The sequence below is a fragment of the Streptomyces xanthophaeus genome (assembly GCF_000725805.1).
Lineage (GTDB): Bacteria > Actinomycetota > Actinomycetes > Streptomycetales > Streptomycetaceae > Streptomyces > Streptomyces xanthophaeus.
In genome coordinates this window covers 596022-653692 of record NZ_KL647132.1, presented here as the reverse complement: position 1 = coordinate 653692, position 57671 = coordinate 596022, and the positions used below count along the sequence as shown (strand labels likewise).

Sequence of the window (57671 nt, the reverse complement as noted above, 5' to 3'; positions counted from 1 at the left end):
GGGGATGGCGTAGTGCATGACGCGGCCACGGGTGAGCGAGGACAGTTCGAGGATGCTGGTCAGGTGACCGACGCGGTCCAGGGCCCAGGCGGCCAGGGGTGAGCGGTCCTCGATGCTCTCCAGTACTCCCAGCAGGGCGGGGGCGGCCTTGACCACGGTGTCCCAGCTGGTGCGGGGCACGCGCAGCCAGTCGGCGCAGGTGTCGCCGATCAGGTACCGGATCAGGGCGGAGACGACCGGGTCGAAGAGGGTGCCGGGCACGACCTCTTCGTAGAGGTCGATGAGCTGGCGGGTGAGCTGGGCGCCCTCCTCGCTGGGACCCATGTGGCGGGTCATGTACAGGTCGGAGAAGGTACGGGCTTCCTGGAGGTCCTTGGGTACGTGGTCCTGGTCGATGCCGAGGATGGCGCCGACCACCCGCCAGGCGTAGTAGTAGGCCTCGGCGCCTTCGGTGCTCATGTGGATGCCGAGGCGGTGCAGGGCGTCGAGGACCTGGATGGAGAACATCATCTGGCCGCCGATCATGTCCTCCTGACAGATCGGTGTGCCCAGGGCGGCGGTGTCCCAGCGGTCCTCGCGCGCCAGGTGGTGGCGGATGGAGGCGTGCAGCAGGCGCACCTTCTGTGCGGCGGGGATGAAGCGGCTGCCGGCTTCGAAGGCGTCGGGCTGCATGAGGTAGACGGTGAACTGACCGGTCTCGGCCATCCGCTTGGAGGGGTACTTCAGCGAATGGGTGGCCGACAGCAGCTTGGCGACGTGGGGCACCACGTAGCAGGCGGGCATCGAGGCGAACGACAGGGCGGTGGAGATGTGGACGTTGTTGTCGATGAAGAACAGCCGGGCCTTCTCCATCTCGGCCCAGTCCACCCAGTCGGGCGGCGAGCCGGTCTCGTGCAGGTACTCGCGGGCGACTTCGGGCAGTCCCTCGGGAAGGTCCTGGCCGACGGTGGAGACGTAGCGCATGAGGGAGTTGAACTTGCCGACCTCTCCGCGCTCGAACAGTGCCGCCACGGTCGCGTCGGCGAGTTCGTCCCCTCGGGTGCGCAGGGCGTCCATGGATGCCGGGGTGTGGGTCATCGTGCTGCTCCGGTGGGGTGGCGGTCAGTGGGTGCGGGTGGCTGCGTACGTCGCCAGGGTCGACAGCGCGCGGTGCGCTTCGCCGGTCAGGTCGGCCTCCGCGAGGGCGTCGTGCGCCGTGTGCAGCCGGGCGGTGATCATGTCTTCGACGCGGCTGACGGCCCCGGTGCGGTGGGCGATCTCCCGGACCCGTGCCACCTGCTGTCCGGTGAGGTCCGCCCGCCCGAGCAGCAGGTGGAGCTCGCCGCGTTCGGCCCGGGTGGCAGATGCGAACGCGTGGGCCATCAACGCGGTGGGGCGGTTCCCGGCCAGGTCATCGGCCGGGTCCTTGCCGGTCTGCTCGGGGTCGCCGAACAGGCCCAGCAGGTCGTCGCGCAGCTGGAAGGCCTCGCCGAGCGGCAGGCCGTAATCGCTGTACGCCCGGAGCAGCCGGGGCGGGGCGCCGGCGAGGAGGCCGCCGATCTGCAGCGGGTGTTCGACGGTGTACTTGGCGGTCTTGTAGCGGATCACCTTCACCGATGCGTCCGGATCCGGCTGCCGGCCGGTGCGTACGACCTCCAGGCACTCGCCGGCCACCAGTTCGCGGGCCAGGACGGTCCACAGGGGCCGGGCCCTGTTGAGGAAGGCGCCGGGCAGGCCCGAGGTGGTGAACAGCTGTCCGGCCATGGCCATCAGCAGGTCGCCCACCAGCATGGCCAGGGCCCGGGCGCCGGCCTTCGGCCGCGCGTGGTCCTTGAGGGTCTCCCGCAAGGCGATGTGGGCGGTGGGGCGGCCGTGCCGGGTGGGGCTGTGGTCGATCAGGTCGTCGTGCACGACGGCGGCCGCGTGGACCAGTTCGATCGCGCCGGCGGCTCGTACCACCGCCTCGCTGTCGGGTTGGCCGGTCCCGCGCCAGCCCCAGTAACAGAACGCCGCCCGGAGGCGTTTGCCGTGCCCGGTGGCGGCATGGAGCTGTTCCGACACCGGCACCAGACTGTCGTCGATGTCGGCCAGCGCCTGCGCTTCCGCGGTGACGAAGGCGCTCAGGACCTCGTCGACGCGCCTCTTCAGTAAGTCGTGCTCCTCCCGTTCACTCACTGCCGTTCTCCGCCCGGGAGCGCGCGGTGACGGTGCGGGCCAGGACCTCCAGGTGGGCCGGGGCCGTGGCCGTGTGCCGGTCGAGGAGCAGGCGGCCGCGGGCCTTGGTCTCCTCCTGGCCGTCGGCCAGGAGCTCGGCGAGGTCGGCGCGGCGCAGCAGACCGCTGACGCCGTCCACCGCGCTGCTCAGCCCGCTGAACGCCAGATCGGCGAGGCCGGCCACCAGGGCCACCGCGTCCTCGGCCAGGCCCGGCCGGCGGCCTTCATCGTGTGTCACGGCTTGTCCCCCCTGGATGACGGCAGGGTTCAAGTCTGTCCACAGAATGCGCCCGAGCCCGCGCTTATCTCCTATCGAGTGACTTTTACGGGAAGGGCTCGACATGGGCTCGGGGAAGCCTGCTAAGGGCACGGACCTCGCGCCCGGGGCAGTGGAGTGCTCGCCGGTGCGGGGCCGGAGGATTTGATTCCGGTTCATTGCATACAAAACGGGTAAAGGATGGGAAAAGTGCTGTCAGTCGCGCTCTCCTTCCCGTGTCAGGAGGCGTATGCGATGGATCCCTGGCTGATCTGGCTGATCGTCGCGCTGCTGCTGGGTGCGGCCGAGATCGTCACCCTCACCGCCGCGCTCGGGTTGCTCGGGGGCGCCGCGCTCGTCACCGCCGGGTTCGCGGCGGTCGGGCTCCCCCTCCCGTGGCAGTTCGTGGTGTTCGCGGTCGTGGCGACGGCCGGTGTGATCTTCGTGCGTCCGATCGCCCTGCGCCGCCTGTCCCCGCCCCCGGAAGCGCGCTTCGGCGTGGACGCCCTGGTCGGCGGGGCCGCGTACGTCACCTCCGAGGTGACGGGGCTGGGCGGCAGGGTCCGGATCGGCGGTGAGGAGTGGACGGCCCGCGCCTACGACGAGACGCTGGTGATCCCTCCCGGCACGACCGTCGACGTCATCGAGATCAAGGGCACCACGGCGCTCGTCTACCCCCGGGAGTGAGCCATGGAAGCATCGGCCTTCCTCATCGTCGGCCTGCTCGTCGCGGTCCTCGCGGTGTTCACCGTGGTCCGTGCGGTGCGCATCGTCCCCCAGGCCCGCGCCCGCAACGTCGAACGGCTCGGCCGCTACCACCGCACCCTCAAGCCCGGGCTCAACGTCGTCATCCCGTACATCGACCGCGTCTATCCGGTGATCGACCTGCGCGAGCAGGTCGTCTCCTTCAAGCCCCAGCCGGTCATCACCGAGGACAACCTGGTCGTCGAGATCGACACCGTCCTGTACTTCCAGGTCACCGACCCGCGCGCGGCGGCCTACGAGATCGCGAACTTCCTCCAGGCAGTGGAACAGCTGACCGTCACCACGCTGCGCAACGTGGTCGGCTCCATGGACCTGGAGAAGACCCTGACCTCGCGGGACACCATCAACAACCAGTTGCGCGGTGTCCTCGACGAGGCCACCGGCAAGTGGGGACTGCGGGTCAACCGGGTGGAGATCAAGGCCATCGACCCGCCGCAGTCCATCAAGGACGCGATGGAGAAGCAGATGCGGGCCGAGCGGGACAAGCGGGCCGCCATCCTCGGGGCCGAAGGGCAGCGCCAGTCCCAGATCCTCACCGCGGAGGGCGACAAGCAGTCCGCAGTCCTGCGCGCGGAGGGCAACCGGACCGCTGAGATCCTCAAGGCCGAGGGGCAGTCACGGGCCATCGACGAGGTGTTCCAGGCCGTCCACCGCAACGACCCCGACCCCAAGCTCCTCGCCTACCAGTACCTCCAGATGCTTCCCCAGCTCGCGCAGGGCCCGGGCAACAACTTCTGGGTGATACCCGGCGAGGTCACCTCCGCCCTCCAGAGCGTCACCCGCGCCTTCTCCGAGGTGCTCCCCCAGTCCGCGGCCACCCGCGAGGCCTCCTCGGACGACCTGGCCGTGCAGGCCGCGAACGATGCGGCGAAGGCGGCCGAGGCCGCCGCCGAGGCCCTCGCCGACGCGGCGGAGGCGGACGCCGCCGCCACCGGTGCCCGGGCCTTCCCTGCCGCGCCCCCGGCCGCCGCGGACCCCCGTGACGCGTCGGACGCGCCGGCCTCCGGCCCGCAGGGCTGAGGTCCCCCGTCCGGTCAGCCGGCCCGGACAGGGTCGAACCGGTCCGGCGAGAACGCCTCCGGTGCGGCGGGCTCGCCGGTGTCGAGGAGGTGGGCGAGGGCCCAGCCGCTGTGGTGGCCCGTGAGGATGCCCTGGCCGGCGTGGGCCGAGCACACGTACACGCGGTTCGTGGCCGGGTAGCGGCCCAGCACCAGCCGGCCGTCTCCGGAGGCCGAGCGCAGACCCGCCCAGGCGCGGACCGGCCGGGCGTCCGCGAGCAGCGGGAAGTCCCTGACCAGCCGGGACAGCAGGAAGACGGTACCGGCCGTGGTGACGTGGTCGGCGAAGCCCGCCATCTCCTCGGTGGCCCCGGTGCACAGCGAACCGGCCCGCCACGGGCACAGGTAGGTGCGTCCGGAGATGACGTGGTCGATGCGGACCTCCGCGTCCCGCACCTCGATCATCTGACCGCGCATCGGATGGACGGGCAGCGGCGGCAGTCCGGGGAGGCTGCCCGACCAGGCGCCCGCCGCCACGACCACCCGGTCGGCGCGCAGGCTGCCGCGGGAGGTGGTGACGCGGACCTCGCCCGGCGCCTCCTCGATGCCCAGCACCTGCTCGCCGAGGGAGACCGTGGCTCCCGCGGCACGGGCCGCGGAGCCGAGGGCGTCGACGTAGAGAGCGGTGTCGACCATGTGGCCCGCAGTGGTGCGGAAGGCGCCGAGGAAGGAGCTCCGGGCGAAGACCGGCTCCAGGTCGGCGAGGGCGGCGGCATCGGTCCACTCACCGAGCTCCTCCGGCCGGGCGGCCGTGGTGAGGACCAGCTGTTCGCGTTCCTCCTCGGTGCGGACCGGGCGCAGTACGCCCTTTCCGCGCCGGATCCCGGGGGTCGTCTTCTCGAACGTCCGCACGTCCTCGTCGAAGCGGGTCCGTGCCGCCGCCACGAATGCGTGCATGACCGGATCGGCGAGCAGACGCAGCGAGGGGATCGCCACCCCGGCGGCCGCCCGGGATCCGCTGCCGCCATCAGGGCTGCCGTCGACCACGTGGACGCGGGCCCCGCGCTGGGCCAGTTCACGGGCGACGGAGAGGCCGACCACTCCCGCCCCGATCACCAGCACGTCATGGACAGCGGTCACGGCAGCTCCTCGAAGTGCAGGCTCGGCGTCAGGGCTCCGTCGGCCAGGGGCAGGATCTGGGCGTCCGTGCCGGTGCCGCGCAGCTTGCGCAGGTACGTCAGCAGGTCGCAGTGGAACTCGAAGGGGGCGATCCTGCGGATCCGGCGTCCCCCGCGGACCTCCCACCCGGCGACGATCATCTCGATGCGTCCCGCGCGGGGCATCGTGACGAGGTTCTCCAGGCGGCAGCTGAGCTCGACGAAGTCCTCCGGCATGGCGCCCCGTCCGGGCGCGACCCGCAGGGCGACGGGCCGGGGCATCGGCTGGGCCCCCACGCCCATGCGGATGCCGCGGCCGTTGGGGGTGTGCCCGAGCCGGTGGGCGGTGTCCCAGGAGTGGAGGAAGGCCGTGAGGCGTCCCTCGTCGGCGAGGACGACGGGGCCGGCGGCCACGCCCTCGTCGTCGTGGACCATCGGCGGGCCGTCCGGGTGCGCGTGGGGCACGTCGTCCACGTGGAGGCAGGAGGGGAACAGCCGCTTGCCCACCGCTCGGGCCAGGCCGGGGGTGGCGAGGGCGGTGCTGCCGGAGAACAGCCAGCTGAGCCCGGCCACGACGGGGGCCGCGACCTGCGGGCGCAGGACGACGGGGAGTCCGCGCGGCACGGCGGCGGGGCCGGGGAGGCCCGGGGAGCCGAGGGTGTCCAGCGCGGTGGCGATGCGGTGGACGAGCGCGTCGGTTCCCGGGTCGTCGGTGACCCGCTGAGCTTCGGCCGCTTCCACGACGGCTCCGTGGGCGGTCTCGCAGCGCACGACGACCCGGGTCTGCTCGTGGTGGTGCTCCCGCCGCAGTCCGCCCAGGGTCGCCGTGGCGGTGGTCCACTGGTACTGCTGGGCCAGCAGCACCTGGACGTCCGCCCCGGCCAGGCGCAGCCGTTCGGCGGTCGTGCGGACGAGGTGCTCCGCCGCGGCGGTGTCCAGGGGGGCCGGGATCCGCCTGGACGCGGGGGCGGGGGCGGGGGCCGCGGCCGGGTCGGGAGCCGGGCGGACGGCGACGTTCCGGCGGCCCAGGGTGGTGCGGGCCTCCTGGACCAGCGACCGGACGTCGTCGGCGCCGTCCACGGTGCGGCTGGCGCTGCCGAAGGCGCCGTCCTCCCAGACCCGGCAGGCTGCGCCGAAGGCGCCGCCCGCGGCGGCGGTGATCCGCCCGGTGGACGGGACGATCTGGGCCACCGCCTCGCGGGCGTCGTGGACCCACAGTTCCACTTCCTCGGCGCGTGGCGCCGCGTCCACCGCGGCGGTGGCCTCGTCGACGGCCGTCCAGGAAAGGGGGTAGGACCTCACCGGGTCCCGGTCGTGAACCGGTGTCGTCGTCACCTGAGCTCCTGCCCGCCCTGGCGGGCGTACGTGTCCAGTCCGTCGATCCGGACGGTCGGTTGTTCGAAGCCGACGATGAGGGGGCCCTGGTCGAGCTTTCCGCAGCCTCCGCCGCCGACGAAGGAGCGGGAGTCGCCGGCGACGGCCGAGATGCCGCGGAGCGCCGAGAGCCCGTCCCCGTTGATGACGACGTCGGTGAGACGTCCCACCGGAACGCCGTCGTGCAGCAGCAGGCCCTCCAGGCCGAGGAAACTGAAGGCCCCGCTCCCCTGGTGGACGTGGCGTACCCGCATGCGCTCCACCCAGACGGCCTCCCCGGGCGGTCGGCGTACGTCGTCGGCGGCGAACGGGCCGTCGAGGATGCGGGTGTGGGCCTGCCGGGGAACCGCCGGGTACAGGTAGGACATCCGGCGGCCGTGGCCGTTGGGGGCCTCGCCCGCCTGGGCCGCGCTCGCGGAGCTGTGCAGGACCCCGCTCACGGTGCCCGCCTCGATCAGGGGAACGGCGGTGGCCGGGTGCCCCTCGTCGTCGAAGCGGTATCCGAAGACGGCGTTCGGGGCGCCCGGGTCGTCGACGACCGTCACCCACTCGGGGCAGACGGCCTTGCCGCGTGCGGCGCCGAGGTAGGAGGTGCCGCTCTCCACCACGTCGCCCTCGAGCGGGTGGCCGCACACCTCGTGGAAGAAGAGGGCGCAGCCGCCCGGGGAGAGGAGGACGGTGCGCCTGCCGCGGTCCAGGGTCATCAGGGGCAGGCCGCGCACCTCGTGCCAGGCCCGGTCCAGTTCGTCGAGGAGCCGTGCCGCGATGTCCTCCGGGCGGAGGTCGCCCGTCTCGGCGCCGCCCGTCGCGGAGTCCCTGCGCAGGGTGAGCGGGCCGTTCGGTCCGCGGTAGGTCGCGCTGAGGTTCACGGTCTGGAACACCCGGTGGTCGTCGGTCAGCCGGTCGGCGGGGCCGGCGACCACCCGCTGGTCGAAGTCGCGGAGGCTGACGACGAGTTCGGGGCTGCCGTCCCTGCCCGCCGCCACGCGCCGGATGCGCTGCGCCAGGTCGCGCAGCCGGTCCTCGGCCGCGTAGGTCACGGGCCAGGGCTCGGCGAGCGCGCCCGTCGCGGCGCGTACGGCGGCGGGCAGGTCGAGGTCCGCCCCGGCGGGGGCCGGCAGCGCCCGGTAGCGCCACGTCTCGCGGCCGGGGGCTCCCCCGCCGCGGGAGGAGCCGATGCCGCGGTAGCGGCCGCGGGTGAACTCGGGTCCCGGGCCGGAGTCCAGGAGGTGCAGGGTCTCGCGGCGCTCCGCGAAGTAGGCGCTCATGCGCCGGGGGCTTCCCGGCCCGTGAGGATGCGGGCGTGGCTGCCGAGCTCCTCCACCATCCGGGCCACGCGGGCGCCGACCGTCTCGTCGCTGAACGAGCCGTCCTGGGCCAGGAATCCCTGGCCCGCGATGACGGCCGTGGGCACGGTGGTCACCCGTAGGGCCCGGCAGAAGTGGTCCATGGCGCTGATGGCGTTGGCGCCGCCGATGGGGGTGCCGCCGACGGCCATCAGGCCGGCGACCTTGCCGGTGAGCCACGGCTGTTCGTCCTGCCCCAGGGCCTGGAGGTGGTCGACGGCGTTCTTGAGGGCTCCGGCGATGGTGCCGTGGTAGACCGGTGAGGAGAAGACGACGGCGTCGGCCTGCCGGACCTTGGCGAGGAGTTCCGCCACCTCGGGCGGCGGGTCGGTCAGGTGGGAGTCCCGGAAGACGGGGAGGTCCTTGCTGCCGAGGGAGTACATCTGGGGCTTCATGCCGGCGTCCCGTGCGGTCAGCAGGGCCTTGCGCAGGAGGAGTTCGGCCCAGGAGCCCTTGCGCGTGCTGCCGCCGAGGCCGAGCACCACTGGCTGACGATTCATCAGTTCTTTACTCCGGAGGTGAGGTTCGTGCGGGGGGAGGTCCGGCGCCGTACGGAGAATCGGATCTCGCAGACGTGCCGGCCGAGGTCGCTGCGCTGCCAGGTGCGGTCGGGAGCGGGCAGCATCTCGGTGAGGCGCACCGGCCGCTCCCTGGACTCGGCGACGAGCAGTTCGACCAGGTGCGGGCTGGCGAGGTCGACGTGGACGGGTTTGCGTTCGCCCTGGACGGCGGCGTAGACGCGGCGGGGTACCCCCAGGGCGCGCAGCGCGTCGACGGTGTGCCGGTAGCGTTCGGCGCCCACGGCCCCTTGGGGCGGCTGGAACACCTGCGCGTCCAGGCGCCAGGCCGCCCGCTGGACGACCACGTCGCCGATGCTGATGCGCGGGGTCAGCGGGCCGAGCACGATGCGCGGCAGTCCGCAGGAGGGCGGGCCGAGCGGGCTCTGCGTGGCCGCTTCCGCGTCGCCGAGGAGCGGCATGACCCGCCGGCCGGTGTGCCGGTCGGTCACCGTCGCGTCCGGGCGGACGACGAGGTCCTCGGCGCGCAGCCGGTCCTGGCCGGGGGCGGCGGGTCCGCTCAGCTCGACGGTGCGCGGCAGGAGTTCGAGGTAGCACAGTTTGCCGAAGCGGTTGTGGGTGGCCACGTGGACGAGTTCCGGGGCCTGCGGGGCGGGGTCGTGCAGCCAGTCGCGGGTGGCCCGTGCCAGTGCGTCGCGGTCCTCGATGAAGCAGCAGAGGTTGCCCAGGCCCTGGAGGCCCCAGTGGAACTCGCCCACCACGACGGGGGCCCGGCCCGATTCCACCGCGGACCGGTCGCAGGTGTCGAAGTGGAGGTCCGGGGCCAGGATCATCGGGCCCGGGGCGCCGTCCGGCTCGGGAAGGATCGCCCGTACGGCCGAGGGGTCCAGGACCACCTCGGTGGAGGTGCCGTCCCAGGTGGCGGCGACCAGGTCGTGCAGGCGCCGTGCGACGTCGGTCCCGTCCAGGGGGACGGGCGCGCTGACCGGGAGGCAGGCGAGGACCTCCGGGAGCCGGAGCTCGGTGACCGCGGGACCGTACCGCTCGTGCCAGGCCGCGGTGAACGCGTCGCGCGCCCGCAGCCAGGCCTCGGCGCCGGCCGCGGCCGCCAGGTCGAGGACGGGATCGAGGCGGGTGAGCAGGTTCCGGACGGCTTCTTCGTCGAAGCGTACGGAGAACTCCGGTGCGTGGTCCTCCTCGTAGAGCACGACCCGGTCGGCGTACAGCTGCCCCTTGCCCCGGCGCGCCACGTCCAGGCCCTGCTCGGTCAGGACGGCGTCGGCGCGGGAGACGGCGGCGCTCTTGCCTTCGGCGTCCGCCTCGGCGAAGAGGGCTGCGGTCCGGGTCAGCTCCTGCGCGAGGGTGCGCAGTGTGTCGTCGCCTAGGTGTTCGGCGGCCGTGCGCAGGAGGGCCAGCGCGTCCGGTTCGGAGGTGGGGGCGAGGAGTTCGGACGCCCACAGCAGGTTGCGCCGGTGGAGCGTGCGCAGGGTCGCCGCGGGCACCTCGCCCGCGCGGCCCGCGGCCGCCCGGGTGACGGCCCGGCGCACCGGGGACTGCTCGGGGAGCATTCCGGCGGCCGGGCCGGGCCGCCAGTCCAGGGTGTGCGGTGCGTGGCGTTCGAGTGCCTGGTCGAGGAGTTCCTTGACCGCCCAGAAGGCGAGGAAGCCCTGGCGGGCGGCGGGCGGGCCGGTCCAGTCGGCGGGGGCGCCGAGCGTGGCGTAGGCGATGGGGCCGGCGAAGGCGTTGGTCTCGCACTTGGCGGCCAGGCGCTGCAGGAAGGAGACCGCCTTGCGTTCGTTCTGGTTGGGGGCGGGGCCGCCGGGGGGCCGCTTGAGCAGGGCCGCGACCGTGGTGTCCAGGATCTCGGGGGTGAGCAGGACCAGGGCTTCGCGCACTCGCGGGTCGCGCAGTACGGAGCCGAGGTGCTCGCGCGCGGTGCCCAGCGCGGCGGTGTACCGGCCGGCCAGCTCGTCCAAGGCGGTGTCCCGGGCCGTGCAGGTGGAGGTCCACCAGTGGGCGAAGGCCTGTGCGTCGGTGTGGCCGCCGACGGGGTCCTCGAACCACAGCACGCCGGGGAGCGGCTTGCGGCGCTGGACGGCCCGGTAGGCAGCTCGGGCGGCCCGTACCCCGTCGGCGTCCTGCGGGCGGTGGGCCTTGCGGCTGACCGCTTCGAAGTCCTGTGCCGCCCGGTCCAGTTGGGCGCGTGACTCCCGTACGGCGTCGACGAGCTGCGGCAGGCGCGCATCGGCCAGCGGGTCGAGGAGGTCGAGGGGGAATCCTGCCGGGCGTACGACGGCTACGGGCATGGCCCGCCAGGCCCCGGTCACGAGGCGGCTCCTTCAGCGGTGGTGTGGTCGATCAGGCAGGCGATGCGCAGTTCGGCGACCTGGTGGCCGCCGTCCGGGTTCCACCACAGGTCGTCGGGGCCGGGAAGGCATTCGGACAGGCGCAGTTCCCCCGGGCCGAGGCGGGCGAGGTCGTCGACGGCGACGGGGTCGTCCAGGTCCACGAAGACGGGTTTGGTCTCGGCCTGGTGGCGGACGAAGACCCTGCGGGGCAGCCCGCGTTCGGCCCGCAGCCGTTGCCAGGCGCTCCAGTGCGGGTACCCGGGTCCGGAGGCGCCCGGCGCGGGCAGCTTCCAGCTGGCCCGTTCCACCACGACGCCGTCGATGAGCACGCGGGGGGACCCGTCCGGGCCGGTGAGGTCGATCGGTACGACGGCGGGCAGCGCGACGGCGCGGTGCAGGGTGCTGGCCAGGTCCCCGGGGTAGAGCCAGCGGCGTCCGGCCGCGGTGTCGACGGCCGAGCCGTCCGCGCTCACGGTGACGTCGGCGACGGGGACCACCGACGTGCGGGGTTTGGTGCTGAGGCCGCTGAGTTCGATCGCCAGACCGGGCAGTTCCGGGGTGATGTGCATGCTGCGGCGCCGGGAGACCACGCCGGCCATGGTGTGCGGGTCGGCGAGGCGGGCCACCGCGGCGCAGAAGTCCGCGTAGAGGCCCTCGGGGTCGCAGTGGACGCGGGTCGAGGAGCCTCCGACGATCGAGCTGGAGTCGTCGTGGACCTCGCCCAGCACCCAGACGGCCTCGGCCGGGGAGGGGCCCGCGGCCAGCAGGTCCAGTCCGGGCAGGGCTGCGGAGGGGATGGTGTCGGGGGCCGTCAGCGTGGCCCAGAAGGGCGCGCACACGGCGTCCACCTGCTGCGACGTCAGCCGGACCGCGCCGTCGGGGCCCGCGGGGGTTGCCCGTACGAGGGCGATGAGGGCCGCGCGCAGCGCCTCGTACCGGGGGCGGTCGCCGGGCAGGTCGGCGGTCGCGGCCCGGGCGAGGGGTACGGGGCGGCCGCCGAAGGCGCGGCGGACTTCGGCGCGGGCGTCGGCCCGGGACAGGAGGGCGGCCAGGTAGAGCGGTTCGAGAAGGGGACCGACGGCCCGGGTGAGTGCGTCGACGGTGGGTGCGCCGAAGCGGACGCCTTCGCTGTGGGGGCCGGATCGCTCCTCGTGCCAGAAGGACCGGTCGCCGTAGTGCTCTCCGGCGTTGCGGCGCGTGTCCAGCCCGGCGGCCGTCAGTTCGGCGTCGGCTCCGGCGAGGATCTTCTCCCGTTCGGGCCAGGGGGCGTCGGCGGTCTCCTCCAGCCGCTGCAGCAGGGTGTGGACCGCGGGGGCCTCGGGCAGGGCCGCGGCGAGGGCCCGCAAGGCGTGCCGTTCGGTGGAGGGCACCAGCGGGCCGCGCCGCAGGGCCGGGGTGAGGGAGGGCAGGGCGGCGCGGAGCCCGGCGGCCTGGAGTCCGGCGGTCCGGGCGAGTTCGCGCAGGGTGGTCCAGTCTCCGCCGAGCGCGTCCCACAGCCGTACGGCGTCCGGGGAGAGCGCCAGGGTCCTGCCGTCGGCGGTGCGGACGAGGGCGTCGGACTCGCGCCGCCACAGCGGGTCGCGGCTGACCTGCTGGTCGCCGCCGCGCGGGGCGTGGCGGGCGGCCAGGTCCCGCAGCAGCCAGGCGCTGGCGTCCACGGACGTCCGCTCGGGCCGCGGCGGCCCGTAGCTGACGGCGTCGGGTGCGGCGGGGTCCAGCGCGGCGAAGCAGGACGGACCGAAGTAGGAGACCGTCTCGCAGCGGGCCGCGAAGCGGCGGAGGTAGCGGTGGGCGGTCATCAGGTCCCCGCGGTCCTTGCCGCGGAGCCGGCGCGGGTCCAGGACGGGGCCGTCGGGGCGGAACAGGCGCTCGGCGAAGCCGCCGCTGGACTGGGCGATCGCCTGGTGCACCCGGGGTTCCGCGACGCGGGTGCGGACCTGGGAGTACACCTCCTCGGCCGTTTCCAGGTAGGAGTGCTGGGCCGCCCGCACGGTGTCGGCGAGCCGGCCCACGGATTCCTCCCAGCCCCGGGCCCAGGGGGCGTGGCCCAGCGTGGCGAACAGGGCCGCCGTTCCCTCGGGGAGCGGCCGGCCGTGGGCCACGATCCGGGAGGATCGGACGACCGCGGTGCGCTGGGCGCGTTCCAGACCGGGGAAGGCCTCTTTCAGCGCCGGGAACACCCGCTCGCGGAAGGCGTCCTGCCGGGCCGTCAGGTCCTGCTCGGCGGCGCGGACGGCGTGCGTCGCGGCGGCCGCCTGCGGTCCCGGCCGCGGGAGCAGCCGTGCGGCGGGGAAGCCGCTGCTGCGCAGTTGCAGGTCGGGGTGCAGGCGGGCGCTGAGGCGGCCCGCGGGGACCACCACCCCGGGCGGGGTGTCGGCGCTCGGGTTCACGGGTTCCTCCTGACCACGGCCGATATCCGCAGTTCGGCGCAGAACCGGTCGGTTCCGCGTTCCAGCCACAGCTGGTCGGGGCCGGGCAGCATCGGGCTGAGCAGCAGTTCGTCGCCGGGGGCGGTCCAGTGCGCCAGCAGGTCCACCAACAGCGGGTTGCGGAAGTCGACGTAGAACGGTTTGGGCTGGCCGGCGACCCGTACGAAGACGCGTTCGGGCAGGGCATGTGCCGCCCGCCAGCGGCGCATCGTGACGAAGCGTTCGTCGAGGTCCTTTCCGAGGGCGGGTCGGGGCAGTCTGCGCTGTTCGCGCTGCAGGACCACCCCGCCGGCCGACAGCTCGGGGACGCGGGGCCCGGAACGCAGTGACGGCATCAGCCCCGTGTGCGGGGAGAGCGCCAGGTAGAGGGGGTTGGACGGGTCGCCGGGCACCAGGGTGCGCTGCTCGCCGTCCGGCAGGACCAACAGGGGGACGCCTCCCCTCCACTGGACGGTGACGTCTGCGAAGTCCACGGCGGAGGGCCGGGCGGAGGCCGCCGAGACCTCGATGGAGCGGGTGGGGAGCTCCGCGAGGAAGGCCTTGCCCTGCGACCTGGGGGCGGTGAACTGCACCAGCCGGTCGGCGAGGTCGCCGGACCCGGTGAACCAATCGCGCATGCCGCTGTCGGGCCAGAAGTGCTCGAAGAGGCCGAAGGTCTGCAGGTTGCTGTGCAGTTCGCCGAGGACCAGCCGGGCGTCGTGGACGGACCCGTCGGCGCCGGAGGCGAGCATCAGGTCCGGGGAGAGCAGGGACAGCTCGGACGCCGGCCACTTGTCGAGGAGTTCGGCGAGGCGGCCGGGGTCGAGGTCCCCGCCCTCCTCGGGCCACAGCTTCCCGAGCTCCTCGCGCAGGCGCCCGGCGCTGCCCCCGTCGGCGGCCCCCGCGAGGTCTCCGAGTTCCCCGATGTGGCGCATGGCGTCGAGGAGTCGTAGCGGGCCCTCGCCCGTGCGTTCCCGCAGCACGGCGGACGCGTCGAGGAACCGCTGGTGGCCGTGGACGGCGGCGAGCCGGCACACCGGGTCCAGCCCGTCGCGCAGCCGGTCGAGCAGGTCGCCCCCGATGCCGTACTCGCCCGCGGCCCCGCGGCCCTCCTGGTAGAGGACGTCGCGGTCGCTGTAGAAGCGGCCCCGGGGACGCTCCGGCAGGGCTCCGGTGATGTTCTCGACCCGGCGGCGGATCTCGGCCGCCAGGTCGCGCTGAGCCGCGGCGGGTGCGTCGGCGGTCCGCTGGGCCAGCTCCCGCAGCTCGGTGAGGCGCTCCGCCCAGACGGCTCCCGCCCCGCCGGCCGCGGCGAGCGACCCGATCACGGCGGCCAGCGGATCGGTGTGCGCGGCCGGCACCGGCAGGTCGGGGCCGACGAGCCCGGCGCGGCGCAGCCGGGGCAATGCGTCGCCTCCCTCGGCGGCGGGCGGCGACGCCAGCCCGGCGCGCTCCTGGGCGCTGATCCGGATGCGCCGGTCGCCGACCAGCAGGTGGTCACCGTCACGGCCGACGCCGGAGGCGAGCCGGTGGGGCAGCAGCGGGGCCACGGCGGGATCGCTGCGGATCGCCGCGGCCAGCAGGTCCACCACCCACCAGCTGACCAGCCCGGCCCGTTCGGCACAGACCCCGCTGGTGGCCGGGGGCTGGGCCAGGTCGGCCACCCCGCCGAACCGGACCAGGTCCATGGGGCCGTATCCGCCCGCGGTGTCGTTCTTCGTCGCCAGCCGTTGCAGGAGGGCGACCACCGAGCGGGCGCGTTTGCGGCGGCGGCGCACGGCGCCCTCGGCGAAGGGGACCAGGGCGTTGTCGTGGATGTCGGCGTTGGCGACCGCCGCGGCGTCGCGGATCACCGGATCGTGGCAGAGGGCGGCGAGTTCACGGTCGGCGTGGGCGACGGCGCTCCGCGCGTGGTCCAGTGCGGCGCCGTCGGTCGCGGTGTCCAGCAGCGCGCAGAGCTCGGGTTCGATCAGCCGGTCCATGACGGAGGCGGGTACGCCCGCACTGCGCAGGATCGCCACCGGCGACAGGTCGACGTTCATGACGGGTTCCTCACCAGCACGGCCGTACGCAGTTCACTTGTGAAGGTTCCTTCCGCACAGTGCAGGACCTGTTCGTCCGGGCCGGGCAGCATCTCGCTGACGACGGCGCCGGCCGAGCCGGCCGCGAGCCGCGCGAGCATGTCGCAGTAGGCCACGGACTCCAGGTCGACGAAGACGGGTTTGGGTTCGCCGTCCGGCTTGACGTACACGAACCGGGGCATGCCGAGGTGGTCGCGCAGCCGGTGGGCCTCGGTCAGGGCGGCCTCCGGGGTGCGCGCGGCGGTCAGGCCGGCCAAGGCGTCCGGGCCCAGGCGCCAGGTCTCGCGGAACCACACCACCCCGCCCACGGTGACCCGCGGGCGGTGTTCGCGCAGCGGTGGCGTCCGCGGCCCCCACAGGGCGAGGCCGCCCAGCGCCCGGGAGAGCGGGCCGACGGGGCTGGTCGGCATCAGGGCGAGCGGCACGCCGTCCGTGGTGCGCAGCGCGAGCGGGTCACGGTCGACGATCACGTCGTGCAGGCCCAGGACCTGGTCCCCGGGCAGTGCGGAGCGGCCCATGCGTTCCAGGGCGAGTCCCGGGTACTCCAGGGTGAAGGTCTTCCCGGTGAACCGGGGTTCGACCAGGGTGACGGGGACGGCGTCCTCGCCGGCCTGGTGGCGGGCGAGTTCCGCGGCCCAGGTCCCGACGGTCCGCCGCAGTGCTTGGCGGCGCTCCTCGGGAAGGGCCCGGGCGAGCCAGGACCACGGCTGGATGCCGTGGTGGATCTCCCCGACGACGAGCTGGTCGGTACCGGCCGGGTTCCGGCGGACCATCAGGTCGGGCGAGCAGACGAACGGCTCGTCGGGCAGCACGTCGGCGAAGACGGCCGCCAGCTGCCGGGCCGTGACCTCCACCCGGCAACTGCCCGCCGGGGCGACGGCGTCCAGGCGCTCCCACAGGGCGTCGGCGGCGGGACTGCCGTCGCGGTAGTCCGGCTGCGGGTACTGCTGGAGGCCCTCCAGCAGGTCGTACAGGCCGGTCCGCGCGGGCAGCCCGGTCTTCTCCCAGTGCAGGCGCAGCCAGCTCGCGGCGTCCTCGCGGACCCGGGCGGCGTAAGCGGCGTGCACGCGCAGCACGGTGTGCAGGGCGTCCTGGGACGGGGCCAGGGCCCGCCGGTCCAGGCCGAGTCCGCGCAGTCCGCCGACGCATTCCTCGTAGACCGGCTGCCGGTCGGCGTAGAGGGATCCCGTCGGCCGGTCGGCGGCCCCCAGGCCGTACCCGTCGAGAAGGGCGGCGAGTCCGGCGGCCTCCGTGCGTCGTTCGGGCCAGCCGGAGCTCCGTACCCGCTCGACGGACTCCTCGATGGTGTCGAGCCGCTCCAGCCAGGCCGTCACCGGCTCGGGGGCGGCCGCGCGCAGCCCGGCGACGGCCGCGCGCAGGTCGGCCTGTTCCGTCAGCGAGGTCGACGCGGGAGCGAGCCGGGGCCGGAGCAGACCGGCCCGGGCCAGCTTGGAGACGGCGCTGCGCAGGGAGGGGGGCAGGTCGGCGGGGACCACCGGGCCGGTGCGCAGGACCCGGAGCAGCGGGGCGGGGAGGGCGATGTCCCGGTCCGCGACCCGCAGCCCCCGGTCGTGGACCCGCGCGAGGGGGTGGAGACTCAGCGGGGTGCGATCCGATCCGGCGCACTCCTGGCCGATGCGCTGGGCGAGGCCCTCCACCACGTAGCGGGCGAGGAAGGTGGTGTGCGCGCCGTGCCGCGGGGACGCGGGGTCGAAGACGAGCATCGGCGCACCCGGAGCGGGCCCGGGTGCGGTGTCCTGGGCGGGCACCTCGCCGTACTGGAAGGGCCCGAAGAAGGACGTGGTCTCGTTCTTGGTGGCGAGCCTCTGGAGGTAGCGCAGGGCGACCCTGCGCGTGGTCCCGGACAGTTGGGTGCCGCGGGCGTACGCCTCCAGGCCCGAGGCCGCGCTGTGGCTGGAGAACCAGACGGCCTCGGCGGCGCGCGGACGCGCGTGCCAGGCACGCAGGTACTCCTGTGCCGCGTCGAGCTCCGCCGTGCAGCTGCGGGCGGCGCGCGCCCGTGCCTCGTCGCGTTCGGCGACGAGTGCGTTCCAGCGGGCCACCACGGCAGCAGCGGGAGTGCCGGGCGGCAGGGCGGGGTCCACTGCGGCGCGCGATGCCAGCCTGCGGCGCAGCCGTCGGCGTTCGGGGCGCTCCAGCGGCTGGTCCGCCAGGAGGCTGAGCAGGGCGGGGTGGAGGGCGTCGAGCCGGGTCAGCAGCGACCGTGCCCGGGCGATGTCGGCGTGCGCGGTCCCGGCGGCGGGCAGCAGGGCGTCCGTGACGGGGAAGCCGGCGCCCCGCAGCACGAACAGGGGCAGTATCTCCAGGTCGTTCATGCGGCGTCGGCTCCTGTCCCGGCGGCGGGCGGCCGTGGCCCCCTGGTGGCCTGCATGCGCAGCTCGCAGGTGTAGCGGCGCCCTTCCTCGTCCCTCAGCCACAGTTCGCCGGGGCCGGGTGACATCTCCTCGTACTGGACCCGCTCTCCGGTGTCGGTCACGTGGGCCAGGAGCTCGGCGGCGAAGGGCGAGCGGGTGTCGAGCAGGTAGGGCTTGCGGCGGCTTTCCGAGCGGACGTACACGAATCGCGGCATGCCGCGCCCGGCGGCCAGCCGGCGCAGCTCCAGGTGGCGCGCGGGAGGGGTGAGGGCCCCGAGGTCCGGCATGGGGACGAACCACCTCTGGCGTTGGTACACGGCTCCGCCGAGCGGGACGGCGGGCATCCGGTCCGTGCCGTCCGGCTCGATGCGGGCGTGGACGGCCTGCGGTGCGGAGAGGACGGCCAGCGGCGGGTACACCGTGAGGTCGGCCAGCGGCAGGTACAGGCAGCGCTCGCGGCCCTCGGCGTCCTCGAGCAGGATGCGGTCGCCGTCGCGGCGGACCCGGTACGCGTCCGCGCGGGACGGCGGGGCGGGGTGGCCGCTCACGTCGTCCGCGCGCAGGGGGCGCAGGGCCATGCGGTCGCCGGGGAAGACGTAGTAGCCCTTGTTGCGGCGGCTCACGTCGAGGCCCACCAGCCCGGTGGCCCGGCCGTGCTCGGCCACCCAGGCGGCGGCGTCCGCCGCGAAGCGCGCGGGCTCGGGGTGGGCCGCCGACAGCCAGCTCTCCAGGAGCAGGTGGTGGTGCACCCGGGAGACCACCACGGTGAACCGGCCCGCGCCGATGTCCTGTACGTCGGGTGCCGCGAGGCAGATGTCGGGCAGCGCGTACGCGGGTCCGGCCGGAGCGGGAGGGACGGCCGCGGCCCGGGTCCGCGGATCGGACAGGGCGGCGGGGTCCGCCTTCAGCGGCGGGTGGGGATCGAAGGCGCTGCCCAGTCCGGTGCCCGGGTGCATGGCCTCGCCGTAGGCGGGGAAGGACAGAGTGTCCTCCTCCGGCCAGCGGCGCAGGAGTTGCTCCTGGTGGCCGCGGCGGACGAGGGCCCCGTAGTCGGCGGAGAAGTCGAGGGCCTCCTGCACCGCGGCGGTCAGGCGGGCGGCTGCGGTCGCCCCGAGTTCGACCGAGAACGGGGACGAGGACTCCTCGTACACGACGAAGCGGTCGGTGTAGATGCCGCCGTCGCGGCGTGCGGGCGTGCCGGTGATCCGGGTGAAGGCCTCCTCCAGCGCGCGGAACGACTCCATGCGCTCCGGGAAGGGGGCCTCGGCCAGGTCGTCGCGCAGCCGGGCCAGTCCGTCCAGCTCCTCCAGCCGACGCAGGGCGTGCGGATCCCCGTCACCGGCCAGGGCGGAGACGGCACGGTGCAGCCGGTCGAAGGCGTCGTGCCGGTCGCCCCGGTAACTCGGGCCGAGCTCCACGGTGTTGGCCCGCAGGGCTGCCCGCAGGGCGGAGACCACATCCGTCGCCGGCAGGCCGAGTTCACCGGCGATCCGGCCCACCGGCACCGGTTCCGCATGCCGCAGCAGCGCGGTGCGCACCTCGGCCCCGGCAGAGCCGTCGGACGCCGCCGCGAGGCCGCGCAGACCGTCGCGGTCGAGCACCGTGAGGGGCAGTACGGGCAGCAGGCGGCGGTCGCGGCGCAGGGCGGCCGCCAGGGCGGTGACGGCCCAATACGAGAAGAACACCAGGCGGCGCGTGCTGCCTCCGCGGTGCAGCACGCACCCCTCGGTACTCCCTTCGTCGAGCGTGCCGTAGCCGATCGGTCCGAAGAAGCTGGTCGTCTCGTTCTTGCCGCACAGCCGTTGCAGGTAGGTGTACACCTGCCGGTGCACGCGGCGCGCGGCCGAGTTGCGGGGCCCGGCGGGCCGGTCGGTGTAGCGCTGCCAGACGTTGCGGTACATGTCGGGGTTGGAGACGGACACCGCCTCCCGGATGCGGGGCTCGGCCGCCAGGGCGTGCAGACGGGCCGCCAGCCGTTCGTAGCCGTCCTCGTAGGCCTGCCGGTACGCTCCGGCGGCCTCGGACCAGGCTGCCAGGGCGGGGCCGAGGGCGTCGGGCCGACCGGCCGCGTCCCGGGGCGCGGCCGGGGGTTCGCCGAGGGTGCGCAGGGCGCTCTCCACGGCGCGGACCCGCGTGGCGCGGTGGCCCGCGAGCGTCGCCCGCACCTCGGCCTCGGCCACGAGGAGGCGGTCCGAGGCCCGTTCGAGTACGGCATCGTCGCCGAGCTGCTCGATCCAGTCGAAGGGCATCCCGGCGTGCCGCAGCACGAAGACGTGTCCCAGCTTCCAGGCGCCGGCGTTGTCGGTCATGCGTGGCTCACCTTTCCCGTGAGGACGCCGATGGAGGACAGCAGGGCGACGGTCCGTTCCAGGGCCCGGCCCGGGGGCAGGACGGCGGAGAGCGGTTCGCCGGGGCGCAGCCGGGCGAGCCTGCCGCCGAGCCGCGGGTCCAGGGCGTAGGTCCGGCGTGTGCGCAGGTCGGCCAGGACGGTGTGCGCGCCGAGCGTGACCACCGTGGCGCCGGGGAGCAGCCGGTCCTCCGCTCCGGGGACGGCCGGTTCGGCGAGATAGGCGCCCGCGACCCGTCCCGGGACGGGGGTGTGGCGCGCGGCGAGGACGGCGATCAGTTCGGGCAGCAGCTCCGCGCGGGTCGGCCCGTCCAGGAGCGCACCGCGCGGAAGGTCCAGCTCCGGGGGTGTCGGGCGCACCGGCACCGGGTGCCCCGCCCAGGTCGGCTCGCCTTGTCGGTCGGGAAGGTGGAAGGGACGGCATCCGGCCACCCGCCAGGGCAGGTCGGCCGCCGCCAGCCAGGCCGCCGTGGAGCGCAGCTGCGTCTCGTCCACGCCGGGGGCCCCCAGCCAGAGTTCGGCGAGGACGCGTACTCCGACTCCGGCCAGCTCCCTTACGGCCGCGGCCAGTTGCCGGGCGGACAGGGTGGTGCCGTCTGCGGTGAGGACGTGTTCGTCGGTCGCCGCGGCCAGTGTCACCACCGCGGCGGCGCATCGGGCGGGCGGGGCGGCGCTCTCCGCGAGCGCCGCCAGTTCGGCGCCCGTCAGCTGGTCGGCCCACGGCCCGTCGTCGCGGCGCGTGAGCCAGGCCTCCTGCCGTCCTTCTGCCCGGGCGAGGGCGTGCGTACGGCGCAGGTCGCTGCCGGGCGGCAGGTGCCCGCGCAGGACCGGCCAGTGGCGCCGGGCGAACGGCCCGTCCAGGAAGAGGGGTTGTGCGGGGTCCTGCGCCGCGAGGGCGAACAGGGAGGGCAGTTGCTGGTCGCGGTCCACGAACAGGACGGCCGGGGCGTCGTCCAGCAGCGCGCGGGCCTGCCGCAGTTCGGGCGCGAAGGGTTCACCGCCCGCGGCTGCGGCGCGTGCCACGTCGGCGGTGGACTGCGTCGTGCCGTGGACCAGCTCCAGGTCGTCGAGGCGCAGGGTGACCGGCCAGCCCGCCCGGGGGCCGGCCAGGGTGAGGACCACGTCGACGGCGAGGAGCCGCGAGGTGGCCGCACCGTCCGGGACGTCCGCGACACCACTGCCGCCGGTGCCGCCGGTGCCGCCGGTGCCGCCGGTGCCGCCGGTGCCGCCGGTGCCGCCGGTGCCGCCGGTGCCGCCGGTGCCGTCGGTGCCGTCGGTGCCGTCGGTGCCGTCCGCGTCCGGTGTCCGCGGGGGCTCGCTCAGGAACCGGTCCGCGGCTTCGAGGAGGGCCAGGTCGCCCGTCCCGGAACCGGCCGCGGCTTCGGCCTCGGTGTGCAGGACTTCGCGCAGCCACTGCCGCTGCGGGGCCGAGGTGAGCCGGTCCACGGCGGCGCGGTGCAGCTCGGCGGTGCGGTGGCCGGGGGCCTCGTACCGCAGCGTGGGGTCGCCGTGGGGCAGAACGATCAAGTGGGTCATCGGGTTCCCTCTCCCCCGGCGCCGGCCGCGGCGACTGCGCGGGTGAAGACGCACCTCAGCTCGGCGGTGTGCCGGCCGCCCTCGTCGGCCAGCCACAGCTCGTCGGCCCCGGGCAGCATTTCGCTGACCCGCACCAGGGCGTCCGGGGCCGCCCCGTCGGCCGCCCGGCGGCAGGCGCGGGCCAGGGACCTGGTCAGGGCCGGGCTCGCGGAGTCGACGAACAGCGGTTTGCGGACTCCCGGGAGGTGGACGAAGGCGTGGTCCGGCAGGTGGTGGCGGGCCCAGATGCGGCGCACCGCGAGGAGGGCCTCGGACGTGGAGCGCTGCGCGGCCCCTGCGAGGGCGGCCAGGTCCGACGACGGTACGGTCCAGCTCTCGCGCTGCACCACGGCCCGACCCCAGCGCAGCCGGGGCGTGTGCGGGCCGAGGTTCAGACCCGGGGCGCGCAGGCGCAGCGGGGCGAAGGCGGTCTGGACGACGGTGTCGAGCTCGCCGTTGTGCAGGGTCACCTCTCCGCCGAGCGGGGTGCTCCACAGCCGCGCGGTGTGCCCGTCGCCCCGTACGACCAGGTCGCGCAGCTCGGCGGTCCAGGGGTTGCTCCGGTCGGAGAGGCCGCCGAGTTCGACGACGGGGCCGGGCAGTTCGAGCGGGGGGATGCCGGTCTGGCGTCCGGCCAGGATGTTGACCGCGGGGCGCCGTCCGAAGGCTCCGGCCATGGCCGCGTCCCGGGCGGTACGGATCCGGGCGGCCTCGGGGTGGAACTGGAGGGCCCAGTCGGTGAGCAGACAGGTGTCGTGGACGTCGCCGAGGACCACCTCGTAGCGGCCCCGTTCCCACGCCGTGGCGGAGTCCGCGGCGATCATGAGGTCGACCGAGCACACCGCGCCGCTCTCGTCGAGCGGCGTGCCGCGCACCATGTCCGTCAGGGCGGCGGATGCGGCGAGGTCGACCTCGGGGGCGTCCGGGTCGGCCACGGCGTCGCGCACGGCGGCGAGCAGTTCCCGGTCCGGTGGCTGGGCGAGCCCGTCCGCGGCGGCGACGAGCTTCCACAGGGGCACCGTACGGTCACCGATGCGCTGTGCGAGGCCGCGCCGGGCGAGTTCGCGGCGGCGGTGGGCGAGGGTGGCCAGGAAGTCCAGGGCGGGCACGACCCGTTCCTGCAACTCCCGTACCGCTGCCCCGCCGAGCCGCAGGTCGGTGGTGCCGGCGCACTCCTCGCGCAGCGGCATGCGGTCGGTGTAGAAGGCTCCGGTGCGGGAACTGGCGGTGGCGCAGTCGGGGGCGATGCGGCGGGCGGCGTCGAGGAAGACCCGGTGCCGTTCGGCCTTGTTCTGGGCGTCGTCGGCGCAGAATCCGTCCCGGAGGGAGATCAGTTCCGTCAGCCGGGTCACGAGCGGGGCCGCGCCGGGGACCGCGGCAAGGCGCCGTACGAGGAACGCCAGCGGATCGGGGTCGGTGGCGGGTGGTTCGAGCTGGTGGACGGCGACTCCGGCGCGGCACAGGGCGCGGGCCTCGGCCACGGCCTCCTGCGGGGTGACGCCCAGCCGGTCGGCGAGGGCCGCGAGGGTGTGCCGGCCGTCGCTCAGCCCGAGCAGGCGGTGCCCCGGGGAATCGGGGGCGCCGGGCGGGCGCGCCACTCCCGGGTTGCGGGGCCGCAGGGCGAGCCACGGGCCGACGGCCGGGTCGAAGGCGACCGCCTCGACGACCGCGGAGACGACCCAGGAGGCGGCGTGCGCCCGGCGGGCCCGCAGGGTGCCGGGGCCTTCGGACGACACCTGGACGGCGGTGGGGTCCTTCTCGTCGAGGGTGGCGTAGTTGATGGGGCCGAAGAAGCTGACGGTCTCGTTCTTGGTGCAGACGCGCTGGACGAAGCTCGCCAGCTGGTGGGTCAGCTGGGCGCTCTCACCGCGGCGGTCGAGGTCGGCCAGGATGCGCGGATTGGACACGGCCAGGGCCTCGCGCAGGCGGGCGTCGCGGGCCAGCGCGGCGAGCGCCTCGCGGCCCCGGCCCTCCTCCTCGGCCGCGGCGGTCTCCAGAGCCCGGCGGGCGGCACGCATGCGGGTGACGGCGGCCACCCATGCGGGCCGGTCCCGTTCGTCGGGGCCCAGGCGCAGCAGCCCCGATTCGGCCCGCGCCCGCGTCTCGTCGAGCCGGTCGGCGTCCCAGCCCGCCTCCGCCGCGAGGGCGAGCAGTTCGTGCTCGGCCCGGACGGCGGTGGCGGCGGCTTCCGCCGAGGCCGGCAGCCGGAGGCTTTCGACCAGCTCGAAGGGGAAGCCCGTCGAGCGCAGGATCGCGTGGGGCATCAACGACCACATCAGGACTGCACCTGCCTGAACATCGCGAGCCGGAACTCGGAGGTGTAGGCACCGTCCCCGCGCCGCAGCCAGAGGCGTCCCGGCTCCGGCAGCATCTCCTCGACGACGACGGGGCGGTCCGCGAACTGCCGGAGGACGGACACGGCCAGCGGCGAGGACAGGTCCAGGCAGATGGGCTTGGGCTCCCCCTCCGGCTTGGCGAAGACGTACCGGGGGATGTCCAGGGCGGCGCGCAGCTCCGCGGCCGCCGTCAGGGCGAGGCCGGTGTCCTGCGCCCGGTGGAGTGCGGCCAGGTCATCGGCGGAGAGCCACCAGCGGGCCCGTTGTACGACGACGTTCCCGATCCGGATGCGTGGCCGGCGGTCGCCGATGCGGACCTGGGGGACCTCGACCTGCGGGGGTGCGAAGACCCGCAGGTGCGGATGGTCGTTCTCGCCGGTGTACAGGACCAGGCTGCCGTCCGGGCCGAGCAGTTCCGGTCCGTGGGGGCCCTGGACCACGCGCAGGTCGGCGACCGCGAGACAGCGGGAGCGGTCGCGGGTGGCGAGGCCGCCCACCTCGATGAAGCGGCCGGGGAAGGCGTCCGAGACCAGTCCCTTGTGCCGGCGGCGGCGCAGGACGGTGGCGATGCGGTCCGGGCCGCCCCACGCGGAGAGGTGTTCCTCCGTGTCCGCCCGCAGGGACGCGGGGTCCGGCGCGAACAGGCCCTGCGATCCCCAGGCGAAGACGTACGGGTGCAGTTCCCCGAGGACGAGGAGCTCACCGGAGTCGGGGGCGCCGGGGTATGCGGCACCGGGCTCTGCGGCACCGGGCTCTGCGGCACCTGAGTCCCGGGCGAGCATCAGGTCGGGCGAGACGAACCGGGTGGGGGTCGGCCGGGCCGCCTCGGCGGCCGCCGCCAGGTCGGTCAGCGGCCGGAGGTCCGCGGTGGTGAGCACGGCTTCGCGGCCGTCACCGGCCGCCTCCACGAGGGCGGCGAACCCGGCCGTGAACTTCTGCTCGGCGAGGGAGCGTTCGAAGGCGCCCTGCGTGGTGAGGGCGCCGAGCCGCTCGGCGAAGTCGAGGTAGGACAGCTCTCCCCCGGCCTCGGCGAGGACGCGCTCGGCCGCTGCCCGTGTCGCCTCGTGGCGCAGGACGCCGTAGGCGGCGCACAGGTCGAGGTAGGGGGCGAGCGCGGCGCTCCACCGGTCCGCGACGTCGAGGCCGATGCTGGGCGGCGCGTCCCCCTCGCACTCCTCGTAGGCGACCAGCCTGTCGGCGTACATCCGGCCGCCCTCCCTGCGGGCGGGGGCGCCCGTGAGCTGCTGGAACTCCGCTTCCAGCGCGCGCAATGCACCGGCCCGGCCCGCTGCAGTCGAGGCCTGCCCGAAGAGCGCCAGGGAGGTGGCGATGCCGTCGAGCCGGTCCGCCCACGGCGAGTGCGGGGCGAGGGACCGTACGAGTGTGCGCAGGTCGTCCAGGGGGCGGGGCCGGGTGGACGCGGGTTCCAGGTCGGCGAGGAGCAGTCCGGCCTTGGTCAGGCGGTCGATGCGGCTGCGGACGTCCGCGGCGGGCGTGCCCGTGGAGGAGGCCAGGGATACGGCGAGCGCGTCCGCCCCGGTCGTCGCGTCGGCGGCGGCGAGCAGGGCCAGGTCCAGCGGGCCCAGGCGGCGCACCCGTCCCTGCCGGTCGCGGATGCCGTCGTCCAGCACGGTCACGAGCGGACTGCGCCGTACGGGCAGGACGCCTGCCAGTTCCGGGTCGAGGGCGATCACTCGGGCCAGTTCGGCGGTCGCCCAGAAGGTGAGGAAGGCCTCGCGGCGGCGGACGCCGGTGGGGGTTTCGGGACCCGTCCGGTAGCCGTCGTGGCCGGCCGTGAACCGGCCGTGGGTGAGCGGGCCGAAGAAGCTGGTGCTCTCGTTCTTCGCGGCGAGCCGCTGGAGGTAGAGCAGCGCCGTGCGCAGGAACTTCCGGTCGCGGGCGCGCGTGGCTCCGGCCTCCGTGCCGTGCGGCGGCCGCGGCCTGCGGGCGAAGCGCTCGGCCTGTTCGGTGAACGACGGCGACAGCTGGATGAGCGCCTCGCGCACCCGCTCCAGGCCGATCCGTTCCACGAGGCGGTCGTGCTCCTCCTGCGTGCCCCGGTCGAGGGCGTTCGCGACCGCGCCGGCGGCGTCCGTCATCTCGCGGACGGCGACGCCGAGCCGTGTCAGGGCGGGTGTGTGCTGCTGCGTCCCGCCGGCGGGTCCGGTCAGTTCCGCGATGCCGGTCAGGGCGGTGTCGTAGCGCCGTCGTCCCAGGGCGCTGCGGACGCGGGAGAGGGTCCGCAGCCGGGCGCAGGCGCCGTCCGCGCGGGCGCGTTCGACGGCTGCGGGCAGTTCGCGGCGGAGCAGGGCGCGGCGCTGCTGTTCGAGGCGGGCCACGGCCTCGACGTACCGTTCGACCGCGTCGGCGAGCGGGGATGCGGCGGCCGGGCCGTCGAGGAGCTCGAAGGGGAAACCGGCCCGGCGGAGCAGGAAGTCCGGTCGCAGGGCCCATTGCGGGGCTCGGGTCGCGGGCCCCGTCACGTGAGGTTCACGTGGTCGAAGGGGCGGTTCAGCTTGGTGCGCGGCTTCGGCAGCAGGCTGCCGAGCCGTTCCCGGTCACCGGCCGTGATGGCTGCCGCGAGGTCGGCGCCCGCCGCGGGACGGGTCACCGAGGATGCGGCGGTCTCGGCGAGGGCGGCGGGGGGTGTGCGTCCCTCCGCGAGGCTGCGTCCCGCGAGCGCCAGCGCATAGCTGTAGGGGTCGGCGAGTTCCTCGGACGCACGGGCTGCGGCGGTGTACCAGTGGGCGGCGCGTCCCGGCGCGCTCTCGCGGAGCAGCCCGCCCAACTCGGTGGCGATCACGGCCCGGTGGAAGGTGTCGGACAGGCTCGCCCCCGCCTCGTGGGCGGTTTCGAGCGCAGTGAGGCCCTCCTCCTGCCGGCCCGCGGCGAGGGCGAGTCCGCCGTGCCGGTAGGCGTGGTGCTTGGTGAACATCGGGCCCCATGCGGAGCCGACGCTCGTGTACTTCTGCCAGGTGGCCAGTGCGCCGTCCAGGCGGCCTGCCCGCTCCTGCAGGACGCTGATGTTGGAGATCAGGTTGATCTTCAGGTGTACGGAGCTGGAGTCGGAGCCGTCCGCGACGCGGGCGAGCGCCTCCTTCTCGTCGGCGAGTGCCTCGCGGAGCTTGCCCTGGGAGAAGAAGCACAGGGCGCGGACGTTGTGGAGCCAGGCGCCTTCACGGCGTTCCTGGCTGCTGCCGGTGGTGTGGCGGCGGAGCAGCTCCATGCCCTCCTCTGCCTGCTGGATGCCGGCGGCCGGGTCGCGGAGCATCTTCACCTTGGTCAGCGCGGCGTACAGGGCGGCCTGGGCGCGCAGTTCGACGGAGTGGGCGTCGTCCTCGACGATCCGGGAGAAGGCTTCGAGGGCCTGCGGGTTGTCGCCCCGGAAGCTGTGCACCATGCCGAGCACCTTCCGGAAAAAGGCACGGGCGTCGGCGGGCCCGCGCAGCAGGCCCACCTCGAACTCCACGGCGTCGGCGAGGGGCGAGCCCGTTCCGGTCCGGACGAGCGCCTCCTCGATGACCGTTCCGTCCAGCGGGAGGCCGGGCGTGGCCAGCTCCAGGCCGACGAGGGCGCAGCGGGCCATGACCTCGTGGTCCGCGCGGAAGAAGCCGCGGCGGATCGACTCGACGGCGAACGCGATCCGGTCCACCGGCGATCCCCCGTCGTCCAGGACCGAGCGCAGCAGGTCTGCCTCGGGGGACGCCACGGGCGCGACGCGGGACACTGCGCCGGACGGGGCGGTCTCGTCGGCGATCAGGCCGGGCAGCCGGCGGGCGAGGAGCGCGGCTTCGGGGGAGGGCGTCCCCCGCTCGGCGAGTGCCTCGGCGAGACCGCTGCGGGCGGTGGGGCCGGACAGCCGCAGGCGCCGTAGCCCGTCACGCCACGTCAGGTGCTCGACGAGGCGCAGCAGGCCGCGCAGGGAGGGGACGTCGAAGGCGCCGATGTCGTGCAGTCGCAGTTCGACGTCCTCTTCGACCAGCGTGTCGGCGATGGCGCGCGCGGCGGCGTCGAGTACGCGGAAGACCTGCTCCGACTCGCGGTGCAGGCGTCGTTCGGAGGGGCTGAGCGCCAGATCGGAAAGGGGGCGCGCGTCGGCGCTTTCCCAGGCGGGCATCAGCACCTGCGCCTCGACGGGCGTAGCGCCCAGGAGTCGGCCGCGGATTTTGGTGGCGGATTCGTCCAGCGCGGATACGACGGCCCGGAAGCCGTCGAATGCGACCGGAACAGGACTGGACAGACCGACGTCAAGAACATGCGGCATTCGACAAAAACCCCCGTGCTGTCAAGGAACCGCGCGCCTTTCGGGCACGCATGAAAGGAAAGCGGACTCTCCGCGCTCCAGTCATTCCCAGGGCATGGGAATGCGCTGCACCGAGATCCACTTCAAAGAATTCCCGGGAACGGAAGAATGCTCCTGCGGGAATGAATGATTGATGTACGGGAATGGGCTTCGGGCGGGCTGGTCAGACCCCCGTCAGCGGTGCGGCGGCGCGGCTCGGCCGCCACACCGCACCGAGGTGGGTCACAGCCGCTGGGGCTTGCACCTCGGTGCGGCACATGTCGGACATCCCTCTCCCGCCGCCATGGAAACGCGGCTCCCGGAGCAGGGGGCGACGGTCAGGCCAGAGCCAGGGGAGCGATCTTGTTCTCGATCTCGTCCAGGCTGAACTCGATGTCGTCGAGGTCATCCAGGACATCGAACTCGTCCACGGCTTCGGCTTCGGTTTCGGCGGTCACGGTCACGTTGTCCATCAACCTGCACCCCCAATTTCAATTAGGTTGGTGATCCGCTTGGCGCAAGGCCAAACGATCATTACCCTAGCTGCGGTCAGCATTGCAGCAATAGGCCGCTTTCGGCCACCGTCGCTCACCCGGGCCCGAGGAGATGGAAAAGGATCACATGGGGCAGATGAGCCAGACCTTTCGGTCCAGTCCCGCCTTCGGCCGTTTCTGGGCTGCCCGCACCGCTTCCTACCTGGGTGATTTCATCACCCTGACCGCTCTGATCCTCTACCTCCAGGAGTCCGGGCACGGACCCGCCGACATCGCCCTGGCACTCATTGCCCGCGCCCTGCCGCAAGCCCTGGGCCCCTTCGCCGGAGCCCTTGCGGACCTGGTCGACGCGCGCAAACTTATGATCGCCTGTGACGTCGGGCGGCTGATTCTGATCGGTGCCCTCGCGGTCACCCTGCCGCCCTTCCCGGTCATGCTGGCCCTGCTCGCCCTGGCCTCCCTGCTGTCCACGGCTTTCCTGCCCGCCGGGAAGAGCACGGTGCCGAAACTCGTCGGGAGCGAGCAACTCGGCACCGCCAACGCCCTGCTCGCCATGTCGCACAACCTCAGCCTCGCCGTGGGCCCCGTGGTGAGCGCCCTGGTCTTCACCCAGGCCGGCGCCCGGGCCGCGTTCGCGGTCGACGCCCTCTCCTACGGGGTCTCGCTCCTGCTGCTCCTGGGCGTACCGGCCCTGCCCGCCGCCAAACGCACGGCCGAACGGGCCTCCGCCGCACGGTTCCTGCGGGACATGCGCGAGGGCCTCGGCTACGTGGCACGCCACCGGATCGCCCGCGCGGTCACCCTGGGGCTGTTCCTCGGCATCAGCCTCGCCGGCCTCGACAACGTCGCGCTCGTCTTCCTCCTGCGCGAAGACCTGAACGCCGGACCGCAGGCGCTGGGCATCGCCACCGGTGTCTACGGCGCGGCCATGATCGTCGCACCCCTGCTGCTGCTCCGTGCCGGGAAGGTCTCCTCCGACTGGTACTTCGTCGCCGGGCTCGCGGCGAGCGGGCTGGGCCTGCTGCTCACCGGCGTCTCACCCACCGTCTGGCTGTGCATCGTCTGCTACGCCGTGGCGGGCATCGGCAACGGCCTCGAGAACGTGGCCTGCGACACCCTGCTGGGCCGCACCGTCCCGGAACACCTCCTGGGCCGGGTGTTCGGAGCCGTCTACGGGCCCATCTTCCTCGCCGAAACCGCGGCCGCCGCCCTGGGCAGCGCCCTGCTGACGGTGATGTCCCCCGGCACGGTGTTCGTGGCCGCCGGAACCGGCCTGCTGCTCCTGAGCGTGGGCGTACGCGTCCTCATCCCCCGGGGAACGGAACGCTCCGAGAGCAACGCGAGCACCCAGCCCGTCCCGGACTGACCTGCCCTCCGGCAGCACCGACGGACAGGACGTCCGGGCCATCTGCGAGGAACGTCAGAAGGCCTCGGTCGTGCTGTCGGGGCGTACGGGCATACCGGTCCCCTGCATGTCGGCGCTCGCAGCACACAGGAGTTGAGCGCGCGAAGCCCCTCCCGAGGGGAGGAACGGGAGGGGTGTCGGCCCGGGATGGTCCGGTGAGCGCACCCTAGACCTGCGGGCGACGACGGCGATAGGCATATGACACGGCCAGTCCGGCCGATGGAACGCCCGCCCCGGACGGGACGCCCTGAGCGGGCGGGGCCACCGGGGGCGGGGCGACCGGGGGCGGGGGCGGCGGCAGCGGCGGGAAGGGGGGCGGGGGCGGAACGCGCGGTCCGGCCGGAGCCTCGGGTGGGGGCGGCGGGGGCATCGCCGGAGGACGGCTGGGCTGTCGGCGCCCACGCGGCGAAGTGGCCGGCGGCGGAGCCGGTGGCGGGGGTGCGGGCGGCTCCAGGCCGGGAGCACGGGCCCGCCCGCGCGCAGCCGGGCGATGGTCAGCTCGTTGCGGCGGCGTGCGACCGGGGTGTCGTCGCGTTCGAAGTCGAGCCGCATGCCGGCGAAGCCGAGGTTGTGGACGGCCAGCAGCCGGTAGCCGAGTGCGTGGGCGATCTCCTCCGTCCGGTGCTGCTGCGCGGCCGTGGTCCGGCCCGGCAGCAACTCGACGCGGCCACGCCCGTCGAAGCGCGAACGTATCTCCTCGTCCTTCACCTGACTCCACCCCCGGGAAGTACAGCAGCCCCGCGGCCGCTCACCCCGATCGCGTTCACCTGTGGCAGGGGCAGTACTCCGACCGCGTGACCCGGCCCGGGCTGTCTGCAGCCGTCGCCCGGGCCCGCGTGTCAGACTCGGGGCCGGATCGGACCCGTCCCCCTGCCGGAGGTCCCGTGCTGCGCCACCTCGCCCCCGTCCGCGCGAGGACCGCCGCCGTGGCCGTCACCGCACTGCTCCTCGCCCTCACCGCGGGAACCACCCGGGCCGCTCCCCACCCGCAGCCGGCTCCGGTCCGGCCCGCGGCCGCGGCCGCGGCGAAGGCAGTGGGCGCGACGCCGGCGGCTGCGGCCCCGGTGTCCGCGACCGCGGTGGCATCGGCCCCCGGCAGCGCGACGGGCCTGGCCGGGTACGCGATCCAGTCGACGGCGAAGGTGGCGGACCCCGCTGAGGCCGTTTCCCGGCCGGGCTTCCGGACGACCGGCTGGTACCCGGCCGGACCCCGTTCCACCGTCCTCGCGGCGCTGCTGGCCGCGGGCGTCCACCCCGACCCCTTCTACTCGGTCAACCTGAAGCGGATCCCGGCCGCCGATTTCGCCGTGCCCTGGTGGTTCCGGTCCGACTTCACCGTCGCCGACACCACCGCCCGCACCTACCTCGACTTCAGCGGGGTGATCTCCGCCGCCGACGTCTTCGTCAACGGCCGCCGGCTCGCCGGCGCAGCCACCGTCGCGGGCGCGTACACCCGGCACGAGTTCGACATCACCGGCCTGATCGGGGCGGGCACCAATACGGTCGCCTTCCGGATCCAGCCCAACAACCCGCGCAAGCACCTCACCATGGGCTGGCTCGACTGGCTCCAGCCGCCGCCCGACGAGAACATGGGCCTCGTCCGCGGCGTCACCCTCCGCCGGGGCGGGCCGGTCGCCCTGCGCGACGCGCACGTGGTGACCGCCCTGGACATGCCCTCGATGGCCTCGGCCGATCTCACCGTCAAGGCCCGGGTGCGCAACGACTCGGCGGCCACCGTCATCACCACGGTGTCCGCCACGGCGGGTCCGGCGGCCGTGAGCAGCAGCGTCACGCTGGCACCCCGTGAGACGAAGACGGTGGTCTTCTCCCCCGCCGCCCATCCCGCCCTGCGGCTGCGCGCGCCCCGCGTGTGGTGGCCGGCCTCGATGGGCGGGCAGCCCCTGTACGGCCTCGACGTCACCGCGACGGTCGACGGCCGGACCTCCGACACCGCCCACGAGGCCTTCGGCATCCGTGACGTGCAGGCGCCCCTGAACGCCGACGGCGACCGCCAGTACCGGATCAACGGCCGCCCGCTGCTGGTCAAGGGCGGCGGCTGGTCCCCGGACCAGTTCCTGCGCTGGGACCCCACCTACGTCGAGGACCGCCTCAGGTACGCCCTGGACCTCGGCCTGAACACCCTGCGCCTCGAAGGTCACATCGAGCCGGACGAGTTCTTCGACCTCACCGACCGGTACGGGATCCTCACGCTCCCCGGCTGGGAGTGCTGCGACAAGTGGGAGGGAGAGGTCAACAGCAACGAAGCCGGCGAGCCGTGGGACACCGCCGACCACCACGTCGCCAAGGCCTCGATGGCCGCCGAAGCGGCCCGGCTCCGCCACCATCCCAGCGTCATCTCCTTCCTGATCGGCAGCGACGCCGCCCCGAACGCCGAGATCGAGGAGGGATACCTCGACGCACTGAGGGCCGCCGACTGGACCAACCCGGTGGTCCCGGCCGCCTCAGACGCCTCCGCCCCGGTCACCGGCCGCTCCGGGATGAAGATGACCGGCCCGTACGACTGGGTCCCGCCCGGCTACTGGTACGACAAGCGCGAGGGCGGCGCCACCGGCTTCAACTCCGAGACCAGCGCCGGACCGGCCGTCCCCACCCTCGACACACTGCGCCGCATGATGTCCCCGGCCGAGCTCGAAGCCCTGTGGAAGGACCCCTCCGCCGCCCAGTACCACCGCTCCCCCTCCGCGACGTTCTCCACGCTGCGCCTGTACGACGCGGCGCTCACGGGCCGCTACGGTCCCCCGGCCGGCCTCGAGGACTACGTGCGCACCGCGCAGCTCGCCCAGTACGAGAACGTCCGCGCCCAGTTCGAGGCCTACTCCCGCAACGCGAAGGACGCCTCCGCACCGTCGACGGGGGTCATCTACTGGATGTTCAACAGCGGCTGGACCTCCCTGCACTGGCAGCTGGTGGACCGCTACCTCGACCAGGGCGGGGCCTACTTCGGGGCGAAGAAGGCCAATGAGCCACTGCACATCCAGTACGGCTACGACGACCGCTCGGTGACGGTCGTCAACAACCAGAACTCCGCGGCCTCCCGGCTCACCGCACGGGTCACCCTCTTCGACACCGACGGCACACCCAGGTACGACCGGACGGTCACCGGCCTGACCGCCGCGGGCGGCGGGGCCGCCACCACCGCGCTGGCGGTCCCCGCAGCGGTCCCGGGACTGTCGACCACCCACCTGGCCCGGCTGCTCCTCACCGACGCCTCCGGGCGCGAGGTCAGCCGCAACGTCTACTGGCTCTCCACCCGGCCGGACGTGCTCGACTACGACCGCTCCGACTGGTACCACACGCCCACGACGTCCTACGCCGACCTGCGAGGACTGCGCACGATGCGGCAGGTGCCCGTCACCGCAGTCGGATCGACGACGCAAGATGCTTCCGGGACGTCCACGACGACCGTGACCGTACGCCACGCGGGTACCGGTGGCACCCCCGCCCTGCTCACGGATCTCCACCTGGTGTCGGCGAACGGAACACCGGTCCTGCCCATCCGGTGGAGCGACAACGGGATCAGCCTGTGGCCGGGCGAATCGGCAACGCTCACGGCCACCTACCGGACCTCTGACCTGCACGGATCCCTCCCCCACCTGAGGATCTCCGGCTGGAACACCCCCACCTCGACGGTCCCGGCCGGCTGAGCGACACGGCGCCTGCGGTTGACCCTGCCCCTGCGTCAGGGTTGGAGGCTGGTCGCATGACGGACAACAGCACGTCCTCGGCCCGGCTCGCCCCGCCGGTCGGAGGTTTCCAGGAGATCGAAGGCCGCCGCATCTTCGTGCACCGGTCGGGCAGCGGCGGACCGGCCGTGGTGTTCCTGCCGGGCGCCAGCGCGGTGGGCCTGGACTACTTCGGTGTCCAGCAGGAGGTTTCTCGGTTCACCACGGCCGTCGTGTACGACCGCGGCGGCACGGGATACAGCGATCCGGTTCCGCTGCCGCGCACCGCCACCGCGGTCGCCACGGAGCTGCGCGAGCTGCTGCGGGCCGAGGGCGTCGCCGCTCCCTTCGTTCTGGTGCCGCACTCGCTCGGCGGCTTCTACGCACACCGGTTCGCGCAGTTGTACCCCCAGGACGTGGCCGGGCTGGTCTGGCTGGACGCATTCCACCGCGACTGGGACACGTTCATGCCGCCCGAGGCGAAGCTGGCCGCGGTGGAGCAGATGGGGCCCGATGCGGCGCAACTGGAGCAGATGCGCCCGGCGCTGCGCAGGATGAGGGCCGAACTGCTCGCGGACTACCCGGAGCACGTGCGGCAAGCGCTGGTCGATGCCAAGGCCAGTGACGAATGGACCTCCTCCGGCATCGCCGAACGCACGGGCTTGGCCTCCCTCGCCGCCGAGCTGCTGGCCGGCCCGGGCATCCCCGACGTACCGGTGGTGGCCCTCAGCGTGCTGGGCACCGACCCCGCCCAGCAAGTACTCGCGTCGGAGCGGACGTTGCGCGAGATGAACGAGGGCAAGAACAGGATGGACGCGGCCCTGGTCAGCGCGGTCTCGAACGGGGAACAGCGCATCATCTCCGACACCAGCCACCACCGGCTCTGCTTCGACCGCCCCGATGCCGTGGTCCAGGCCGTCCGCGACGTCGTCGACGCGGCCCGCCCCTAGGTGCTGCATGGAGAATACTTTCTAGGAGATCGTCAGGCTGCCCGGTTACGGTGCGGGCATGGTGAATTTCGTGCTGGTCGCAGGTGCACGGCTCGGGGCGTGGGCGTGGGGCGACGTGGTGCCGTATCTGCGTGCGGCCGGCCACGGCGTCCATCCGTTGACGCTGTCCGGTCTTGCTGACAAGCGGGGTGCACCGGCGGGGCAAGCGACTCACGTCCAGGACATCGTCGGCGAGGTGGAACGACAGGATCTGCGTGACGTGGTCCTGGTGGGTCACAGCTACTCGGGCATCCCGGTCGGTCAGGCCGCGGAGCGGATCGGTGACCGACTGGCCCGCGTGGTATTCGTCGACTCAAGTGTTCCAACTGACGGCGAGTCGTTCGTCTCCGCCTGGCCGGACGGCGGGGCGGCAGTGGAGGCATCGATCGCCGAGAACGGAGGATTTTGGGCGCTCGCGCCAGCTGCTCATTACGACGGCGAAGGTCTCACCGATGAGCAGATCGCACGCCTCGTGCGTGGCTCGACGCCTCACCCAGGTGCCACGCTGACCGAGCCCGCTGTGCTGGCGGGGCCGCTGGGTGAACTTCCGGCGACATACATCCTGTGCGTGATGCCGGGGGCCGAGCCGGACGACGCCGAGCCCGACGAAGAAGTGGCCGAGCTGCTCAACAGCAAGCGCTGGCAGCTGGTCAAGATGGACACCGGTCATTGGCCGATGTTCTCCCAGCCGCGCGAGCTGGCGCAGATACTCCTCGATACTGCCGTGGAGTGAGAGCACATCCATGCCTGCGCCGTCCAGGCCGTCCAGGCCGTCGCCACCCTGCACAACCTCGCCATGACCGGAGGAACAGCAGGTCAACCACCCACACCGGCCTGCCCGAAACCGACCTTCTGCAACACCCTGTAGGGGCGGGGCCGGAAAGGGCCACCGGGTCACAGCACTAGACTCGGCACCCGACCACCTTGCACGAAGGCCCTAGGAGGACGGTGCTCACGATCGGCCAGCTCGCGGCAACCGCCGGGGTGAGCGTGCGCACCGTCCGTCACTACCACCACGTCGGCCTGCTGCCCGAGCCCGAGCACGATGCCTCCGGCTATCGCAGGTACAGCGCGCAGGCGGCGGTGGACCTCATCCGGATCAGGACCCTCGCCGACGCCGGGGTGCCCCTGGCCCGGATCGACGCACTGCTGCATGCGCAGCCGGCCGAATTCACCGCGGCCGTCGCCGACATCGACCTGGAACTGCAGCGCAAGATCGACCGTCTCACCGCATACCGCCGCCGCATCGCCGAACTGGACAGCGGCGAAAGGCTCGTCCTGCCCCCCGAGGTGGTCGCCGTCCTGGACCGGATGCGCGGTCTCGGGGTCAGCGAGCGGCGGGTACGGCTCGAGCGCGATGCGTGGATCCTGATGCAGGCACTGGATCCGCAGGTCATGCCGCAGCGGATACGGGAGAAGAACGCCGGCTTCGACGACCCCGAGACGACGCGGCTCTACCTCGCCTGTGATCAGTCGGTCGACTGGGATCCGTACGATCCGCGCCTGGACCGGCTCATCGACGACCTGGACGCGTGGGAGATCGCACACGCACGGGACGACGACCGGGCCGGATACCTGAAGCTGGTCTCTTCGCGGATCTCCGAGGCATCACCGGCATGGCGGCGCATCGTCGAGGCGCTCGCCCACCGCGCCAAGCTGCGCCGAACCGCCGGGCACGACGGCTGAAGCATGTCCCGTGCACCTCTCGGGGGAAGGGCCGTGGACCCGTCGTCGCTCAGACATCCACCCCCCGTCGATGCCTGAGCGGGCACACTAGTGTTCTCGGGGAGCATGAGCCCCCACGGGGAGGGAGAGCACTGTGGATCCTGCCGTTGTGACCGTCGCCGCCACCGCCGCGACCACGCTCGTCGCCGCCATGACCACGGACGCCTGGGGCCACGCCCGGCACGGTTTCGCCCGGCTGCTGGGCCTGGAGCGGCGCACCGAAGGGGCGGGCGGCGCCGAGGAGGAGCTGGAGCGGGCGCGCGCCACCGTCCTCGCCGCCCGTGACCACGGTGACGCGGCGCGGGAACGGGCCGTGCTCGACCTGCTGACGGCCCGGCTCGGTGCGGTGCTGACGGCGAACGCGCACCGTGCGGACGAGGTGGAGGAGTTGCTGCGCCGGCTGCTCGCCGAGAACCTCTCCGCGGACGCGCAGATCCACGCTCTGAGCGAGGTGCTGAAGGAGCGCGGGAACACCGTCTACAACCAGTGGGTGGACAACGGCGGCGGCGGTGCCCAGGGCCCCGGGGCCGTTGTGACGGTGAACCATCACCACTACGCGCCCGGCACCCGGACTCCCGGGAGCACGGGTCAGTCGTGACGGGGAACCGGTACGAACAGCGGGTGTCTCCGGGCGGAGCGGGGGCGCAGGGGCCGTACGCGACGGCGACGGTCAACAACTACTTCGGTTCCCGCCATCCCACGCTGGAGGAGTTACCCGCCCCGACCGCACCCGACGCGGCCTGGCTGATGGCGCAGCCCAGCCGGCTGCTCGACGCGCGCAGTCACGTCGTGCCCTTCACCGGCAGGGAAGCCGAGTTGGAGCGGCTGCGGGAGTGGCGGGACGCCGGTGGTGCACGGCTGTCCGTGCTCCTCCTGCACGGCCCCGGCGGGCAGGGCAAGACGCGCCTGGCCACCGAGTTCGCCGAACGCTCCCGGGATCCGGGGCTCCCGTCCGGCCGGCGGTGGTACGTCCTGCAAGGGGGGTTCCGGGGCGCCACCACCGGCTTCTCCCCCGTCAGCCACGGCGCCGCCGCCTCCCCCGACGACGCGGCCGGAGTGCTGCTCGTCGTCGACTACGCCGACCGGTGGGTGCACAGCGAGCTGGAACGCCTGCTGTCCGAGCCCCTGCTCCACCAGCAACGGCCCACCCGGGTGCTGTTGATCGGGCGCACCGTCCGCTGGTTCGCGGCCCTGCGCGGCTCGTTGGGCGAACGCCGGGCCGCCGTGGACGACTTGCTCCTTCCCGACCTGGCCGTGGACCGGCCCCGCATGTTCGCCGCGGCCCGCGACCGCTACGCCGCACCTGATCTGTACGGAGTTCCGGACGCCTCGGGCGTGCGGCCGCCCGGCTCGCTGGAGCACCGCGAGTTCGGTCTGACGCTGACCCTGCACATGGCGGCACTGGCTGCCGTCGACGCCCACGCACGCGGTCAGCAGGCTCCTGCCCGGCCGCACGAGTTGTCGGCGTACCTCCTGGACCGCGAGCGTCTGGCGTGGCAGCGGCTCTCCGAAGCCGGGGTCCACGGGCAGGACTTCCGGACCAGGCCCTCCACCATGGCCAAGACGGTGTTCACCGCCGCCCTCACCGGAGCGGTCAGCCATCGCACCGGCACCAGGGCCCTGCGGACGCTGGAGGTGCCCGGCGACCCTCAGGAACTCATCGCCGACCACCGCTTCTGTTATCCGCCCGCCGACCGCGACCTGGTCCTGGAACCGCTGTATCCCGACCGGCTCGCAGAGGACTTCCTCGGCCTGCTGTTACCGGGCCACGACATCACGGGCGACGACCCCGACCCGTGGACCCTCGATGCTCCCGCCGCTCTGACGGAAGAAGGCAGGCTCCGGTCCGTCGTGGCCCCGCGCACCGTCACCATGCTGGCGTCGGCCGCCGCCCGCTGGGCGCACGTGGGCCGCAAGGTGCTGTATCCGCTCCTGCGGGCCGATCCCGGTGTGGCGGTCGAGGCGGGCAGTCCCGCCCTGACCACGCTGGCCGAGCTCGGCGGCACGAATCCGTACGACGGCCGCCTCGACGCCGAGCTGCTGTCGGTCCTGGAGGCCGTCGAGGACCGGTTGCCGAACGGCCGCCACGCCGACCTGGACATCGGGATCCTCGCCCTCACGGAAGTCCTCATCCCCCAGCGCCTGGCAGCCACCACCGACCCCGGCCGGCTCGCGTGGCTGCACGGCACGCTGGCGTGGCGTCGCGACAATGCCGGGCGCAGGCAGGAGGCGCTCGTCGCCACCGAGGAGGCCGTCCGTCTGAACCGGCTGGCGGCCGCCGCCGACCCCGGGTACCGCCGCCACCTGGCCGTCTCGCTCAACAACCTCAGCGGCCGGCTGTCCGCGATGGGCCGTGAGGAGCAGGCACTCGCCGCGGCCGAGGAGTCGACCGCCATCAGCCGTACCCTGGCGGGTACCGGCGCGGCCGCCGACCGGGACGCCTTGGTGGCGTCCCTGACGAGTCTCGGCGCCAGGCTCCATGCCCACGACCGCCGCGACGAGGGGCTGGCCGTCACCCAGGAAGCCGTGGACCTCTGCCGTGAGCTGGCCGGGGCGGACCCCGCCGCCCACCGCCCGGGCCTCGCCGGACTGCTGAGCAATCTCGGCCTGGGGCTGTCGGCCGTGCACCGCTACGAGGACGCACTGCCCGTCATGCGGGAGGCCGTCGGTCTTCAGCGGCAGCTGGCCGAGGCCGACCCCGCCGCGGAACGCCACCACCTCGCCGCGTCCCTCACCAACCTCGGACACGTGTCCTTCAAGGCGGGCCGCAAGGAGGAGGGCCTGGCCGCCGCGGGAGAGAGCGCCGAGCTGTACCGCCGTCTCGCCGAGGCCAACCCGGCTGCCTTCCAGCCCGATCTGACGAAGGCGCTGATCAACCTCGGGACCAGCTTGTGGAACTCGGGCTTCGAGGAGGATGCGCTGGCCCCCGTCGAGGAGGCCGTGGACATCCAGCGGCGGCTGGCCGAGACGCACGCCGGAGCGCACCGGGCCGGTCTCGCCATCGCCTTGAGCGGACTCGGCGAACAGCTGGCCGCGGCGGGCCGTGCGGCACAGGCGCTCGCCGCCACTCGGGAAGCCGCCGACCTCTACCGGCAGATGGCCGAGGCGAACCCCACCATCAACTCCCCCGACCACGCCCGCGTACTGAGCGACCTCGCGCACCGGCTGGCCGTCGAGGACCTGAGGGAACAGTCGCTGGCCGCCACTCAGCAGGCCACCGACCTGTACCACCGCATTGCCGAGGCCCACCCGGCCACCGACCTCCCCGACCTGGCCCGTTCGCTGCGCAACCTCAGCTGGACGTTCGTTTCGGTGGGGCGCATCGAGGAGTCCATAACCTCCTGTGAGCGGGCAGCGGCCGCCTACCGGCAAGCCGGCGACCTGCGTCAGGCCGGGGAGGTCCTCTCCGCGTTGGGCCGCGCGATGATCGGCATGCGGCGCTTCGAGGACGCAGTGGCTCTCAGTGAGCGGGCGGCCGCCCTCTTCGCCGGGACCGGCGACCGCACTCCCGAAGCCGCGGCGCTGGTGAACCTGGGCAACGCCCTCGCCAACGCCGGAAGGGGCGAAGAGGCGATCGGCGTGTGCGAACGGGCCGTGGACATCTTCCACGAAACCGGCGAACGGTACCTGGAGGCCGCAGCGTTGACGAATCTGAGCAACGCCCTGACCAGCCGGAAGCTGTTCGCCGAGGCCGCAGCGGTGAGCGAACGCGCGACGGCCGTCTTCGAGGGGACCGGCGACGACCGCCAGGGCCAGCCGCTCCACAACCGCGGCAACGCCCTCCTCTCCATGGGCCGGGCCGAGGAATCCATCCTCCCGACGCAACAGGCTGCGGACATCTACCGCGACAAGGGCGACGTCCACAACGAAGCGGATTCGCGGTTCAACCTCGGCGACGCCCTGTCGCGGACGGAGCGCTACGGGGAATCCGCCGACGCCTACGAACGGGCCGCCCGCCTCTACCGGGAATCCGGGGACACCGCGCTGGAACGGCGGGCGCTCTTCCGGCTCGGGACCGTGCTGCTGCGCACCCAGAGGTACGAGGAGGCCGCCACCGCCAGCGAGCAGGCCGCCGCCCTCTACCGCGAGGCCGGTGACCGGCAGGGCGAGGCGGAGGCCTTGATCAACTTCTCCGGTGCCGGTGGGCTGGTGGGGCGGCTGGACGAGGCCGTGGCCGCCGCAGAGCGCGCCGCCGCCCTGTGCCGCGAGACGGACGATCCGAGGGGTGAAGCCGACGCCCTGTCCAATCTGAACGAGGCCCTGGCGAGGGCCGGACGCTTCGAGGAGGCCATCGGCGCCGCCGAACGGGCCCTGGCCCGCTACCTCGAACTGGGAAACCGCGAGCGCGAGCGCGTGCTGCTGCACAGCCTCGGCATCAGCCTCTTCGCGGTCCGGCGCTTCGGGGAGTCCGTCGCCGCCTATCAGCGGGAACTCTCGGTCTGCCGGGAGACCGGCGAACTCGCCGGCGAGGGCCCGGCGCTGCACGGCCTGGGTACCTCCCTCGTGGCCGCCGACCGCTTCGCGGAGGGAAGGTCCGTCCTGGAACAGGCCGCCGTACGGTACCGCGAGGCCGGTGACCACAAGGGCGAGGGCCTGGTCCTCGACCGGCTCGCGGCCGCGCTGCGCGGCCTGGAACGGCCGGACGAGGCCATCACGGCGCTGCAAGGGGCCGCCGACGCGTTCCGCTCGGCCGGGGACCGCTCGGGCGAGGCCCAGGCGACGGGCGAGCTCGGCAGCGCCCTCGGCGAGGCAAAACGCCACGCGGAGTCCATGACCGCCAGCCGCCGGGCCGCCGATCTCTACCACGAACTCGGCGACCGCGGCCACGAGGCCCTGGCTCTGGTCGGCCTCGGCAGCGCGCTGGAGGATCAGGGCCGGTTCGAGGAGGCCGTCCGCCACTGCTCGCGAGCCGCGGCTCTCCACCGCGAGAGCGGCAGCCACTCCGGCGAGGCCGACGCACTGCGCCACCTCGGCAGCGCCCTCGCGGCCCTGGGGCGGCCGGAGGAGTCCATCACCGCGTGGCGGCGCTCCGCGGAACTCTGCCGGGAGTCGGGCAACTCCCAGGGCGAGGCCCTGACGCTGTACGGCATGGGCGCCACCCTCCTGGACCTGGGCCGCTACGAGGAGGCCGTGGCCGCCAACCAGCGGGCCGCGGAGGTGTTCCGGGCCGTGGAGGTCGCCGCGGCCGAGGGGAGCGCGCTCCTCAACCTCAGCCGGGGCCTGCTGAAGCTGGAACGCTTCGAGGAGGCCATCACCGCCTGTGGGCGGGCCGCCGTCCTTCAGCGTGCGATCGGTGACCGCCCCCGGGAGGCGCAGGCGCTCTACCACCTCGGCGCGACCCTCTTGAAGGTGGGCCGGCCCGAGCAGGCCGTCCCGGCTTGCCGGGAGGCCGCGGCCGTGTCCACGGAGATCGGCGACCGGAGCACCGCGGGCTCGGCGCTGTACAACCTCCTCGACGCGCTCTTGAAGACGCAGCGCTTCGAGGAGGCCGTCTCCGCCGGCCTCGCGGCCGCCGCTGCGTTCGGTGCGGCCGGCGGGGACGGGGCGGCCGAGGTCCACACCCTGTCCCGGCTGGGCACCGGCCTGCTGGAATCCGGGCAGAAGGACCTGGCCGTCCCGGTGCTCCGGCAGTACCTCACCACCTGCCGGCGGGCCGGGGACCGCTCCCGTGAAGCCCAGGCGCTCCTGCTGCTCGGCGCCACCCTCGTCGACGTCGGCCAGTACGAGGAGGCCATCGGCGTCACCGAGCGGACGGCCGACCTCTACCGGGCGCTCGGCGACACCAGTGCTGTGGAACTGACGTTGAGCCACCGGCGGATCGCGCTGCAGGCGCTGGGGCGGGGCGGCGGGCGCAGCCGCTGATGCCGCCCGTATGGAGAGGGTCGTGTTCCTGAGGCCGGCGCGACGGAACGGTCACCGCCGTATACGCGAGCTGTAACGGTCCCTGCCGGGGCGTGAATGGGCGGCCGGGGCGGGCATCCCTCTCCAGACCGATCCCAGCACGTCAGCAGCCACGGGGGCTCGTGATGCGCACCTTCCGCAAGACCACCCGGACCCGGGCGTTCGGCGCCCTCGGCCTCGCCGCCGCCTCGCTCCTGGCCGCCACGGCCTGCGGGCCGAGCGACGACAAGGCGGGCGCCACTCCTGCGCCGAAGTCCTCCACCTCCCCTTCCGCTTCCTCCTCGGCCTCTCCTCCGACATCGCCTTCCGCTACCGCGCCGGCCCGTCCGGGCGAGGCCGAGGGCGAGCCCACGGGCATCGACGGCAACTGCCCCGACGAGTACACCGACGTCAAGGTGGAGTGGGCCGTACCGCCCGCCAAGGACGACTCGAAGCTCCTGCTGGTCGTCACCAACACCGGCACCGAGCCCTGCAAGCTGCGGAGCCATCCGGTACTGCGGCTGGAGGACGGGCAGGGCCGGGTCGTGGGGGTCTTCAAGAACTCCGGCCCCCAGGCCGAGGTGACCCTCGCCCCCGGCAAGGAGGCGTACGCGGGACTGCTCCTGCGCCAGAGCAACAAGGACGTCAGCACCCTGGTGAAGAACATGGCCCTCGCGCCCCACGGCCAGCGCCCCGACACCAACACGGGCGAGGGCGTGCTCCTGGAAATGCCGAAGGGCGGCGTGTACGTGGACGACAAGGCCCGGGTGACGTACTGGAACAGCAGCTCCGAGGCCGCGGTGTCCCCGCTGTTCGCCCACTGACCCGCAGGGTAGGTCCGTCAGGTGGTGGGCGGAGTCCAGTCGGCGGGCAGGCCGGACTGGGTGAGGACCGTCGCCAGGCTGTAGTGGTCCTGGTCGGAGGTGATCCGGCAGTGGTTCCTGTCGAGGTCGAGCACGGTGGTCATCGGCACGGCGAAGGGTTTCGGTGCGCCCTTGAGGTGGCCCGAGTAGACGGCCCGGACGGTGACGCGATCGCCCTGGAGCCGGGTGCCGCGGATGCTGACGTGGACGTCGTCGATGAGGGTGTCGGCACGCGCCTTCCAGCCGGCGATCTCCTCGGGGCCGCGGAAGGTGACGGCGATCGCCTCGTCGGTGTAGGTGCCGTCGGCGGTGAACAGGGCGCCGAGGGCCTGCGGGTCGCTGCCGTTCCAGGCGCCGGCCCAGGCGGCGACGACCCTCGCCGTGCGCCGAGCGGTGTCCTGCGCGGCGTAGGCGGTGGTGGCGGGGGAGACTGCGGAGCAGAGGGCTGCGGCGGCGGTCAGCACAGTGATGGTGCGGAGCGTGCGGCGGGTCATGGTCGGTACTCCTTCGGATGCCGGTGTGCGGGTACGGCACACAGACTCCTGTCGGCCGCTGTCCACTTTCCAGGCCCTGGAGGGGCGGTGACTGCCCAGCGCTGTCCACACCTGTCCATACCTTTCCACCGCGTCCGCAGCCCCGAGCACGGCATGGACCACGGCCGATCCGACGCCACGCGCCGGTGGTCGTGGTGCACGCCGAGCAGGCTGAGGTGCGGCACCCGAGTGGTGCCGATACGGCCCACGGCCACGTCCGGATCGAGGACGAGCTGGACGTTCGGGCGGTCAGGTGAACAGGTCCTGGCCGGTCGCCCAGCGCACGGCTTGCCATTCGGCGCGCTCTCGCTCGGCCCAGAGCCCGGTGCCCGGGTACGTGCTCAGCCTGCGGTCCAGGTCCGGACTGTAGACGGCCCGGACGCGGAAGTTCTCCAGGTGGATCACGCGGGCGACCACCCCGATCAGGCGGGGCGAGCCCCGATGGCGCCCCACCGCGAGCGCATCGCCGAAACCCAGGTCCCAGCAGGGCGTGGCGAGCCAGACCTTGCCTCCCGCGGGGAAGTGCTTGGTGCCGCTGCGGACTTCGGTCCCCTCGGGGCCGTAGGGGACCTCGCGTCGGACGTTCGCGACCACGGCGTAGCCGTACGAGTGCGCCGTCTCGGGTCGTGTGCTCATGGCGCAAGTCTCGCCAGTTCCGGCCGCTCCCGCGACGGGAATTGCGCTGCGCCTCCCCCCGAAGTCCGGTGTCAGTGGCGTGCGCCAGGATGAAGCACATGATCCAGACGTATCCGTTGGCCCTGCCGGGCACTCTGGTGGACCACCACCGCATCGACCTGACCGCGCTGTACTCGACGGGCTGGGGCGTCCAGGCCTACGACGTCGTCGGCGCGCCGAACGGCGACGTGTACGCGCTGTACGGGGTGTACCGCCACACCTACGGGGTGCCCGATGACGAACAGGATCCGCAGAAGGCCGGCTTCGGGTACCGGATCATCACCCGGTACGCCCCGGACGGCGAGGTCGTCGCGAGCGCCCTGTTCCGCTCGGACGGCGCCGGTGAGCCCTCCGCCGTGGTCGACGGCGGCGACATGAGTCTGTGCGTCTTGCCGGACGGCGTCCTGGCGATCAGCGCCCTCCCGGACAACACCACCCTCGTCGCGCCCGACCTGAGCCGGGTGCTGGCCGCCTACGACTCGAAGGACCGACGGCCCTTCGGGGAGTCCGCGCCGGGCAACGCCTTCGCCACCTCGATCGGCGTCACCCCCTCGGGACGCCTGCTGTGCACCGTCGCCGAGTACGGGGTGTGGCGGTACGGCAACCTCCTCACCAACATCGTCGGCGTGGCCGACGGCGCCCTGACCGCCACCTCCCGGCCGGTGATCCAGGCGATCGCCTCGCTCGACCCACAGCCCGCCCACCAGAGCGAGGCCGACTTGCGCGCGCACGTCCTGCACGGGGGCGCGCCGATCGGTGTGGCGAACCGGCCCCGGCCCGCGCTGACCGAGCTGGTGGCCGGCGAGGACCGCCTCTCGAAGTGGGAGCGCTCGCACGTGGGGCGACCGGTGGCCCTGGCCGAGGACCTGTTCGTCGTCCCCTTCTACGCCGAGACCTTCCGCGGCGGCAGCCGTGGCCAGCCCTTCGTGTTCGCCCTCGTCGACGATCGGGGCGAGATGACCGGACGCCTCGCCGGGCTGCACGAGTGGCGTGACTCGCCCTTCACCGGCTTCTGCTTCGAGCTGGCCGGTGACCCGCACCGGGGCCACGCCTTCCACCTCAACCGGTACGGTCTGTACGCCTGGAACCGGGCGGGGGTACTGCGCGCCAAGCTGGACACCGACTCCAAGGCCTTCAAGCCTCTGACCCACTTCACCCTCGGCGCGTGCACCCCCGACGGCGACCTTCTGCTGGTCCACACCAAGCAGCACCTGATCCTGCGCGTACCGGCCCAGGACGACCTCACCGACCTCGCGGGCGCGGTCGAGGAAGCCCTGCGTGCCTACGCCCGGCAGCGCACCGCCTTGAAGAAGCAGTGGTCACCCGTCAACTGGCACTGGACCCAGACATCCGCGCCGACCCACCGCCTCTGATCCGGCGGGGGCGGGCGCGATCTGCTGCATGAGGCTGATCATGTCCGGGGCGACCCACTCCTCGGCGATCTTGTCGCCTTCGATGCGGTAGATCTCGATGCTCCGGAAGCCGACCTGCCGGCCGGTCGCGGCGACCCCTTGGAAGGTGCCCCGGTGCGTCCCTCGGAACCGGACCCGCACTGCCACCCGGTCGTCGAAGCCGAACATGTCCTCGATGTGGATCTGCAGGTCGGGGAAACCCTCCCCCATGGCCTGAGCTCCCGACCGCCATGTCTGCGGACCGTGCAGCGGCTCGGGGAGCCCGGGGACGTTGGCGATGAAGTCGGCCGTGAGCATCCCGACGCACGCGTCCAGGTCTCTCCGCTCCAGGGCCTGGTAGGCCGTGCGCAGCAGGGCCAGGTTCCTCTCCGTGGTGGTGTCCGTCTCGGTCATCTCGGTTTCCTCTCCAGGGGACCGCTCCGATCCGCCTGGTTCTCAGTAGAAACCCTGCCGCTGCGTCGAGGTCAAGAGCCGAGCCCCGCCTGAACCGGCTTCACGGACTGCTTCGGGGGGTTTCGGGCGGGGCCGTCGGGCGTTGGGCGGACGCGGCGGCGTGGTGGGCGCAGGCGCGGTCGTCGTGCGAGGCGGTGGGCTGGGCCGGGATCCTGGGGAGGGTCGCAGGGAGTTGGGGCGTGGCCGAGCGGATGTCCCGCATCCCGCGACGGAGTTGGTCGCGCAGCACCCGTCCCAGCGGGCGTTCGACGAAGCGGTGGATGCCCCAGGCGAGGACGAGCATGAGCGTGGTGACGCCGAGCAGCAGCGGAACGGGTGCCATGTCGTTCCGGAAGCGGTGGATGAGGGTCAGCCCGGCCATCATGTGTATCAGGTAGAAGGGGTAGGTGAGCGCGCCCACGTGCGGCAGCCAGGACCACTGGACGCGGTCGAATGCGCCGAGTGCGATGGCCCCCATGCCGAGGAACCCGATCGCGATGATCACGTGCGCGGGCCAGGCGGGTGTCTCCTCGGTGAGTCCGCGGCCCAGGTTGGTGACCATCCTGCCGTGCACGTAGTGCTGCGCGAGGAGGAACTGGAGACCGATGACGGCCCACAGCACGCCGCTGGGGCCGAACCGTCGCATCAGGTAGAAGGCGATGCCTGCGATGAAGTACGGGGAGTAGGACGGGACCGCGAAGAACGACAAGGTGAGATTGTCCACTCCGGGAGCCACCGCACCGGCCAGGGTCCACAGGCCGCAGAAGAGCACGCAGTTGCGGTACGTCACCCCGCGTACGACGACGACCGCGAAGAGCACGTAGAACTTGAGCTCCACGAAGAGCGTCCAGTACGCCTGGTCGACGTTCGGTACGCCGACTCCCCCTTGGAGCATCGAGAGGTTCACCACGACATCGCTGAAGGCCTTCAGCGGGCTCACGTCGGGCCAGGTGAACAGCACGAGGGCGGTGAAGACGATGCCCGCCCAATAGGCGGGGAAGAGCCGGGAGATCCTGGAGACGGTGAAATCGCCCAGGGTCCGGCCCCAGGCGCTCATACAGATCACGAACCCGCTGACCAGGAAGAACACCTCGACGCCCAGCCAGCCGTACACGGCGAACGGGCGTGCGCCGGGGAAGACGTCCTCGGTCGGTTCGCCCCACCCGCTGTCCAGGGCGACGTAGTGGTAGAAGACCACGGCGGCCGCGGCGAGGATCCGTACCCCGTCGAGCACCGCCAGACGTGGCCCCGTTCCCCGCACGGCACTGCCCGCACTCATCCCTTGACCGCTCCTGTGTGTTCGGCGGCCGGTGGCCGCTGCCAGACAGGGCACTGTACAGGTGACGCAGAGCGACGTTCTGGGGATGGTGTTTCAGGTCACGGTGACGGTCGCGGTCACCGGTCGCGCACGATCGTGAGGTCAGAGAGCGAGGTCAGAGAGTGAGCACGCGGACGAGCAGCACCGTCAAGGTGCCCGCCGTGAATACCGACCCCAGCACGGTGAACAGCAGGTTCACGGTTGCCACGTCCCAGCCCTGGATCTCGAACCGGCTGGGGTCCTTCGGGTCGTAGCGGACCACGGCGGCGGCCCCGACGCGGAAGGCTGCTCCGACGGAGCCGCGGCCGAACCTGGACGCGTACTCGCACTCCCGGCCGTCGCGCGTCGTCCAGGCTGCGACCGGGTGGTAGTACCTGGCTCCTTCGTCGCCCCGATGGACCTCATGGCGGACGATCCGCCCCCCAGCGGTGACACCCGTGCGACGGATCGCGCTCGACCTGCGGAGTCCGTACACGCCGAAGCTGAGGGAGAGCACGCCGATCGTCAGCGGGATGAGGGAGAAGAGCCATTCACGTTCCATACGTAGTGCGACGCTCGCACGGGGGTGCCGGTTGCAGCGCGCTGTCCGCCGCCGGGACGATCTCCCAACTGCCCCGGGTCACATCGAGTACCGCGGTGTGGTCGACGTGTCCGGGCGGGCCCTGGCCCAGGCGCCACCGCTGCGGGAGGGCGGAGAGGTGGATGGTCACCAGGGTTGCCGACGCGGCCGCGATGACTCCGATCCAGTGCGGGCTCTCGCGGAGCAGAGGCGCCAGCGTCGCGATGTCCGGTTCGGGCAAGGCCACTGACGAGCTTGCACCGTCACCGACCAGTGCAGAGCCGGCCATCAGGGCCAGCAGTCGGCTCAGGAGCGATGCGGGCATGGTCGGATCTGTCGATTCGAGAAACACGTAACAGTCGTCATGCCCGGAGTACCAGAAGCGCGATCCCTTGAGACGGGGCAGGACGGGTTCGTCCAGGTCAGCCGTTCCGAGGACCAGGGCGATCTCGTCGAGCTGGTCCTGGGTCGGCGCCGTCGGCACGTCGATCAGGGACAGCTCGTAGGGCGACCAGCCGTCGAGGAACCGGGGCAGGCTGTCGCGGTGCACCGCCACGATCTCCTCCCCGAGTCCGTCGGCGGGAGTGGCCCATTCCCCGATGGGGTGGACGGTGAAGCCGACCCCCTGCTCCGTGGCGATCGATGACGTCGGCCACTGCTCGTAGTCCTCGTCCAGGAAGCTGTTCGTCGCGACGTCCACGATGAGCACCGTGTCGTTCGCCCCGCGGCAGAACACATCGGTCAACTCGCACGCCTGGGCCGCCGAAGCACTCATCTGCCACGAGCCCCCGGCATCACGGACGCTGAAGCTCAGCGGGAACGGCGACCGTTCCATCCCGACGCTGTTGGCGTTGAAGGCCCCGCTGATCCCGACTTCGACCACTGCTGCATCCCCTGTCGCTTCGCACGCCGCCGTGAGCGGCGCGGACCATCATCCACCGGCAGCCGGGGCGGTCCCGCGCCGGGACGGCTTGGGCCCATTGCCTGGCTTGTCCCTGTGTCGATTCTGCGGGCTTCCTTAAGGGACCCTGAAGAACCCCTCCAGGGCGATCTTTTCGCTGGTCACGGGCCTAGGCTCGGGCGGACTCCCCTCCTCCCCCTCTCCAGTGAGGTGTTAACGGCATGAGCCGCAGCCGAACTCCCGCAACCCCGTCCCGCGTCGAGGCGCGCCGGAAGAAGACGGCCCGCACGCGCATCGTGCTTTCCGTCACCGCGGCTGCCGCGGTCGTGGCGGTGGGGGTCGCGATGGCCGACTCCGACGGTGGCGCCCGCACGGACCAGCGGGCCGGTGGCACGGCCGGTACGGCGTCCGGCACGGGATCGGCGACGCCGACGGCTGGTCCCACCGAGGCGTCCCCCTCGGGTACGCCCGACGCCTCGGCCTCGGCGAGTGCGAGCCCGTCCGCGACGCCTGACGCCGGCGCCACGGAGTCGACCCCTGCGGCCGAGCCCACGACGCCGGCGAGCAGTGCTCCGGCCAAGCCGGAGGCGGCCAAACCCGCCAAGCCGGCGGTCAAGCCCGCCCCCACGAAGGGCAGTGGTTCCGGCGGCTCGGGCAGCTCGGGCGGTTCCGGCACCGTCAACGCGGATGCCGAGTCCGCGGTCCTCTCGCTGGTCAACAAAGAGCGGAAGGCGGCCGGTTGCGACCCCCTGACGGCCAACGCGAAGCTGAACGCCGCCGCACGGGCGTACAGCGACACCATGGCCCGCAGCGGCGTCATGTCACACACCGGACCTGACGGTTCCACCATGACCAGCCGGGTGGAAGCCGCCGGGTACGCGTGGTCCCGCCTGGGCGAGAACATAGCCCGCGGGCAGTCCGACGCCGACGCGGTGATGAACGCCTGGATGAACAGCTCCGGGCACAGGGCCAACATCCTCAACTGCGACTTCCGTGAGATCGGCGTAGGCCTCCACAAGGGCGACGGCGGCCCGTGGTGGACGCAGAACTTCGGCACCGGCAAGTAGCAGAACGGCTGCCGAGAGGGCCGGCGCAGCAGCCCCGTCGGCCCGCCGAACGGCTCCGGCACGTCCTCCGGCCCCTACGCGGGGTACGGGGGACGTCTGCTTTTCACGGACCGTCGGCGCCCCGTCGGACGGGGCCCGCGCCCCGGTCCGGCCGCCCGTCCGACCGCGCCCGCCCACAGGCCTGCCCGCGACTCTCCAGGCCCCAGCGGTGGCCCCTGCCGGTCTTCGGGGGGAGCCGGTTACGGGCAGCCCGGTGCGTCGGCCACTATGGGGCCGTGCCCCGAACTCCGCGCTACCTGCTCATATGGCTGTCGTGCACGGCCGCCAGCGTGACCGCCGTGCTCGCAACGGTCCAGTTCGTGGTCGGGTCGACCAGGCATACGCCCCCCGTCGCGCGCTCCGCCCCGGTGGTCATCGACACGCCCCCCGCCTGGCAGGCGGGGAGCCCGTCGCCCGATCAGGCCTCCGCGACCCCGACCGCCTCCGCGAGCCCCTCGCCCACGGTGACGCAGCGGCCCTCCTCCTCGCCCGCCGCGCCCTCCCCCGCCAAGGCCTCGTCCAGCGCCCCGCGGACCGTTGCGCCGAAGCCCGCCGTCGACTGCGAGCAGGGCGGGGCGGGGCTGCACACCGTCCCCTCGCAGGGCGGCAAGGTCACGGTCCGCTACGGAAGCCGGGGCGTGTGCCTGATCTCGGCGGTCCCCGGCCGCGGTTTCAAGACGGCCACCTCGCAGACCGCCGACGACACCCTCACGGTCACCTTCACCAGCGGCGACCACCGGTCCGACATCACGGCGACGATCACACCGGGGGCCAAGGCCAGCGTCCGCGAGACCTCGTTCTGACACCAGGGACGCACGGTCGATGCGCCCCGCCCGAACGCTCCTGCCCCTTTTAGGGCGTTCAGGGTCCTGTGTGCGCTCATGGGCCGGGTTCAACCGGGTTCAACCGGGTTCCGCCGAAGCGGAAGGTGAGCTGTTCCTTAGGGCAACCTCAAGATCGCGCCGACACGGTTCCGCAGGCCCTGAGCGGTCCTATGCTCGCGTCAGCCGAGCGGCCCTCGGCACCGGGGCACGAAACCCCGGTGGACCTCCGGGCCTCCGGTTTCACCGAGCAGGGGTGCGCTTCGCCCACCTCGCAGTCCGAACCTTGCCTTGGGGTGTCTCCGCCATGAGTTCTCGCATGCTCCGATCCGTCCCCGCCGAACGCCGTACGGCACCTACCCGCTCCACCGCACCCCTCGGAATGCGCCTGCCGCTGGTCGCCGCGGCCGTGGTCGCGGCCGGACTGACCGCCGCCTGCGGGCCTTCCTCCGAGCCCGCCGGATCCTCCGCGGCGGCCACGGCCCGGCAGTCCCCGTCGGCGCTCCCCACCGACACGGCCTCGGCGACCCCCTCCTCCGAGGCCTCCCCCACCGCATCCGCCTCGCCGTCCGCTTCCGCTTCGACTTCCGCCGCCGCCACGCCGAAGGGCTCCTCGCCGAGTCCCTCCCGCACGGGCACCGGATCCGGGTCCGGGTCCAGTGGCTCCGGCGGAACGCCCACGAAGCCGCCGCGGACCTCCGCCGCGCCCGCGCCGGCCCGCGGACCCGGCCCCGGCTACGACAGTTCGGCCGACGCGCAGAAGCAGATCGACGCGGCCCTGCGCGCGGCCAAGGCCGACGGGCGGATGGTGCTGCTCGACTTCGGCGCGAACTGGTGCGGCAACTGCAAGGCCGCCGACAAGGTGTTCGCCCAGCCGCAGACCTCGGCGCTCCTCGGGGCCTCGTACCACCTCGTCAAGGTCGACATCGGCGGCAACAGCTCCGCCAACTCCGCGCTCCTGCGCAAGTACAGCCCTTCGGGCGGGACGTACACGATGCCCGTCCTGGTGGTCGTCTCGCCGTCCGGCACGCTGCGCACCGACACCCACGTCACGGGCAACCCGCCCCTGACCGCGGAAGGCATCAACTCCTTCCTGCGCACGTGGGCGTCGTGACACGACGGGGACGTGCGGCCGTCGCCGTCCCGGCCGGCGCCGGTCTCGCGGTGGCGGCGGGCCTGATCCTGACCGGTCTGGTCACGCACGACGGCGACAGCGGGGCGGCGGCCGCCCGCCCGGGCCGCGGCCGGGGCCACGGTCGTGGACCCCGGGGCCCGCGAGAAGGCGCCCGCACTGGCCGGCGAGGACCTGGACGGGCGAGCGGTCTCCCTCGCCGGGTTCCACGGCCAGGTCGTCGTCCTCAACGTCTGGGGCTCCTGGTGCGCTCCCTGCCGTGCGGAGGCCGACGACCTGGAGCGGCTCAGCAGGCAGACCCGGGGCGAGGGTGTCCGCTTCCTCGGGATCAACACCCGGGACCGGGACCGGGCCGCGGCTCAGTCGTTCGTACGTGCGCACGAGGTGAGCTTCCCCAGCCTGCACGACCCCGACGGCGAGCTCCTGCTGCGTTTCCCTCCCGCGGCGCTCAACCCGCAGGCGATCCCCTCGACCCTCGTGATCGACCGCCGCGGACGCATCGCCGTCTCCATCGGGGGCGCCGTCACCGCCGGGCAACTGCGGCCCCTGCTCGACCGCGTGGTGGAGGAGGGGGAGGGATGACGGCGGTCGTACAGGTGCCGCTCGCCGCGGCCGCGGACGCTTCCTCGCTGGTCAACGGGGCGCTCGTGATAGCGGCCCCGGTGGCCTTCCTCGCAGGGCTCGTCTCCTTCCTCTCGCCGTGCGTGCTGCCGCTCGTACCGGGCTACCTCAGTTACGTGACCAGCCTGTCGGTCGCCGACCTGGCGGACGCGCGCGGCGGGCGCCGCAGCCGCATGGCGACCGGCGCGGTCCTGTTCGTCCTGGGGTTCACGGTGGTACTCGTCTCGGGCGGCGCCCTGTTCGGGTACTTCGGCCGCACCCTGCTGGCCCACCAGGAGGCCGTGACCCAGGTGCTCGGTGTCCTCACCGTGCTCATGGGACTCTCCTTCATGGGCTTCCTGCCGGGCTTCACACAGCGGGAGTTCCGCAGCCACCGGCGGCCGGCGCTGGGCCTCGCCGGAGCTCCCTTGCTGGGGGCCGTGTTCGCGGTCGGCTGGACCCCGTGCATCGGCCCCACGCTGGCCGCCGTCCAGGCGCTCGCCTGGACCGAGGCGAGCGCGGCCCGCGGAGCCCTGCTGATGGCCGCCTACTGCCTCGGGCTGGGGCTGCCGTTCGTCCTGGCCGCCGTGGCCTTCCGGCGCGCTCTGGGCGCCTTCGGCATCGTCAAACGGCACTACCCGTGGGTCCTGCGCATCGGCGGGGGCATGCTCGTGCTCGTCGGCGTGCTGCTGGCCACCGGTGCATGGAACGACGTCGTCTACCGCATGCAGGTGTGGAGCGCGAACTTCGACCCGGCCCTGTAGGGCCCGGGCGCCGTCCGTCCCCGGGGCGCCCGACCACTGATCCGACAAGCAACTCATGACGCACGCAGAGGCATACAGATGAACATTTCCACACGGGTGAAGCGCCGGCGCCGCGCCCGCATCGCGGCATCCCTCGTCCCCCTGGCCGCGCTCGTGGCCTGCGGCGGGGCACCCGCCGGATCGTCCGGCGGGGCGGCAGACGGTCCCGTCCCCACGACGCGGTTCTCGGAGAACGGGGTCACCGTCACCCTCTCGGTGTCCGACTGGCAGGCCTCGAAGGGATCTGTGACGGGAACCCTCACGGCGGTCTTCACCCCCGAGGCGCAGGGGTTCCACCTCTACAGCACCGATCTGCCCCCCACCGGCATCGAGGGCGTGGGCCGGCCGACCACGGTGGGCGTCACCGGCGTCCTCGGTGCGCAGGGCGGGCTGCGGACGGACGCGGAGGTGCGGTCGATCGCGGTGCCCGGGGTCGACGCCCCGGTCCCCGTCTACCCGGACGGCCCGGTCACCACGACGCTGCCCGTCCGCGCGACGGGCAGCGGGGAGGCGACGGTACTGCTCGGCTACGCGAGCTGCAGCACGCGGGACGGCTGCACCATCCCGGTGTCCGACCGCCCCGTGCACCTGCGCGTGACGGACGACGGCCCGGCGTTCGTCACTCCCTGACCCCTGTCCGACTCCCCGCCCGGCCGAGCCCCTAAGGTGTCCGCATGCCGAGCGTCCTGGTCGTGGAAGACGACCCCAGCATCCGTCAGTCACTCATCGAGGTCCTGACGGAGCAGGGGTATGCCGTCCGCAGCGCGGCCGACGGCTTCAGCGCGCTGCGCGAGGTCACGCAGTCGCCCGTCGACGCGGTGGTCCTCGACCTGGGACTGCCCGATCTCGACGGAGGTGACGCGCTGCGCATGATCCGCGGGATCTCCTCCGTACCCGTACTGGTGGCCACCGCCCGTGACGACGAGGCGGAGATCATCAACATCCTGAACGCGGGCGCCGACGACTACCTGGTCAAACCCTTCTCCGGGGGACAGCTCCTCGCCCGCCTCTCCGCCGTCCTGCGGCGCACCAGCAGCGCCCACCCGGGCGGCGGCGTCGCGGCCGGGGCAGCGGTGGCTCCGGCCGCCGAACCGCTGCGCCCGACCACGGTGGGCGAGCTGGCGGTGGACCCGGGCGCACGCACCGCGTACCTGGCGGGGCAGGAACTGCGCCTGACGCGACGGGAGTTCGACCTGCTGGCGTTCCTCGCCCACCACACCGGCCAGGTGGTCTCCAAACGGCGTCTGCTGACGGAGGTCTGGCGCGAGCCGTACGTGGACGACCAGACGGTCGACGTGCACCTGTCGTCCCTGCGCCGCAAGCTCGGCGAACGCGCTTCGGCGCCCCGCTATCTGCTGACCGTCCGCGGTGTCGGCATCAAGCTGGTGGCACCCCGTTGAGACGCTCACTGGCCGGAGTGGCGCTCGCGGTGACCTCCATGGTCGCCCTCTCCTTCCTCATACCGCTGGCCGCCCTGGTGATGTCACTGGTCAAGGAACAGGGCGTCACCGCGGCCGAACAGCGTGCCGCGGCCCTGGCGCCGGTGCTCACCCTGACCACGGATCCGGACGCCCTGCGGGAGTCCGCGGCGAGCCTGGACGCGGCCGAGCACCTGGTCGTGCACCTGCCGGGGGCGGCGGCCCTGGGCACCTCCAAGGCCCCCGCGGCCCTGCTGGAACGGGCACAGCGGGGGCGCGAGTCGATATCGCAGGAGGTCCCTGAGGGCTGGATCTGCCTGCAGCCGGTGGTGCTGCCGGGCGACGAGGTGGCCGTCATCGAGAACTTCGTGCCCCAGGCGGAACTGACCCGCGGGGTGGCTCAGTCGTGGGCGGTGATGCTGTTCCTCGCCGTGGGCCTGATCGCCGGGTCCGTACTGGTCGCCGACCGTCTCGGGGCGAAGGTCGTCCGCTCCTCCAAGAAGCTCGCGCAGGCGTCGCGGGCGCTCGGCCAGGGCGATCTGGACACCCGCGTGGACCCCATGGGCCCCACGGAGCTGAGGGACGCGGGCGTCGCCTTCAACGCGATGGCCCACCGGATGAACGAACTGCTCGCGGTCGAACGTGAACTCGTCGCCGACCTCTCCCACCGGCTGCGCACCCCGCTGACCGCCCTGCACCTGGCCTCGGAGCGGATGGCGGGCACACCGGAGTCGGCCAGGGTGGAGGCGGCGGTCGGCGAGCTGGAGGCGGAGCTCGAGGCCATCATCGCCGCGGCGCGCACCCCGCTCGCGGTGGGCCCGATGGGCCAGGGCATGCTCGGTACGGAGCCGTCCGCGGGGCAGCCGGCGCGGCAGTCGGCGACCGGGCCCGCGTCGTCGGGCCCCCGCTGCGAGGCAGCGGATGTCGTCCGCCGCCGGACCGCCTTCTGGACGGTCCTGGCGGCGCAGCAGAACCGGTCCTGCTGCCTCGACCTCACGCAGGAGCCGACGGCCGTGGGCCTGAGCGACGACGACGTCGCCGCCGTGGTGGACGCGCTGATCGGCAACGTCTTCCGGCACACGGCTGCCGGGACCCCGTTCGGCGTCCGTGTCGTCCGCACGGCCCAGGCCGTGGAACTGGTCGTGGAGGACGGCGGACCGGGCATCCCGGATCCGGACCGGGCACTCTCCCGCGGGAGCAGCACCGGTTCGACGGGGCTGGGGCTCGACATCGCGCAACGGGCCGCGAGCGCGACCGGCGGCGCGATGCGCATCACCCGCGGGCCGCTCGGCGGGGCCCACATCACGGTGACGTTCGCCCTGGCCCCGCCCGCCCCGTCCGGGCACCGCTCCCGCATCTCCCGGCGCCGACGGCGGTAGGACCCCCGGCCACTCAGGCGAGACTCTGCCCGGGGGCGATTACGGCTGGGTGGTCCGGCGCAGGAGCAGGGTCACGAACCCGAGGGTGCCGCGGTAGCCGTGGAGCCAGGCGTTGCGGTGCTCGGCCGCGGCCTTGAGGGCGTGAGCGTTGTCCGGGTCCTCCCGGTGGTCCAGGGCCCAGCGGGAGAGGGATCCGGTCCAGGACCACTCGTAGTCGTCCCATTCCCGGAGGGTGCTGACGTGCCCGAAGAGCGGGGTCCAGCCCTCGGCCGAGATGCGGTCGACGGTCGTGGCGAGGCTGTCGTAGTCGTCGGCGGCGAAACCGGCTTCGAGGGTCTTCCGGTCGGGTTCGCGTTCCCAGAAGCAGTCGCCGAGGAGGACGGTGCCGCCGGGGGCGAGGTGCCTGCGGGCGGCTTGCAGCGTGGGGAGGAGGCCCCCGAAGGCGTGGGACGCGCCGATGCTGAGGACCAGGTCGTAGGAGTGCGGGGAGGTGAACTCCTCGGCGTCCTGCGCGTGGAAGGCGATCCGGTCGCCGAGTCCTGCGGCGGTGGCGGCGCGGGTGGCGGCGGCGATGGCCTCGGCTGCGTTGTCGACGCCGTCGGCGCGAAGGCCCGGGCGGGCGGTGTGGGCGCGCATGAGCCAGCTGCCCGATCCGCATCCGAGGTCGAGGGCCCGGGCGTCGCCGCCCGCCGGTAGGGCCCGGTCGAGGAGCGCGTGCACCGATTCGTCGCTCAGCGGGGCGGCGATGGGGTGGTCGGCGTGGGCGAGGAAACTGATCCGTTGGCGGTCCATGGAGGCATCCTGCCTCGCGCCCGCCTGCCGGGTCTCCCGGATATCGGGCCGGCGGCGCCTACCGACCACCGCCTGCCGGATACGCAAAAGCGCCCGGCGGGTCGTCCCGGCCGGGCGTGTACCAGTGGTGGGACTGCCAGAAGTCCCAGGCGCCGACGGGGCTGCCGTAGCGGGAGTTCATGTAGTCCAGGCCCCACTTGATCTGGGTGGCCGGGTTCGTCTTCCAGTCCGAGCCCGCCGAAGCCATCTTCGAGGCCGGCAGCGCCTGGACCAGGCCGTACGCACCCGAGGAAGAGTTCGTGGCGGTGTGGTTCCAGCCGCTCTCACGGGAAACGATGTTGTTGAACGCCGCGAACTGCGCCGGGTCCTTGATCATCTGCTGGGCGATCGCC

The 57671-nt window shown here is 73.3% G+C and carries 42 protein-coding genes and 2 pseudogenes (1 of these 44 only partly in view); 19 read left to right on the top strand and 25 right to left on the bottom strand.

The window, feature by feature from the left end; translation table 11 throughout:
• The 3 genes in view from IO30_RS0132310 to IO30_RS0132300 are tightly spaced (at most 24 nt apart) and all read right to left on the bottom strand, a layout consistent with a single transcriptional unit that may run on beyond the window.
• On the bottom strand, nt 1-1077 hold the 5' portion of the coding sequence (locus IO30_RS0132310; RefSeq protein ID WP_031148936.1) for an oxygenase MpaB family protein. 111 nt of this gene lie to the left of the window's left edge; the window shows 1077 of its 1188 coding nt (coding positions 1-1077); its start codon is at nt 1075-1077; the stop codon falls past the left edge of the window.
• A gap of 24 nt (nt 1078-1101) precedes the next feature.
• Nucleotides 1102-2154 (bottom strand): polyprenyl synthetase family protein, encoded by a 1053-nt coding sequence (locus tag IO30_RS0132305; RefSeq protein ID WP_031148934.1) that lies wholly within the window; start codon nt 2152-2154, stop codon nt 1102-1104.
• Nucleotides 2147-2431, bottom strand: a complete 285-nt coding sequence (locus tag IO30_RS0132300) for a hypothetical protein (protein ID WP_031148932.1) — start codon at nt 2429-2431, stop codon at nt 2147-2149. Before IO30_RS0132300 ends, IO30_RS0132305 begins: the two co-directional genes overlap by 8 nt.
• Before the next feature lie 273 nt (nt 2432-2704).
• On the opposite strand from IO30_RS0132300, the gene IO30_RS0132295 reads away from it, so the two are divergent.
• Together IO30_RS0132295 and IO30_RS0132290 are read left to right on the top strand one after the other, a co-directional pair.
• A complete protein-coding gene (locus IO30_RS0132295; RefSeq protein WP_031148930.1) occupies nt 2705-3136 on the top strand; it encodes an NfeD family protein in 432 nt (143 codons plus the stop codon).
• Between the two features lie 3 nt (nt 3137-3139).
• Complete coding sequence (locus IO30_RS0132290; protein ID WP_051859613.1) at nt 3140-4234, top strand: SPFH domain-containing protein; 1095 nt, start codon at nt 3140-3142, stop codon at nt 4232-4234.
• A 14-nt stretch (nt 4235-4248) separates the two neighbouring features.
• Here IO30_RS0132290 and IO30_RS0132285 read toward each other — a convergent pair whose 3' ends face one another.
• The 14 genes and pseudogenes from IO30_RS0132285 to IO30_RS45695 all read right to left on the bottom strand — a co-directional run.
• On the bottom strand, nt 4249-5352 hold the full coding sequence (locus tag IO30_RS0132285) for an NAD(P)/FAD-dependent oxidoreductase (RefSeq protein WP_031148926.1): 1104 nt from the start codon (nt 5350-5352) through the stop codon (nt 4249-4251).
• On the bottom strand, nt 5349-6704 hold the full coding sequence (locus IO30_RS0132280; RefSeq protein ID WP_051902718.1) for a metallopeptidase TldD-related protein: 1356 nt from the start codon (nt 6702-6704) through the stop codon (nt 5349-5351). Before IO30_RS0132280 ends, IO30_RS0132285 begins: the two co-directional genes overlap by 4 nt.
• On the bottom strand, nt 6701-8011 hold the full coding sequence (locus IO30_RS42360; protein ID WP_051902716.1) for a TldD/PmbA family protein: 1311 nt from the start codon (nt 8009-8011) through the stop codon (nt 6701-6703). Before IO30_RS42360 ends, IO30_RS0132280 begins: the two co-directional genes overlap by 4 nt.
• Nucleotides 8008-8589: an NADPH-dependent FMN reductase gene (locus IO30_RS42355; RefSeq protein ID WP_078904232.1), complete on the bottom strand. Its 582-nt coding sequence runs from the start codon at nt 8587-8589 to the stop codon at nt 8008-8010. The genes IO30_RS42360 and IO30_RS42355 overlap by 4 nt, the downstream gene beginning before the upstream one ends.
• Nucleotides 8589-10934, bottom strand: coding sequence for a lantibiotic dehydratase family protein (locus IO30_RS42350; protein WP_051902714.1), 2346 nt, complete (start codon nt 10932-10934; stop codon nt 8589-8591). Before IO30_RS42350 ends, IO30_RS42355 begins: the two co-directional genes overlap by 1 nt.
• Nucleotides 10931-13345, bottom strand: coding sequence for a hypothetical protein (locus IO30_RS0132260; RefSeq protein WP_051902713.1), 2415 nt, complete (start codon nt 13343-13345; stop codon nt 10931-10933). The genes IO30_RS42350 and IO30_RS0132260 overlap by 4 nt, the downstream gene beginning before the upstream one ends.
• A complete protein-coding gene (locus IO30_RS0132255) occupies nt 13342-15405 on the bottom strand; it encodes a lantibiotic dehydratase family protein (protein ID WP_031148917.1) in 2064 nt (687 codons plus the stop codon). The genes IO30_RS0132260 and IO30_RS0132255 overlap by 4 nt, the downstream gene beginning before the upstream one ends.
• Entirely contained in the window at nt 15402-17780 is a 2379-nt protein-coding gene (locus tag IO30_RS0132250; RefSeq protein WP_031148916.1) for a lantibiotic dehydratase family protein, read from the bottom strand. The genes IO30_RS0132255 and IO30_RS0132250 overlap by 4 nt, the downstream gene beginning before the upstream one ends.
• Nucleotides 17777-20128, bottom strand: a complete 2352-nt coding sequence (locus IO30_RS0132245; RefSeq protein ID WP_051902711.1) for a lantibiotic dehydratase family protein — start codon at nt 20126-20128, stop codon at nt 17777-17779. Before IO30_RS0132245 ends, IO30_RS0132250 begins: the two co-directional genes overlap by 4 nt.
• Nucleotides 20125-21702, bottom strand: coding sequence for a hypothetical protein (locus IO30_RS46515; protein WP_031148914.1), 1578 nt, complete (start codon nt 21700-21702; stop codon nt 20125-20127). Before IO30_RS46515 ends, IO30_RS0132245 begins: the two co-directional genes overlap by 4 nt.
• On the bottom strand, nt 21699-24005 hold the full coding sequence (locus IO30_RS0132235) for a lantibiotic dehydratase (RefSeq protein WP_157853417.1): 2307 nt from the start codon (nt 24003-24005) through the stop codon (nt 21699-21701). The genes IO30_RS46515 and IO30_RS0132235 overlap by 4 nt, the downstream gene beginning before the upstream one ends.
• Before the next feature lie 11 nt (nt 24006-24016).
• Nucleotides 24017-26560: a lantibiotic dehydratase gene (locus IO30_RS0132230; RefSeq protein WP_051902710.1), complete on the bottom strand. Its 2544-nt coding sequence runs from the start codon at nt 26558-26560 to the stop codon at nt 24017-24019.
• A complete protein-coding gene (locus IO30_RS0132225; protein WP_157853416.1) occupies nt 26557-28341 on the bottom strand; it encodes a tetratricopeptide repeat protein in 1785 nt (594 codons plus the stop codon). The genes IO30_RS0132230 and IO30_RS0132225 overlap by 4 nt, the downstream gene beginning before the upstream one ends.
• 356 nt (nt 28342-28697) lie before the next feature.
• Nucleotides 28698-28805 (bottom strand): annotated as a pseudogene (locus tag IO30_RS45695) (ammosamide/lymphostin RiPP family protein); the annotation flags it as partial.
• 184 nt (nt 28806-28989) lie between these two features.
• Between IO30_RS45695 and IO30_RS41290 the strand changes: the two are divergent.
• The 8 genes from IO30_RS41290 to IO30_RS0132175 all read left to right on the top strand — a co-directional run bounded on the left by IO30_RS41290 (nt 28990) and on the right by IO30_RS0132175 (nt 43359).
• Nucleotides 28990-30219: an MFS transporter gene (locus IO30_RS41290; protein ID WP_157853414.1), complete on the top strand. Its 1230-nt coding sequence runs from the start codon at nt 28990-28992 to the stop codon at nt 30217-30219.
• Nucleotides 30220-31142: 923 nt separating this feature from the next.
• Nucleotides 31143-33923, top strand: coding sequence for a glycoside hydrolase family 2 protein (locus tag IO30_RS0132205; RefSeq protein WP_031148909.1), 2781 nt, complete (start codon nt 31143-31145; stop codon nt 33921-33923).
• Between the two features lie 56 nt (nt 33924-33979).
• Nucleotides 33980-34891, top strand: coding sequence for an alpha/beta fold hydrolase (locus tag IO30_RS0132200; protein WP_031148908.1), 912 nt, complete (start codon nt 33980-33982; stop codon nt 34889-34891).
• 58 nt (nt 34892-34949) lie between these two features.
• Complete coding sequence (locus IO30_RS0132195; protein ID WP_031148907.1) at nt 34950-35663, top strand: alpha/beta fold hydrolase; 714 nt, start codon at nt 34950-34952, stop codon at nt 35661-35663.
• 215 nt (nt 35664-35878) lie between these two features.
• Nucleotides 35879-36616 carry a MerR family transcriptional regulator gene (locus tag IO30_RS0132190; protein ID WP_031148906.1) on the top strand — a complete coding sequence of 246 codons (738 nt, stop codon included), beginning with the start codon at nt 35879-35881 and terminating at the stop codon, nt 36614-36616.
• Nucleotides 36617-36749: 133 nt separating this feature from the next.
• The gene (locus IO30_RS42345; RefSeq protein ID WP_157853413.1) at nt 36750-37253 is read left to right on the top strand and encodes a type 1 periplasmic-binding domain-containing protein; all 504 of its coding nucleotides are present in this window, start codon (nt 36750-36752) and stop codon (nt 37251-37253) included.
• The gene (locus IO30_RS42340) at nt 37250-42517 is read left to right on the top strand and encodes a tetratricopeptide repeat protein (protein ID WP_051902706.1); all 5268 of its coding nucleotides are present in this window, start codon (nt 37250-37252) and stop codon (nt 42515-42517) included. The genes IO30_RS42345 and IO30_RS42340 overlap by 4 nt, the downstream gene beginning before the upstream one ends.
• Before the next feature lie 164 nt (nt 42518-42681).
• On the top strand, nt 42682-43359 hold the full coding sequence (locus IO30_RS0132175) for a DUF4232 domain-containing protein (protein ID WP_031148903.1): 678 nt from the start codon (nt 42682-42684) through the stop codon (nt 43357-43359).
• Nucleotides 43360-43376: 17 nt separating this feature from the next.
• Here IO30_RS0132175 and IO30_RS0132170 read toward each other — a convergent pair whose 3' ends face one another.
• Both IO30_RS0132170 and IO30_RS41280 read right to left on the bottom strand, forming a co-directional pair.
• Nucleotides 43377-43892, bottom strand: coding sequence for a nuclear transport factor 2 family protein (locus IO30_RS0132170; RefSeq protein ID WP_031148902.1), 516 nt, complete (start codon nt 43890-43892; stop codon nt 43377-43379).
• Between the two features lie 288 nt (nt 43893-44180).
• A complete protein-coding gene (locus tag IO30_RS41280; protein WP_051902704.1) occupies nt 44181-44567 on the bottom strand; it encodes a hypothetical protein in 387 nt (128 codons plus the stop codon).
• A 98-nt stretch (nt 44568-44665) separates the two neighbouring features.
• Between IO30_RS41280 and IO30_RS0132155 the strand changes: the two genes are divergently transcribed.
• On the top strand, nt 44666-45979 hold the full coding sequence (locus IO30_RS0132155; RefSeq protein ID WP_031148900.1) for a hypothetical protein: 1314 nt from the start codon (nt 44666-44668) through the stop codon (nt 45977-45979).
• Here the strand turns inward: IO30_RS0132155 and IO30_RS0132150 are convergent.
• From IO30_RS0132150 to IO30_RS0132135, 4 genes are all read right to left on the bottom strand, one after another.
• Nucleotides 45926-46411 carry an ester cyclase gene (locus tag IO30_RS0132150; protein ID WP_063768235.1) on the bottom strand — a complete coding sequence of 162 codons (486 nt, stop codon included), beginning with the start codon at nt 46409-46411 and terminating at the stop codon, nt 45926-45928. The genes IO30_RS0132155 and IO30_RS0132150 overlap by 54 nt on opposite strands.
• Nucleotides 46412-46511: 100 nt before the next feature.
• The gene (locus IO30_RS0132145) at nt 46512-47729 is read right to left on the bottom strand and encodes an acyltransferase family protein (RefSeq protein WP_051859657.1); all 1218 of its coding nucleotides are present in this window, start codon (nt 47727-47729) and stop codon (nt 46512-46514) included.
• Between the two features lie 154 nt (nt 47730-47883).
• The gene (locus tag IO30_RS0132140) at nt 47884-48309 is read right to left on the bottom strand and encodes a DUF3592 domain-containing protein (protein ID WP_031148895.1); all 426 of its coding nucleotides are present in this window, start codon (nt 48307-48309) and stop codon (nt 47884-47886) included.
• Nucleotides 48299-49210, bottom strand: a complete 912-nt coding sequence (locus IO30_RS0132135; protein ID WP_051859656.1) for a hypothetical protein — start codon at nt 49208-49210, stop codon at nt 48299-48301. The genes IO30_RS0132140 and IO30_RS0132135 overlap by 11 nt, the downstream gene beginning before the upstream one ends.
• Nucleotides 49211-49449: 239 nt before the next feature.
• Between IO30_RS0132135 and IO30_RS0132130 the strand changes: the two genes are divergently transcribed.
• The 8 genes from IO30_RS0132130 (at nt 49450) to IO30_RS0132095 (ending at nt 56487) form a co-directional block, all read left to right on the top strand.
• Nucleotides 49450-50295, top strand: a complete 846-nt coding sequence (locus tag IO30_RS0132130) for a CAP domain-containing protein (protein ID WP_031148891.1) — start codon at nt 49450-49452, stop codon at nt 50293-50295.
• Between the two features lie 275 nt (nt 50296-50570).
• The gene (locus IO30_RS47320; RefSeq protein WP_234321851.1) at nt 50571-51137 is read left to right on the top strand and encodes a hypothetical protein; all 567 of its coding nucleotides are present in this window, start codon (nt 50571-50573) and stop codon (nt 51135-51137) included.
• 337 nt (nt 51138-51474) lie between these two features.
• Nucleotides 51475-52269, top strand: coding sequence for a thioredoxin family protein (locus IO30_RS42335; protein WP_051902702.1), 795 nt, complete (start codon nt 51475-51477; stop codon nt 52267-52269).
• Nucleotides 52270-52413: 144 nt separating this feature from the next.
• A complete protein-coding gene (locus IO30_RS41270; protein ID WP_051902700.1) occupies nt 52414-52869 on the top strand; it encodes a TlpA disulfide reductase family protein in 456 nt (151 codons plus the stop codon).
• The gene (locus tag IO30_RS0132110) at nt 52866-53651 is read left to right on the top strand and encodes a cytochrome c biogenesis CcdA family protein (RefSeq protein ID WP_031148885.1); all 786 of its coding nucleotides are present in this window, start codon (nt 52866-52868) and stop codon (nt 53649-53651) included. Before IO30_RS41270 ends, IO30_RS0132110 begins: the two co-directional genes overlap by 4 nt.
• A 78-nt stretch (nt 53652-53729) precedes the next feature.
• Complete coding sequence (locus IO30_RS0132105; protein ID WP_157853412.1) at nt 53730-54320, top strand: hypothetical protein; 591 nt, start codon at nt 53730-53732, stop codon at nt 54318-54320.
• 44 nt (nt 54321-54364) lie between these two features.
• A complete protein-coding gene (locus IO30_RS0132100) occupies nt 54365-55090 on the top strand; it encodes a response regulator transcription factor (protein WP_031148881.1) in 726 nt (241 codons plus the stop codon).
• Complete coding sequence (locus tag IO30_RS0132095) at nt 55087-56487, top strand: sensor histidine kinase (RefSeq protein WP_031148879.1); 1401 nt, start codon at nt 55087-55089, stop codon at nt 56485-56487. Before IO30_RS0132100 ends, IO30_RS0132095 begins: the two co-directional genes overlap by 4 nt.
• Nucleotides 56488-56526: 39 nt before the next feature.
• On the opposite strand, the gene IO30_RS0132090 is transcribed toward IO30_RS0132095, so the two are convergent.
• Nucleotides 56527-57279 (bottom strand): SAM-dependent methyltransferase, encoded by a 753-nt coding sequence (locus IO30_RS0132090; RefSeq protein WP_031148877.1) that lies wholly within the window; start codon nt 57277-57279, stop codon nt 56527-56529.
• A gap of 118 nt (nt 57280-57397) precedes the next feature.
• A pseudogene (locus tag IO30_RS0132085) lies at nt 57398-57671 on the bottom strand (aggregation-promoting factor C-terminal-like domain-containing protein); the annotation flags it as partial.

Bases quoted from the DNA above. Each gene is read 5' to 3' on its own strand.
- IO30_RS0132155 (WP_031148900.1), top strand. From the start codon at position 44,666: ATGATCCAGACGTATCCGTTGGCCCTGCCGGGCACTCTGGTGGACCAC.
- IO30_RS0132225 (WP_157853416.1), bottom strand. From the start codon at position 28,341: ATGCCGCATGTTCTTGACGTCGGTCTGTCCAGTCCTGTTCCGGTCGCA.
- IO30_RS0132250 (WP_031148916.1), bottom strand. From the start codon at position 17,780: ATGAACGACCTGGAGATACTGCCCCTGTTCGTGCTGCGGGGCGCCGGC.
- IO30_RS0132245 (WP_051902711.1), bottom strand. From the start codon at position 20,128: ATGACCGACAACGCCGGCGCCTGGAAGCTGGGACACGTCTTCGTGCTG.
- IO30_RS0132255 (WP_031148917.1), bottom strand. From the start codon at position 15,405: ATGAACGTCGACCTGTCGCCGGTGGCGATCCTGCGCAGTGCGGGCGTA.
- IO30_RS0132295 (WP_031148930.1), top strand. From the start codon at position 2,705: ATGGATCCCTGGCTGATCTGGCTGATCGTCGCGCTGCTGCTGGGTGCG.
- IO30_RS0132200 (WP_031148908.1), top strand. From the start codon at position 33,980: ATGACGGACAACAGCACGTCCTCGGCCCGGCTCGCCCCGCCGGTCGGA.
- IO30_RS0132175 (WP_031148903.1), top strand. From the start codon at position 42,682: ATGCGCACCTTCCGCAAGACCACCCGGACCCGGGCGTTCGGCGCCCTC.
- IO30_RS42355 (WP_078904232.1), bottom strand. From the start codon at position 8,589: ATGAATCGTCAGCCAGTGGTGCTCGGCCTCGGCGGCAGCACGCGCAAG.
- IO30_RS0132130 (WP_031148891.1), top strand. From the start codon at position 49,450: ATGAGCCGCAGCCGAACTCCCGCAACCCCGTCCCGCGTCGAGGCGCGC.
- IO30_RS0132145 (WP_051859657.1), bottom strand. From the start codon at position 47,729: ATGAGTGCGGGCAGTGCCGTGCGGGGAACGGGGCCACGTCTGGCGGTG.
- IO30_RS0132170 (WP_031148902.1), bottom strand. From the start codon at position 43,892: ATGACCCGCCGCACGCTCCGCACCATCACTGTGCTGACCGCCGCCGCA.
- IO30_RS0132235 (WP_157853417.1), bottom strand. From the start codon at position 24,005: ATGCCCCACGCGATCCTGCGCTCGACGGGCTTCCCCTTCGAGCTGGTC.
- IO30_RS42335 (WP_051902702.1), top strand. From the start codon at position 51,475: ATGCTCCGATCCGTCCCCGCCGAACGCCGTACGGCACCTACCCGCTCC.
- IO30_RS0132090 (WP_031148877.1), bottom strand. From the start codon at position 57,279: ATGGACCGCCAACGGATCAGTTTCCTCGCCCACGCCGACCACCCCATC.
- IO30_RS0132110 (WP_031148885.1), top strand. From the start codon at position 52,866: ATGACGGCGGTCGTACAGGTGCCGCTCGCCGCGGCCGCGGACGCTTCC.
- IO30_RS0132100 (WP_031148881.1), top strand. From the start codon at position 54,365: ATGCCGAGCGTCCTGGTCGTGGAAGACGACCCCAGCATCCGTCAGTCA.
- IO30_RS42360 (WP_051902716.1), bottom strand. From the start codon at position 8,011: ATGAGCGCCTACTTCGCGGAGCGCCGCGAGACCCTGCACCTCCTGGAC.
- IO30_RS0132105 (WP_157853412.1), top strand. From the start codon at position 53,730: ATGAACATTTCCACACGGGTGAAGCGCCGGCGCCGCGCCCGCATCGCG.
- IO30_RS41280 (WP_051902704.1), bottom strand. From the start codon at position 44,567: ATGAGCACACGACCCGAGACGGCGCACTCGTACGGCTACGCCGTGGTC.
- IO30_RS46515 (WP_031148914.1), bottom strand. From the start codon at position 21,702: ATGACCCACTTGATCGTTCTGCCCCACGGCGACCCCACGCTGCGGTAC.
- IO30_RS41290 (WP_157853414.1), top strand. From the start codon at position 28,990: ATGAGCCAGACCTTTCGGTCCAGTCCCGCCTTCGGCCGTTTCTGGGCT.
- IO30_RS0132150 (WP_063768235.1), bottom strand. From the start codon at position 46,411: ATGACCGAGACGGACACCACCACGGAGAGGAACCTGGCCCTGCTGCGC.
- IO30_RS0132195 (WP_031148907.1), top strand. From the start codon at position 34,950: ATGGTGAATTTCGTGCTGGTCGCAGGTGCACGGCTCGGGGCGTGGGCG.
- IO30_RS0132140 (WP_031148895.1), bottom strand. From the start codon at position 48,309: ATGGAACGTGAATGGCTCTTCTCCCTCATCCCGCTGACGATCGGCGTG.
- IO30_RS0132290 (WP_051859613.1), top strand. From the start codon at position 3,140: ATGGAAGCATCGGCCTTCCTCATCGTCGGCCTGCTCGTCGCGGTCCTC.